The 54,886-nt window shown below is 68.0% G+C and carries 50 protein-coding genes, 6 tRNA genes and 1 pseudogene (1 of these 57 cut by a window edge); 27 read left to right on the top strand and 30 right to left on the bottom strand.

The genetic code is table 11. The annotated features are described in order from the left end of the window. On the top strand, positions 1-179 hold the final stretch of the coding sequence (locus tag PIGHUM_RS03075; RefSeq protein WP_124077789.1) for a DUF2946 family protein. Its footprint begins 412 nt before the window's first position; only the last 179 of its 591 coding nucleotides appear in the window; its start codon lies off the left edge, out of view; its stop codon occupies positions 177-179. Between the two features lie 13 nt (positions 180-192). On the opposite strand, the gene PIGHUM_RS03070 is transcribed toward PIGHUM_RS03075, so the two are convergent. After that, positions 193-1,692 (bottom strand): M48 family metalloprotease, encoded by a 1,500-nt coding sequence (locus PIGHUM_RS03070; RefSeq protein ID WP_124077788.1) that lies wholly within the window; start codon positions 1,690-1,692, stop codon positions 193-195. A gap of 95 nt (positions 1,693-1,787) precedes the next feature. Here PIGHUM_RS03070 and PIGHUM_RS03065 point away from each other — a divergent pair, with 95 nt between their 5' ends. Together PIGHUM_RS03065 and moaC are read left to right on the top strand one after the other, a co-directional pair. After that, positions 1,788-2,648, top strand: coding sequence for a sulfurtransferase (locus PIGHUM_RS03065; protein WP_124077787.1), 861 nt, complete (start codon positions 1,788-1,790; stop codon positions 2,646-2,648). After that, entirely contained in the window at positions 2,648-3,148 is a 501-nt protein-coding gene (gene moaC, locus PIGHUM_RS03060; protein WP_124077844.1) for a cyclic pyranopterin monophosphate synthase MoaC, read from the top strand. Before PIGHUM_RS03065 ends, moaC begins: the two co-directional genes overlap by 1 nt. A 7-nt stretch (positions 3,149-3,155) precedes the next feature. Here moaC and PIGHUM_RS03055 read toward each other — a convergent pair whose 3' ends face one another. The 3 genes from PIGHUM_RS03055 to pmbA form a co-directional block, all read right to left on the bottom strand. Then, positions 3,156-4,208 (bottom strand): P1 family peptidase, encoded by a 1,053-nt coding sequence (locus PIGHUM_RS03055; protein ID WP_222929204.1) that lies wholly within the window; start codon positions 4,206-4,208, stop codon positions 3,156-3,158. Positions 4,209-4,263: 55 nt separating this feature from the next. Further along, positions 4,264-5,562 carry an NAD(P)/FAD-dependent oxidoreductase gene (locus PIGHUM_RS03050; RefSeq protein ID WP_124077785.1) on the bottom strand — a complete coding sequence of 433 codons (1,299 nt, stop codon included), beginning with the start codon at positions 5,560-5,562 and terminating at the stop codon, positions 4,264-4,266. Positions 5,563-5,660: 98 nt separating this feature from the next. After that, entirely contained in the window at positions 5,661-7,055 is a 1,395-nt protein-coding gene (gene pmbA, locus PIGHUM_RS03045; RefSeq protein WP_124077784.1) for a metalloprotease PmbA, read from the bottom strand. 170 nt (positions 7,056-7,225) lie between these two features. Here pmbA and yjgA point away from each other — a divergent pair, with 170 nt between their 5' ends. The 4 genes from yjgA to PIGHUM_RS03025 all read left to right on the top strand — a co-directional run bounded on the left by yjgA (position 7,226) and on the right by PIGHUM_RS03025 (position 9,815). After that, complete coding sequence (gene yjgA / locus PIGHUM_RS03040; RefSeq protein WP_124077783.1) at positions 7,226-7,843, top strand: ribosome biogenesis factor YjgA; 618 nt, start codon at positions 7,226-7,228, stop codon at positions 7,841-7,843. 28 nt (positions 7,844-7,871) lie between these two features. Continuing rightward, positions 7,872-8,522 carry a molybdopterin adenylyltransferase gene (mog, locus tag PIGHUM_RS03035; protein WP_124077782.1) on the top strand — a complete coding sequence of 217 codons (651 nt, stop codon included), beginning with the start codon at positions 7,872-7,874 and terminating at the stop codon, positions 8,520-8,522. A gap of 18 nt (positions 8,523-8,540) precedes the next feature. After that, complete coding sequence (locus PIGHUM_RS03030; RefSeq protein ID WP_124077781.1) at positions 8,541-9,212, top strand: alpha/beta hydrolase; 672 nt, start codon at positions 8,541-8,543, stop codon at positions 9,210-9,212. Between the two features lie 114 nt (positions 9,213-9,326). Then, a complete protein-coding gene (locus PIGHUM_RS03025; protein ID WP_124077780.1) occupies positions 9,327-9,815 on the top strand; it encodes a universal stress protein in 489 nt (162 codons plus the stop codon). A 7-nt stretch (positions 9,816-9,822) separates the two neighbouring features. Here PIGHUM_RS03025 and PIGHUM_RS03020 read toward each other — a convergent pair whose 3' ends face one another. Then, complete coding sequence (locus PIGHUM_RS03020; RefSeq protein WP_124077779.1) at positions 9,823-10,749, bottom strand: LysR family transcriptional regulator; 927 nt, start codon at positions 10,747-10,749, stop codon at positions 9,823-9,825. A gap of 171 nt (positions 10,750-10,920) precedes the next feature. On the opposite strand from PIGHUM_RS03020, the gene PIGHUM_RS03015 reads away from it, so the two are divergent. The 5 genes from PIGHUM_RS03015 (at position 10,921) to PIGHUM_RS02995 (ending at position 14,485) form a co-directional block, all read left to right on the top strand. After that, positions 10,921-11,868, top strand: coding sequence for a DedA family protein/thiosulfate sulfurtransferase GlpE (locus PIGHUM_RS03015; protein ID WP_124077778.1), 948 nt, complete (start codon positions 10,921-10,923; stop codon positions 11,866-11,868). After that, entirely contained in the window at positions 11,865-12,260 is a 396-nt protein-coding gene (locus PIGHUM_RS03010) for an OsmC family protein (RefSeq protein ID WP_124077777.1), read from the top strand. The genes PIGHUM_RS03015 and PIGHUM_RS03010 overlap by 4 nt, the downstream gene beginning before the upstream one ends. Positions 12,261-12,343: 83 nt before the next feature. Continuing rightward, positions 12,344-12,775: an acyl-CoA thioesterase gene (locus PIGHUM_RS03005; protein WP_124077776.1), complete on the top strand. Its 432-nt coding sequence runs from the start codon at positions 12,344-12,346 to the stop codon at positions 12,773-12,775. Between the two features lie 106 nt (positions 12,776-12,881). Further along, positions 12,882-13,082 (top strand): hypothetical protein, encoded by a 201-nt coding sequence (locus PIGHUM_RS03000; protein ID WP_124077775.1) that lies wholly within the window; start codon positions 12,882-12,884, stop codon positions 13,080-13,082. A 146-nt stretch (positions 13,083-13,228) separates the two neighbouring features. Beyond that, positions 13,229-14,485: an Hsp70 family protein gene (locus tag PIGHUM_RS02995; RefSeq protein WP_124077774.1), complete on the top strand. Its 1,257-nt coding sequence runs from the start codon at positions 13,229-13,231 to the stop codon at positions 14,483-14,485. A gap of 12 nt (positions 14,486-14,497) precedes the next feature. On the opposite strand, the gene PIGHUM_RS02990 is transcribed toward PIGHUM_RS02995, so the two are convergent. From PIGHUM_RS02990 to PIGHUM_RS02965, 6 genes are all read right to left on the bottom strand, one after another. Next, positions 14,498-14,653, bottom strand: a complete 156-nt coding sequence (locus PIGHUM_RS02990) for a DUF3309 family protein (RefSeq protein WP_124077773.1) — start codon at positions 14,651-14,653, stop codon at positions 14,498-14,500. 95 nt (positions 14,654-14,748) lie between these two features. Then, positions 14,749-15,780: a serine hydrolase gene (locus PIGHUM_RS02985; RefSeq protein ID WP_160142127.1), complete on the bottom strand. Its 1,032-nt coding sequence runs from the start codon at positions 15,778-15,780 to the stop codon at positions 14,749-14,751. A 416-nt stretch (positions 15,781-16,196) separates the two neighbouring features. Continuing rightward, complete coding sequence (locus PIGHUM_RS02980; protein ID WP_222929203.1) at positions 16,197-16,700, bottom strand: SRPBCC family protein; 504 nt, start codon at positions 16,698-16,700, stop codon at positions 16,197-16,199. After that, positions 16,694-17,029 carry an ArsR/SmtB family transcription factor gene (locus PIGHUM_RS02975; protein ID WP_124077771.1) on the bottom strand — a complete coding sequence of 112 codons (336 nt, stop codon included), beginning with the start codon at positions 17,027-17,029 and terminating at the stop codon, positions 16,694-16,696. The genes PIGHUM_RS02980 and PIGHUM_RS02975 overlap by 7 nt, the downstream gene beginning before the upstream one ends. A gap of 90 nt (positions 17,030-17,119) precedes the next feature. Then, positions 17,120-18,352: an MFS transporter gene (locus PIGHUM_RS02970; protein ID WP_124077770.1), complete on the bottom strand. Its 1,233-nt coding sequence runs from the start codon at positions 18,350-18,352 to the stop codon at positions 17,120-17,122. A gap of 50 nt (positions 18,353-18,402) precedes the next feature. Then, entirely contained in the window at positions 18,403-18,882 is a 480-nt protein-coding gene (locus tag PIGHUM_RS02965) for an RrF2 family transcriptional regulator (RefSeq protein ID WP_124077769.1), read from the bottom strand. Positions 18,883-18,936: 54 nt separating this feature from the next. Here PIGHUM_RS02965 and PIGHUM_RS02960 point away from each other — a divergent pair. Then, a pseudogene (locus PIGHUM_RS02960) lies at positions 18,937-19,122 on the top strand (IS5/IS1182 family transposase); the annotation flags it as partial. A gap of 253 nt (positions 19,123-19,375) precedes the next feature. Here the strand turns inward: PIGHUM_RS02960 and PIGHUM_RS02955 are convergent. The 3 genes from PIGHUM_RS02955 to PIGHUM_RS02945 form a co-directional block, all read right to left on the bottom strand. Then, positions 19,376-19,452 (bottom strand) — tRNA-Asp (locus PIGHUM_RS02955). 40 nt (positions 19,453-19,492) lie between these two features. Then, positions 19,493-19,568, bottom strand: a tRNA-Glu gene (locus PIGHUM_RS02950). A 45-nt stretch (positions 19,569-19,613) separates the two neighbouring features. Beyond that, positions 19,614-19,689 (bottom strand) — tRNA-Ala (locus tag PIGHUM_RS02945). 196 nt (positions 19,690-19,885) lie between these two features. Here PIGHUM_RS02945 and PIGHUM_RS02940 point away from each other — a divergent pair. The 5 genes from PIGHUM_RS02940 (at position 19,886) to PIGHUM_RS02920 (ending at position 25,270) form a co-directional block, all read left to right on the top strand. After that, positions 19,886-20,395 (top strand): sigma-70 family RNA polymerase sigma factor, encoded by a 510-nt coding sequence (locus PIGHUM_RS02940; protein ID WP_124077768.1) that lies wholly within the window; start codon positions 19,886-19,888, stop codon positions 20,393-20,395. Beyond that, entirely contained in the window at positions 20,392-21,348 is a 957-nt protein-coding gene (locus tag PIGHUM_RS02935; RefSeq protein ID WP_124077767.1) for a FecR domain-containing protein, read from the top strand. Before PIGHUM_RS02940 ends, PIGHUM_RS02935 begins: the two co-directional genes overlap by 4 nt. 183 nt (positions 21,349-21,531) lie before the next feature. Then, entirely contained in the window at positions 21,532-23,937 is a 2,406-nt protein-coding gene (locus PIGHUM_RS02930; RefSeq protein ID WP_124077766.1) for a TonB-dependent siderophore receptor, read from the top strand. A gap of 12 nt (positions 23,938-23,949) precedes the next feature. Next, the gene (locus PIGHUM_RS02925; protein ID WP_124077765.1) at positions 23,950-25,074 is read left to right on the top strand and encodes a PepSY-associated TM helix domain-containing protein; all 1,125 of its coding nucleotides are present in this window, start codon (positions 23,950-23,952) and stop codon (positions 25,072-25,074) included. After that, a complete protein-coding gene (locus tag PIGHUM_RS02920) occupies positions 25,064-25,270 on the top strand; it encodes a hypothetical protein (RefSeq protein ID WP_124077764.1) in 207 nt (68 codons plus the stop codon). The genes PIGHUM_RS02925 and PIGHUM_RS02920 overlap by 11 nt, the downstream gene beginning before the upstream one ends. Before the next feature lie 32 nt (positions 25,271-25,302). Here PIGHUM_RS02920 and PIGHUM_RS02915 read toward each other — a convergent pair whose 3' ends face one another. The 5 genes from PIGHUM_RS02915 to gltX all read right to left on the bottom strand — a co-directional run bounded on the left by PIGHUM_RS02915 (position 25,303) and on the right by gltX (position 28,351). Continuing rightward, positions 25,303-26,442, bottom strand: a complete 1,140-nt coding sequence (locus tag PIGHUM_RS02915) for a metallophosphoesterase (protein ID WP_124077763.1) — start codon at positions 26,440-26,442, stop codon at positions 25,303-25,305. 132 nt (positions 26,443-26,574) lie between these two features. Beyond that, a tRNA-Asp gene (locus tag PIGHUM_RS02910) sits at positions 26,575-26,651 on the bottom strand. Positions 26,652-26,691: 40 nt separating this feature from the next. Next, a tRNA-Glu gene (locus PIGHUM_RS02905) sits at positions 26,692-26,767 on the bottom strand. Between the two features lie 45 nt (positions 26,768-26,812). Further along, positions 26,813-26,888, bottom strand: a tRNA-Ala gene (locus tag PIGHUM_RS02900). Between the two features lie 32 nt (positions 26,889-26,920). Beyond that, positions 26,921-28,351 (bottom strand): glutamate--tRNA ligase, encoded by a 1,431-nt coding sequence (gene gltX / locus PIGHUM_RS02895; RefSeq protein ID WP_124077762.1) that lies wholly within the window; start codon positions 28,349-28,351, stop codon positions 26,921-26,923. Positions 28,352-28,475: 124 nt separating this feature from the next. Here gltX and PIGHUM_RS02890 point away from each other — a divergent pair, with 124 nt between their 5' ends. Beyond that, positions 28,476-31,238 (top strand): bifunctional acetate--CoA ligase family protein/GNAT family N-acetyltransferase, encoded by a 2,763-nt coding sequence (locus PIGHUM_RS02890; RefSeq protein ID WP_246012883.1) that lies wholly within the window; start codon positions 28,476-28,478, stop codon positions 31,236-31,238. Here the strand turns inward: PIGHUM_RS02890 and PIGHUM_RS02885 are convergent. From PIGHUM_RS02885 to PIGHUM_RS02875, 3 genes are read right to left on the bottom strand one after another with little or no spacing between them, the layout of a single operon-like run. Then, complete coding sequence (locus PIGHUM_RS02885; protein ID WP_124077761.1) at positions 31,225-34,890, bottom strand: DUF748 domain-containing protein; 3,666 nt, start codon at positions 34,888-34,890, stop codon at positions 31,225-31,227. The two genes, PIGHUM_RS02890 and PIGHUM_RS02885, sit on opposite strands and share 14 nt — an antisense overlap. 27 nt (positions 34,891-34,917) lie before the next feature. Beyond that, entirely contained in the window at positions 34,918-35,262 is a 345-nt protein-coding gene (locus tag PIGHUM_RS02880; protein WP_124077760.1) for a protein tyrosine phosphatase family protein, read from the bottom strand. Between the two features lie 35 nt (positions 35,263-35,297). Continuing rightward, the gene (locus PIGHUM_RS02875; protein ID WP_124077759.1) at positions 35,298-36,269 is read right to left on the bottom strand and encodes a LysR family transcriptional regulator; all 972 of its coding nucleotides are present in this window, start codon (positions 36,267-36,269) and stop codon (positions 35,298-35,300) included. A 121-nt stretch (positions 36,270-36,390) separates the two neighbouring features. Between PIGHUM_RS02875 and PIGHUM_RS02870 the strand changes: the two genes are divergently transcribed. Together PIGHUM_RS02870 and PIGHUM_RS02865 are read left to right on the top strand one after the other, a co-directional pair. Further along, on the top strand, positions 36,391-38,076 hold the full coding sequence (locus PIGHUM_RS02870; RefSeq protein ID WP_160142126.1) for an amidohydrolase: 1,686 nt from the start codon (positions 36,391-36,393) through the stop codon (positions 38,074-38,076). Continuing rightward, positions 38,073-39,059 carry a Bug family tripartite tricarboxylate transporter substrate binding protein gene (locus PIGHUM_RS02865; protein ID WP_124077757.1) on the top strand — a complete coding sequence of 329 codons (987 nt, stop codon included), beginning with the start codon at positions 38,073-38,075 and terminating at the stop codon, positions 39,057-39,059. The genes PIGHUM_RS02870 and PIGHUM_RS02865 overlap by 4 nt, the downstream gene beginning before the upstream one ends. A gap of 42 nt (positions 39,060-39,101) precedes the next feature. Here the strand turns inward: PIGHUM_RS02865 and PIGHUM_RS02860 are convergent, their stop codons facing one another. Then, positions 39,102-40,448 carry a carbohydrate porin gene (locus tag PIGHUM_RS02860; protein ID WP_124077756.1) on the bottom strand — a complete coding sequence of 449 codons (1,347 nt, stop codon included), beginning with the start codon at positions 40,446-40,448 and terminating at the stop codon, positions 39,102-39,104. Between the two features lie 114 nt (positions 40,449-40,562). Here PIGHUM_RS02860 and PIGHUM_RS02855 point away from each other — a divergent pair, with 114 nt between their 5' ends. Then, on the top strand, positions 40,563-41,162 hold the full coding sequence (locus PIGHUM_RS02855; protein ID WP_124077755.1) for a UbiX family flavin prenyltransferase: 600 nt from the start codon (positions 40,563-40,565) through the stop codon (positions 41,160-41,162). 125 nt (positions 41,163-41,287) lie between these two features. Next, positions 41,288-41,719 carry an organic hydroperoxide resistance protein gene (locus tag PIGHUM_RS02850; protein ID WP_124077754.1) on the top strand — a complete coding sequence of 144 codons (432 nt, stop codon included), beginning with the start codon at positions 41,288-41,290 and terminating at the stop codon, positions 41,717-41,719. 1 nt (position 41,720) lies between these two features. Here PIGHUM_RS02850 and pobA read toward each other — a convergent pair whose 3' ends face one another. Further along, positions 41,721-42,896: a 4-hydroxybenzoate 3-monooxygenase gene (gene pobA, locus PIGHUM_RS02845; protein ID WP_124077753.1), complete on the bottom strand. Its 1,176-nt coding sequence runs from the start codon at positions 42,894-42,896 to the stop codon at positions 41,721-41,723. A gap of 122 nt (positions 42,897-43,018) precedes the next feature. On the opposite strand from pobA, the gene PIGHUM_RS02840 reads away from it, so the two are divergent. Further along, positions 43,019-43,921 (top strand): helix-turn-helix domain-containing protein, encoded by a 903-nt coding sequence (locus PIGHUM_RS02840; RefSeq protein ID WP_160142125.1) that lies wholly within the window; start codon positions 43,019-43,021, stop codon positions 43,919-43,921. Between the two features lie 169 nt (positions 43,922-44,090). Next, complete coding sequence (locus PIGHUM_RS02835; RefSeq protein ID WP_124077751.1) at positions 44,091-45,467, top strand: APC family permease; 1,377 nt, start codon at positions 44,091-44,093, stop codon at positions 45,465-45,467. A 45-nt stretch (positions 45,468-45,512) separates the two neighbouring features. On the opposite strand, the gene recQ is transcribed toward PIGHUM_RS02835, so the two are convergent. The 4 genes from recQ to PIGHUM_RS02815 form a co-directional block, all read right to left on the bottom strand. Continuing rightward, complete coding sequence (gene recQ, locus PIGHUM_RS02830) at positions 45,513-47,327, bottom strand: DNA helicase RecQ (protein WP_124077750.1); 1,815 nt, start codon at positions 47,325-47,327, stop codon at positions 45,513-45,515. Next, complete coding sequence (metC, locus tag PIGHUM_RS02825; RefSeq protein WP_124077749.1) at positions 47,320-48,504, bottom strand: cystathionine beta-lyase; 1,185 nt, start codon at positions 48,502-48,504, stop codon at positions 47,320-47,322. The genes recQ and metC overlap by 8 nt, the downstream gene beginning before the upstream one ends. Positions 48,505-48,576: 72 nt before the next feature. Next, complete coding sequence (locus tag PIGHUM_RS02820; RefSeq protein ID WP_160142124.1) at positions 48,577-49,560, bottom strand: tripartite tricarboxylate transporter substrate binding protein; 984 nt, start codon at positions 49,558-49,560, stop codon at positions 48,577-48,579. 71 nt (positions 49,561-49,631) lie between these two features. Further along, on the bottom strand, positions 49,632-50,918 hold the full coding sequence (locus tag PIGHUM_RS02815; RefSeq protein ID WP_124077747.1) for an amidase: 1,287 nt from the start codon (positions 50,916-50,918) through the stop codon (positions 49,632-49,634). Between the two features lie 205 nt (positions 50,919-51,123). Between PIGHUM_RS02815 and PIGHUM_RS02810 the strand changes: the two genes are divergently transcribed. Further along, a complete protein-coding gene (locus tag PIGHUM_RS02810) occupies positions 51,124-51,870 on the top strand; it encodes an IclR family transcriptional regulator (protein ID WP_124077746.1) in 747 nt (248 codons plus the stop codon). A 51-nt stretch (positions 51,871-51,921) separates the two neighbouring features. Here the strand turns inward: PIGHUM_RS02810 and PIGHUM_RS02805 are convergent, their stop codons facing one another. After that, positions 51,922-53,079, bottom strand: a complete 1,158-nt coding sequence (locus tag PIGHUM_RS02805) for an acyl-CoA dehydrogenase family protein (protein WP_124077745.1) — start codon at positions 53,077-53,079, stop codon at positions 51,922-51,924. Between the two features lie 133 nt (positions 53,080-53,212). On the opposite strand from PIGHUM_RS02805, the gene PIGHUM_RS02800 reads away from it, so the two are divergent. Further along, positions 53,213-54,034 (top strand): IclR family transcriptional regulator, encoded by an 822-nt coding sequence (locus PIGHUM_RS02800; RefSeq protein ID WP_160142123.1) that lies wholly within the window; start codon positions 53,213-53,215, stop codon positions 54,032-54,034. Positions 54,035-54,053: 19 nt separating this feature from the next. Here the strand turns inward: PIGHUM_RS02800 and PIGHUM_RS02795 are convergent. Next, a partial coding sequence (locus PIGHUM_RS02795; RefSeq protein ID WP_222929202.1) for a Bug family tripartite tricarboxylate transporter substrate binding protein occupies positions 54,054-54,886 on the bottom strand: 833 nt, incomplete at its 5' end.

Raw genomic sequence — 54,886 nt, 5'->3', positions numbered from 1 at the left:
TCCTGGATCGCCTTCGCACCCCCGCCGGCCAGCCCTTGCTGGATCATCCACCCGCCTGGCTGACCGACGATACCGCCCCCGCCACGCCGGTCGAGGTCGTCTACCCACCCGTCGGCTCCACTCCCGTACCCTTCATCCCCCTGCGAGAACCCGCCTCCCAAGCGCTCGGCTGGTGTTGAGATTGCCCCTCCCCTACCCTCCGAAGCGCTTCAATAGGTCCCGCTCTTCCCGCTCCCGGCGCTGCAGCTCGCGCACCTTGGCGTCGATCTGCGACTGCTCGTAGAAATCCTTGGATGCGGAGCGCGCCTGCTGGAGTTGCTCCACGGCCGCCGGCAGCGCGCCGGTCATCGCGTAGAACTCGGCCATGTTGCGCCGCTCTTCCACCGCCCGGCCCAGCCTCGAATAGCTGGTGGCGGCCATCTGGTAGAAGCGCGGTTCGTCGCCCCACTTGAGCGTCTGTTCCTTCAGGAAATCCACCACCTCGGCATGGCGCCCCGCACGCTGCAGCGATTCGGCCACGGCCAGCGCAAGCGCGCGCTGCTCGGGCCAGCGCGCATAGGCATCGCGCGCCAGGGTCACGGCCTGGTTCGCATCGTTGCGCGCCAGGGCCAGATCGACCGCCAGGCGGGCCAGCATGAAATGCGAGCGGGCCCCCGAGGTCGCGGCCTGGTAGGCCTCCTCGGCCTTGGCGAAGTTGCGCTGGCGCATCCAGCCGATGGCCGCGCCGTAATAGGCGGCGGCGCGCTCGATTCCCTCGGTTTCGGCCGCGCGGCTTTCGAAATACCGGATGGCGTCCAGGGCCTCCTGGCCGCTGGCGGCCTGCAGCATGCGCATCTTGGCGCGCACGAAATAATAGTCCTGCGAGTTGGCCTTGTCGTGGATGGCGACCGAGCGGGCCCGGTTCTGCATGTCGGACATGCGCTCGATAGACAAAGGGTGGGTGCGCGTAAAAGCCTGGCTGGTGCTCTCGTTCAGGCCCGAGGTCTGCATCAGCCGGCCGAAGAACGAGGCCATGCCGTTGACGTTGTAGCCGGCGCCCTCGAGCATCTGGAAGCCGGTGCGGTCGGCCTCGCGTTCGGCGCCGCGCGAAAACCCGAGCTGCGAATTGATCGCGGCGGCCTGGCCGAACGCCAGCGCGGCTTCGGGGGCCTGCGAGTTGCCGCGCGCCGCCACCAGCGCGGCCAGCAGCGCCGCGACCATGATCAGGGTGTCCTGCTTCTGCTGGACCATGCCGCGCGCGATGTGGCGCTGCACGACGTGGCCGATTTCGTGCGCCATCACGCCGGCTAGCTCGGATTCATTCTGCGTGGCCACCACCAGGCCGGTATGCACGCCGATATAGCCGCCCGGCATCGCGAACGCGTTGATGGAGGAGTCGCGCACCGGGAAGATGCGGATCTCGGGTGTGTCGGCGGGCGCCTTGGCCGACAATTGCTGCGCGATGCCGGTCAGGTACTGGGTCAGCTCGGCGTCGTCGACATAGGTCGGATCGCGGCGCGCCTCGACCATGATCGCGTCGCCCAGCCGCTGCTCCAGCCTGGGAGACAGCTCCTGCGCGGCGGAATCGCCCAGGTCGGGCAAGCCGACGGGCTGGGCCGGGGCCAGGGCGGGAACGAAGGCGGACAGCAGGGCCGGCAGTATCAGCGCGGCGGCCTTGCCGCGCAGCGACGGAAAGCGGTCGGGATTCGGCATACCGGTATGATAGCCAGCTTGGGCGGCAGGTTCCCGGTGCGGCCGCCCAGGGTGCCGCCGCAAGCCGCCATCCGGCAAGAGATACAGGACATGCCATGCGCTTTACCACGCTGATTTCCCCGCAGGCGCTGCATGCGCTGCAACAATCGGAAACGCCTCCGCTCGTCTGCAATGTTTCCTTCGACCTCGCCGACCCGGACGCCGGCGAACGCGCCCATGCCGCGAGCCATCTGCCCGGCGCGGTCTACGTCCATCTCGACCGCGATCTGAGCGGCGCCAAGACCGGCGCCAATGGCCGCCACCCCCTGCCCGCGCGAGCGGACTTCGCCGCGGCCATGGCGCGCCTGGGCGCGGACGACCGCACCCAGGTGGTGTGCTACGACAATGCCGGCGGCGCCATGGCGGCCCGCCTGTGGTGGCTGCTGCGCTGGGCCGGCCACGCCGACGCCGCGGTGCTGGACGGCGGCCTGCAGGCCTGGGAAGCGGCGGGGTTGCCGCTGGAATCCGGCGCCGCCGCCCCGCGCGGCCCCGCCGCGTTCACCTCGAGGCCCTCGCTCGTCGAGACCGTGGATTACGACGCCATGCTGGCCAACCTCTCGGCCGCCGATCCCCGGCCGGTGCTCGATGCCCGCGCACCCGACCGCTTCCGCGGCGAGAACGAAACGCTGGACGCCGTCGGCGGCCACATTCCGGGCGCGACCAACCGCTTCCTGCGCAACAACCTCGAAGCCGACGGACGCTTCAAGCAGCCCGAACAACTCCGCGCGGAATTTACCGCGCTGCTGGGCACGGCGGATGCGCGGCGCGCCGTCAGCCAGTGCGGCTCGGGCGTCACCGCCTGCCACAACCTGCTGGCGCTGGAAGTCGCCGGACTGCCCGGCGCCGCGCTCTACCCCGGCTCGTGGAGCGAATGGAGCAGCCGCGAGGGCTCGCCCATCGCCACCGGAGAACGATGATGCCGCAATCGCCGCTGACCCATTTCGATGCCGCCGGCCAGGCCCACATGGTGGACGTGGGCGCCAAGCCCGCCACCGCCCGTGTCGCCGTCGCCGACGGCGCGATACGCATGCAGCCGTCTACCCTGGCGCTGATCCGCGCAGGCAGTGCGAAGAAAGGCGACGTGCTGGGCATCGCCCGCATCGCCGCCATCATGGCCGCCAAGAAAACCGCCGACCTCATCCCCCTCTGCCACCCCATCCCGCTCACCCACGTGGCCTGCGATTTCACCCTGGACGAAGCGGCCGGCACGGTGCATTGCACCGTGCGCGCAGAGACCGTGGGCGGCACCGGCGTCGAAATGGAAGCGCTGACCGCCGTCAACGTCGCGCTGCTGACCATTTACGACATGTGTAAAGCGGCCGACCGGGGGATGGTCATGACGGACGTCCGGTTGCTGGAGAAGAAAGGCGGCAAGTCGGGCCACTGGATCGCTCCCGGCAGCCCGGCGGACGCCTGACCGTTCCCTACAAACTCGACCACGCCGGCGTCGTCATCCGCTCGGGCGTCGACGCGCTGTACACCCCGCGCGCGATGGCGCGCGCCAGCACGTCGGCGGCCAGGGCGCCCAGGCGGCAGATGATGAAGGGGCGCGGATCGACCGGGCCGTCGATCACCGGGGCCTCGCGCCGGGCGGTGGAGATGGCGAACACGGTGTCGCCGTCGAAGGGCGCGTGGATGGGACGGATGGCGCGCGCCAGGCCGTCCTGGGCCATGGTGGCGACGCGCTGCAGTTCGTCGGGCGTCAAGGCCACGTCGGTGGCGATGCAGGCGATGGTGGTGTTGGCGCGCGGCTGCGGATCGAGCTTGGCCCATTCCCAGGTCTCGCCTTCGGCGCGCGTGTCGGCCGGACCCAGGCCGCCGAACTCGTCGCCGATCTCGAAAGCGCCGGCCCAGAAGCGCCGGCTGCGCGGCGCGACCACGGAACCGAAGCTGTTGCAGGCGACGATGGCGCCGACGGTCATGCCGTCGTGGGTGACGTAGGATGCCGAGCCCAATCCGCCCTTGAGCGCGCCGGCGGAAGCGCCGAAGCCCGCGCCGTGGGTGCCGAGCTCGAATGCCTCGTCGGCCTCGCGGGCGGCCTGCATGGCGAGCGCGCGATAGGGGGGAGATTCGCCCCACTGCTTGTCGCCGCCATTGGCAAGGTCGTACAGCACGGCGGTCGGCACGATGGGCGAAGGCGGCACGCCGGGCTGGTGCAGCAGCGTAAAGCCGCGCCCTTGCGCGCCCAGCCAGGCGGCCACGCCATCGCCGCTGGCCAGCCCGTAGACCGATCCGCCCGACAGCACGATGGCATCGACCGAGCGCACCAGGTTGGAGGCGCCCAGGGTCTCGGTCTCGCGCGTGCCCGGACCGCCGCCGCGTATGTCCACCGCGGCGGCGGCGCGTTCATCGGGCAGGATCACGGTGACGCCGGTGCAGGCGTCCGGCTCGCTGGCTTGTCCGACGCGCAGGCCCGCGACGTCGGTGATCAGGTTGCGTGCGCCGGGACGGCCGGAAGTTGCGTCGTTGCGATCCATGCTGGGCTCCATCGCTGTATGGGATGGGCGCTATTGTAAAGAGCCTGCGCGCGGCTCAGTGCAGCTTGACGCGGGGCTGGGAACGCCTGTCCAGCACCCGGCTCAGCGAACGCAGGCTCGCCCCCCACCAGCCCAGCACCGCGGCATAGTGCGACCAGTGCGTGCCCGCATACATGAGCCGCGCGGCCCAGCCTTCGACCAGCAGTTTGCGGCCGGACAGCTTGCCCATCAGGCTGCCCACGCCTTCGGCATGGCCGATGGAGACCAGCGAGCCGAAGTCGCGGAAGCGGAACGGCGGCGCCGTATCGGGCTTGCCGAGCAGCCTGTCCGTCAGCACGCTCGCCAGATAGGAAGCCTGCTGGTGCGCGGCCTGGGCGCGCGCCGGCACCGTCTTGCCGGTCTCGCGCCACGGCGCGGCGGCGCAATCGCCCAGCGCGTAAATGGCGGGATCGGCCGTGCGCAAGCGGTCGTCGACCTGGATCTGCTGCACGCCGTTCAGTTCCAGCCCGAGCTGCGCCAATAGCGGCGGGGCCTTGATGCCGGCCGCCCAGACACACAGGTCGGCATCGAACACCTGGCCCTGCGCCACCACGGTATGCCGCGTGACCTCCGACACACGGCAATCGGTCACGACCCGCACGCCGCGCTCGGCCAGGAGTTCCTGGGCGGCCTGCGAGACCCGTTCGGGCAAGGGCCCGAGTATGCGCGGACCGCCTTCGATCAGCGTGATGCGCAAATCCTGCGGACGCGTGCCCGGTAGCCCGTAGGCGGAAATGGTGCGGGCCGCCTCGTGCAGTTCGGCCGCCAGTTCGACGCCGGTGGCGCCGCCGCCGACGATGACCACGTTCACCGCGGACGGCTCCGACTCGCCGCTCATGGCCCGCGCCATGGCCTTGAGCAATTCGAGCCGGAAATGCTCGGCGGCATCGGTGGTGTCGAGCGAGATGGCATAGGCTTCGGCGCCCGGCGTGTTGAAGAAATTGCCCAGGCTGCCGACCGCCAGCACCAGCGTGCCGTAGCCGACGCGGCGCTCGGGGAGAATGGCTTCGCCCTCGGCATCGCGCACGGCGTCCACCGCCAGTTCCCGCGCCTGGCGATCCACGCCGGTGGCGGTTCCCAGCACGAAGCGGAAACCGTTGTTGTGCGCCAGCATGGCGTAGGAGAGGCCTTCGCGGTGGATGTCCAGCGTGCCCGCCGCCACTTCATGCAGCGAGGGTTTCCAGATGTGGAACGGCACGGCATCGACCAGCGTGACGTGGTCGGGCCCGTGGCGGCGGCCCAGGCGGACGGCCAGTTCGAGGCCTCCCGCCCCGCCGCCGGCGATGACGATGCGATGCGCTGCTCCTGGCTTCATAACTCCTCCGTACGAGCCGGCGCCGCATGGGCGCGGACGGTTGAGCGGACCCCGACGGAATGCCCCGAAGCCCGCGCCGCGGCGGACCTGCCGGAAGCTCAGGTACCCGCGATCGACATTTCGGGCAGCAGGATGGAGCCGGTGGTCTTGGTGCCGCGGGTAAGCGTGTCGGCGCCTACCGCGACCAGTCCGCCGAACATGTCCTTCAGGTTGCCTGCGATGGTGATCTCTTGCACGGCATGCCGGATCTCGCCATTCTCGACCCAGTAGCCGAACGCGCCGCGCGAATAGTCGCCGGTCACGTAATTGACGCCCTGCCCGATCAGTTCGGTCACGAGCAGGCCGGTGCCGAGCTTGCGCAGCATGGCGCGGAAATCGTCGCCGCGGCGCGTGAGCCGGGACGCCAGCGTGAGGTTGTGCGAGCCGCCGGCATTGCCGGTCGTGGCCATGCCCAGCTTGCGCGCGGTGTAGCTGGACAGGAAGTAGCCCTGCACCGCGCCCGCGTCGATGACCTTGCGCGCCTGCGTGCGCACGCCTTCGTCGTCGAACGCCGCGCTGCCCTGCGCGCCCTGGATGGCCGGGTCTTCGAGCACGTCGATGTGTCCGGGGAAGATCTGCCGTCCCAGGCTGTCGAGCAGGAAGCTCGACTTGCGGTAGAGCGCGCCGCCGCTGAGCGCCTGGGTCAGCGAGCCCAGCAGGCCGCAGGCCAGCGGCGCCTCGAACAGCACCGGGTACTTGCCGGTGCGGATGCGCCGGGCCGACAGGCGCGACAGCGCCCGCTCGGCCGCATAGCGCCCGACGCGGGCCGGGTCGGCCAGCTTGCGCCAGTCGCGGTCGCTGCTGTACCAGTCGTCGCGCTGCATGTTGCTGCCGCGCCCGGCGATGGGCGAGACCGACAGCGAATGGCGCGAATAGGGATAGCCGTTCAGGAACCCGCGGGTATTACCCATCACGAAGTGGCCTTCGTAGGACGAGACCGAGGCGCCGTCGGAGTTGGCGATGCGCCTGTCGGTGGCCATGGCCGCCGCTTCGGCCTGCAGCGCCAGTTCGGCGGCTTCCTCGGCCGGCAGGCTCCAGGGATGGTAGAGATCCAGGTCGGGGAACTCGGTGGCCAGCAGCTCCGCATCGGGCAGGCCGGCGGCGGGATCCTCGGCCGTATGGCGGGCGATGTGGTAGGCCGCCTGCACGGTGTCGCGCAGCGCCTGGCCGGAGAAATCGGAGGTCGAGGCCGAGCCGCGCCGCTGGCCCACGTAGACGGTCACGTCCAGCGAGCGGTCGCGGGTCTGCTCGACCGTTTCCAGCGCACCCCGGCGCACGGTCACCGCCAGCCCCTGGCTTTCGGACACCTCCGCCGCGGCGTCGGTCGCGCCGGCCTGCCTGGCCTCGCCGAGCACCTGCTCGATCAGGCCGCGGAAGACCGCCTGGTCGATGGTCCGTCCGGGGCGGACGGGGGCGGAAGCGGACGATTTCCTGCGGGACGGGGTGGTGGCCATGAACGGTCGGTCTATGCGTGAAGGCGAGCCTGTATGATAGCCCACCCCTTGTATGCACGGCCGGCCCGCCAGGCCCGGCGGACGCACCCGCGGCGGTTTGCGCCGGCGCCGCGCGCTGCCCGCGCAACGGCGGCACAATAGTGTTTGCCGCCAATTGGAATAGCCCTTCTATGTCTCGCTCCAAACGCACCCCTTCGGCATCCATTCCGGTGCTCGACGCCGGCGACCCGGACGATCCCCGGCCGCCCAGCAAATCGCAGCTCAAGCGGCAGATGACTGCGCTGCAGGAGCTGGGCGAACGCCTGGTGACGCTGCCCAAGGACAAGCTCAAGCAATTGCCGCTGGCCGAGCGCCTCTACGAAGCCGTGCGCGAAGCGCAGCGCATCACCTCGCACGAAGGCAAGCGGCGCCAGCTGCAATACGTCGGCAAGCTGATGCGCGACACGCACGTGGAGCCCATCCAGGCCATGCTGGCCAAATGGGAAGGCGACTCGATGGAAGAAATCGCGGCTTTCCACCAGCTCGAGCTGTGGCGCGACCGGCTGCTGGCCGACGACGAGCAATTCACCGCTTTCATGAACCTGTATCCGCATGCCGATGCGCAGCCGCTGCGCGCGCTGATCCGCGCCGCGCGCAAGGAACACGCCGCCAACGCCGCGCTGCTGCCCGGCCACGAGCCGCAGCGCAAACACTTCCGCGCGCTGTTCCAGGAAATCAAGCGGCTGCAGGCGGCCGCTTCCGGCACGGCCCCCGCGGCCGCCCCCGACGATGAGGACGAGGACGACTGACCCGCCTCCCTACCGACCGAGCACGACTATGACGACTTCCTCCCGGCGCCTGGTGCGCCGACATCCCGACGAACTGCTCTGCGGCCTGGTATCGATCAGCGACCGGGCCTCGCGCGGGGTCTATGCCGACGAAGGCGTCCCGGCGCTGCGCACCTGGCTGGGCGGCGCGCTGCGCACGCCCGTGCACTTCGAGGAACGGCTGATCGCCGACGACGCGCCGACGATTTCCGCCACGCTGGCGGAGCTGTGCGACGAACTCGGCTGCGACCTGATCCTGACCACCGGCGGCACCGGCCCGGCGCGCCGCGACGTCACGCCCGAAGCCACGCTGGCCGTGGCGACCAAGGAAATGCCCGGTTTCGGCGAACAGATGCGCCAGATCTCGCTGCGCTTCGTCCCCACGGCCATCCTGTCGCGCCAGGTCGCGGTGATACGCGAACGCGGCGCCGGCGAGGCCGATGGCGCCGCGCTGATCGTCAACCTGCCCGGCCAGCCCAAGGCCATACGCGAAACCCTGGAGGGCCTGCGCGAGGCCGACGGCACACTGGCCGTACCGGGCATCTTCGCCGCCGTGCCCTATTGCATCCAGCTCATCGGCGGCCCCTACGTCGAGACCGACGCCGCCGTCTGCAAGGCCTTCCGCCCCAAGGCCGCGATCCGGCCCGCCGCCGGCGCCTGACTCTATCCGGAGACCACCATGACCGACATCCTGCTCGACTGCGTCGAGATCGAAACCGGCCCCCTCCCCACACGCGCGGTGATCTGGCTGCACGGCCTGGGTGCCGACGGCCACGACTTCGAACCCATCGTGCCGGAACTCGACCTGCGCGGCCTGCCCGCGATCCGCTTCGTGTTCCCGCATGCCTCGGTACGGCCCGTCACGATCAATGGCGGCATGGCGATGCGCGCCTGGTACGACATCGTCGTGGCCGACCTGGTCCGGCGCGAGGACGATGCCGGCATCCGCGCTTCGCAGCGCCAGGTCGCGGCCCTGATCGCGCGCGAGAACCAGCGCGGCGTCGCCAGCGAGCACATCGTGCTGGCCGGCTTCTCGCAAGGCTGCGCGATGACGCTGCAGGCCGGCCTGCGCCATCCCGAGCGCCTGGCCGGACTGGTGGCGCTGTCGGGCTACCTGCCGCTGGCGGCCACGCTCGACGCCGAGCGCAACCCGGCCAACGCCGCCACCCCCATTTTCATGGGCCACGGCACGGCCGACCCGGTGGTGGCCCCGGAACGCGCCGCCGCCTCGCGCGATGCGCTGCGGCAAATGGGCTACCCCGTGGAGTGGCACGACTACCCCATGCCCCACTCGGTGTGCGCGCCGGAGGTGGCCGACATCGCCGCCTTCCTGCGCAAGACTCTGGCTTGATCCGGATCAAGACACGCGCATGCCAGATGTGGTGTACTTTGCATATGGAAGAGCGTCGGCGCGCAGCGCCGGCCTCCGGACGATCGGCTTCGTGATTCCCAAGGAGAAAACGCGATGTTCAAGAAAATCCTGATCCCCACCGACGGATCGCCGCTGTCCGCGCAGGCCGCCAACGCAGGCGTCAGCTTCGCGCGTTCGGTCAACGCAGAAATCGTGGCGCTGCACGTCACCCAGCCGTTCGCGGCCACGATCGGCTTCGACGGCATGGCCGCCGCCTACGCCATCACCGACGACGCCTACGAAAAGGCTTCCGCCGAACAGGCCGCCAAGTATCTCGATGCCGTGGCCAGCCGCGCAGAAACGGCCGGCGTCGCCAGCACCTCGCTGTCGGTCTCCAATTTCAACGTCGCCGACGGCATCGTGCAGGCCGCCGCCGAGACCGGCTGCGACCTGATCTTCATCGGCAGCCACGGCCGCAGCGGCCTGTCGCGCCTGCTGCTGGGCAGCGTCACCGCCAAGGTGCTGTCGCTGGCCCACACCGCTGTGCTGGTCTACCGCGTCCGGGAAGAGAAGAAGAAGGACAAGGAAAAAGCCGAAGGCTGAGCGCCGCTCAGCGTGCCGCGCCCTGGTCCTCGACCACGTCGCGCAGGCACGCGAGCGCCGCATCCACCGCGGCCGGCCGCAACGCATCGTTGCGCCAATACATCGACACCGACCCGAAACCGGCCAGCCGCAGCGGCACGATGCGCACGGCGTTCAGGCTCGCCAGCCGCAGCGCCGCCCGGTGCGAGGCCACGCCCACCATGTCGCTGTGGGCCAGCATGGTGACGTTGAGCGTCGCCGAATTCGACTCCACGTAGTCGGGCGGGATTTCCCGCCGCGCCTCGGCCAGCGCCGCATCCAGCGTGGTGCGGATCGGAGTGCCCTGAGGCCAGACGATCCAGCGGTAGCGCATCATCTCGTCCCAGTCCGGGGCGGACAGTTCGAACAGCGGATGCCCCGGCCGGGCCACGAAGTGGATGGGCTCGGCGTACAGCGTCTCGGAACGGATGGCCGGATCGTGCAATTCGGGTGCCGACCGGCCTACCACGATGTCCAGGTCGCCGTTGGCCAGCCGTCCGATCAGGTTGTCCATGGTGCTTTCCACCATGCGTATCCGCGCCTGCGGCATGCGCTGCAGCAAAGCCAGCATGGCCAGCGGCACTGTATCGGGCGCCGACGCGCCGGAAGCGCCGATCAATATCTGGCCGCTGCCGCCCTGGCGCATCGCCTCCATCTCGCTGTGAGCCCGATCGAGCTGAGTCTCGAGGCGGCGGGCATGGGCGATCAGCGCCTCGCCATAATGGGTGGGCCGCAGGCCGCGCGCATGGCGCTCGAACAGCGGCAGGCCGATGTCGTCTTCCAGCTCGCGCAGCCATTTCGACAGCGCCGGCTGGGTCGTGTTGAGCATCGCAGCCGCGTGGCTGATATTGCGGGTCTGCGCCAGGCCGAGCAACATCTGGAGGTTGCGCAGCCGCAGTCGGTGGGTCCAGTCCATGGTGGGAAGCCATATCCGGCCGGATATGGAAAGCTGCGGGAAAGGGAATTGTGCAGCATATCCCGCTCCGTGACGGCGGACAAATCCCTCCCTGCCGGCGGCGGGCTTGCCATAAGCGCCGAATGGCCCCATCGTCCATATACAGGGTTGTCTACGCGCACGAGGAACGCTTTGGAAGACTTGCAGACCTTGCTGGTGCTCTACGGGGCCTGGCTGATTTTCGCCAACGTACTGCTGGAACAGGCCGGCCTGCCCATTCCCGCCTATCCGCTGCTGGTGATGGCCGGCGCGCTGGCGGCTGCGGGCGAGGTCGCTTGGCCCGGCATCGCTGCGGCCGCGATCATCGCCTGCCTGCTCGCCGACAGCGCCTGGTATCTGGCCGGCCGCCGCTATGGCGGCCGGCTGCTGCGCACCGTCTGCCGCGTCTCGCTGTCGCCGGACTCCTGCATCCGGCAGACCCAGCGCCAATACCTGCGGGCCGGCCCGCGCCTGCTGCTGGTCGCCAAGTTCCTGCCTGGGGCGGGCGCGCTGACCACCGTCATGGCCGGCTTCACCCGGGTGCCTTACCGGGTGTTCTCCGGCTACGAGATCGCCGGCTCGATCATCTGGGCCGGGTCGGCCGTGCTGCTCGGCGCGCTGTTCCACGAACTGGTCGGCGACATTCTGCAGGCCATCGCCGACTACGGCCGGGTGGGCCTCCTGTTCGTGGGCGTGCTGCTCGCCCTGTACGTGCTGTACCGGCTGCTGCAGCGCTGGCGCATCGCCCGCTTCCTGGGCCAGATCCCGCGCCTGCCCGTAAACGAATTGGCGGCCTGGCGCAACGAAGGCCGCAAGGCGGTGCTGCTGGACGTCCGGCCCGATCCGGCCGATCCGCTGCCCGGCGCCATCGCCGTCGATCTGCACGACCCGGTGGACGAACTGGACCTCGGGCCGGAAGATACCGACATCGTGGTCTACTGCGCCTGCCCGAACGAAATCTCGGCGGCGCTGCTGGCCATGCGGCTGCGCGCGGCCGGCTATCCCAACACCTGGGCGCTGCAAGGCGGACACGACGCCTGGCAAGCCTACCGCGAGCATCCCGATACCGTTTTGCCGTCCCCTGTCACGGAGCACCCATGAGCATACGCATCCAACCCGGCGCCGCCGGAACCCTGCGCTATACCGTCGAAGCATCCGGCCATGCGCTGCCGCTGGACATGCCCGCCCCCAAAGGCGAAGGCCCGTCGCCGCACGACTACTTCGACTCCGCGCTGGGCGGGTGCAAGGCCTTGACGCTGATGGTCTACGCGCAAAGCCGACAGATCCCGCTGGAAGGCGTGGACGTCGCGGTAGAACGCGACGACAAGGACGAACGGCGCGGCGAGTACAGGCTGTCGGTGCGCCTGTCGCTGATCGGCCGGTTGAGCGACGAACAGGTGCAGGAACTGCACGCGGTCGCCGACAAGTGCCCGGTCCACAAGCTGATGACATCGACCGCGGTAACCATCTCCAGCACGGTCGAACGGGCCTGAGCGCCGCAGGCCGGTGCCGGCTGTCCCTCACTCCCGGGCGAAGGGCAGCTTGCGCGCGGCAGCCGTCCAATCGAGGAAATCGCATGCGAACCACCCATGTCGTGCCGGTAGAGATCGGCTTCAAACACTGCGATCCGGCCGGCATCGTGTTCTATCCCCGCTACGTGGAGATATTCAACGATACCGTCGAACACTGGCTCAAGCACGGCATCGGCGCCAGCTTCGCCAGCCTGCATGACGAGCGCCGCATCGCCATGCCCATCGTCAACCTGCAAGTGGATTTTCTCGCTCCCAGCCGGCTGGGCGAGGAGCTCGCCGCCGAACTCGCCGTCGAGGACGTGGGCCGCAGCTCGCTGAAGCTCGCCATCGAACTGCGCAGCGCGGGCGCGGCAGGCGAGCCGCGCGTGCGCGCGCGGCTGGTGCCCGTGTTCGTCGACATGCAGACCATGCGGCCCATCGCCGTGCCGGACGACATACGCGCCGCCCTCGTCGCGCGGCAGTTCTGGCAGCAGTGAATAGGCGCGGCCCCGGATCATGGAATACCCTAGGGTGACGGGATTTTTATCCAGTTCTTTCCTAGAATGATCAGCCCATGCTCGTTTGGCATAGAGTGGGGAGATCATGCAGACGCTCATTGCGATTGTCGTCATTGCCGCACTTTGCCTGGTTCTGGTCCTGGCCAAGTTGCGGCAGCGCTCGAAAATGCGCCACGATACGCAGGCGCATCTGGGCAGGCCCTGCCCCAGCTGCGGCCAATACGTCCCTCTCGACGCCGCGATCTGCAAACACTGCTACGCCCGCATTCCGGGCCCCAAGGGCTGAACACGCATCCAGCGTCCTACCAGCGCTTACAATAGCGGCTTCAGGATCCAACTCCGCGCTCGCCCAGGGTCTCCGCGACCGTGATGCCCATGGCCCGCCCCCGCCTTCCGGCCCGTTCCTGGCGGCGCTCGCGCACTCTATCACTCATGATGTCAAATGCCTGCGGCGTCGATTTCGGGACGTCCAACTCCACCGTCGGCTGGTATCGGCCCGCGACGGATTCAACCTTGCTGCTGTTGGAAAACGGCAAGCCCACCCTGCCCTCGGCCGTGTTCTTCCATGCCGAAGACAGCGAAATCAGTTATGGCCGCGCCGCGGTCCAGGACTATCTGGAAGGCTATGACGGCCGGCTGATGCGGGCGCTCAAATCCCTGCTCGGCACACCGCTGATGGACGGCCAGACCGAGGTCCAGGGCCGCGCGCTGCCGTTCCGGCTGCTGCTCGCGCGCTTCATCGCCGAACTCAAGCGGCGCGCCGAAGCGGCCGCCGGCAGGACGTTCGACCACGCCGTATTCGGCCGGCCGGTGTTCTTCGTCGATGACGATCCCAAGGCCGACGCGCTGGCCCAGGAGACGCTCGCCGGCATTGCCCGCGAGGTGGGTTTCCGCCATGTCGAATTCCAGTTCGAACCCATGGCGGCCGCGCTGGACTACGAATCGCAGATCGACGGCGAAGAATTGGTGCTGATCGTCGACATAGGCGGCGGCACCTCGGACTTCACGCTGATCCGCCTGAATCCCCGGCGGGCGCACCGCAGCGACCGGCGCGAGGACATCCTCGCCAACGGCGGCGTGCACATAGGCGGGACCGATTTCGACAAGTACCTAAACCTGCGCAGCGTCATGCCGCTGCTGGGCCTGGGCAGCCGGCTTTCGACCGGCAAGGACATGCCTTCGACGCCCTACTTCAACCTGGCGTCATGGCACACCATCAACCAGGTCTATGCGCGCAAATCGGTGTCCATGCTCAACGAGCTCTATCGCGAGTCCGCCGAAAAGGAAAAACTCGCCCGCCTGCTGGAACTCGTCAAGCACCGCGCGGGCCACTGGGCCGCCTTCCAGGTGGAAGAAGCCAAGATCGCGCTGGCCGGTACGGAGCAGGTCACGCTGGACCTGGGCCGCATCGAGGCCGGCCTGGCGTGCCCGGTCACGCGCGAAGACCTCGATGCCGCCATCGGGCACCTCGTCGCCCGCATCGAAGCCACGATCGGCGCGCTGCTGCAACATGCCGGCGTGGCGGGCCCGTCGATCGACACGGTGTTCTTCACCGGCGGATCGAGCGCGGTCCCGCTCCTGCGCGAGCGGGTTGCAGCGCTGCTGCCCGCCGCGCGCGAGGTGCAAGGCGATATGTTCGGCAGCATCGGCACCGGACTGGCCCTGGACGCGGCCCGGCGTCTGGGCTAGGGTGCCGGCCGGTCAGATTCGTCCCATCAGCATCAGCACGATCAGGATGACCAGCAGCAGGCCGATCACGCCCGATGGGCCATAGCCCCAGCTGGCGGCGTGAGGCCACGCGGGAAACGCGCCGATCAAGGCCAGCAGCAAGACGATGAGAAGGATCGTGGTCAGCATGGCAATCTCCTTATGGTTGTGCCGGAAGCCCCCGCAAAGGAAGGCGGCTGCCACGACTCAGCAATAAATGGTCCCGCCCGGCGCGGCCGGGGCGTTCAGGCGCGGACGGCGTCCGCGCAGGCCTGCAGCACGGCCGCGACCCGTTCGACGAAATCCCGCGACGGCGCGCCGGTGCTGTCCTCGCCGCCAGACCAGTTGTAGGTGAAGCAGAACGTCACGGGAACGCCGTCCACCACCATCTGCCCCGGAAAGCTCAGGGCATGGAAATCGTCCCAGTCTATGCTGCCGCCTTTGCCGTAGCCCGCTATGCCCGCGGGCACGGCGGCGGCCACCGCATTGGCCATTGCCGAGATGCGCCGGAACTCGCGCAAGGTGCCATCCTGGCTGAAAATCTTGCCACCCAACGTCTGCCGGTACCAGCGCACCATGTCGGTCGCGGTACTGAGCATGCTCTGCCTGTCGTTGACCGCCGGCCGCGCATTGGGCAGCGAAGGCTGGCTCAAGCGCTTCATCAATTCCACCCACCCCAGGTCCACGCCGTCGTCGGCGCCGGCCAGGTAGGAGAACAGCCTGCGCGTCGAGTCCGGCACCCGGGTTCGGTCCAGCCCCGCCGAAGCGATCAGCTGCCGCACACGCGGCGCGGCCACCACGCCGAAAGCCATGTCGGTGGCGGTGTTGTCGCTGTGGGAGATCATTGCCTCCAGCACGTGCGTGAACGGCAGCTCGCCGTTCAGCTTGAGGAATACCGGACTGCCCGGCGAACGGACCAGGTCGCTGATCGTGCCGGGCATGGCTTCCGTGGTGCCGTTGTAGCCGGTTTCCACATCGAGCAGGAAGCGGCCGAGCACGAAGGTCTTGACCGCGCTGCCGACGAACAGCTGGCGATCGGCGCTGTAGGAAGCGCTCCACGTCGCATCCGGCCCATCGGCCTGCACCAGGCAATGCGTGCCCTCGGGTGCCATGGCGCCGAACGCATCGACCGCCCGCAACACCGCCGCGCTGGCATCGCCGCTGGCCGCCTGCGCATCGCCGCCGCACGCGGCAGCGGCCTGCGTGGCCAGGGCCGCGGCAGTCAGTTTGAGCAAGCGCCGGCGCTGGACGTCGGAAGGGGAAGAACAAGCAACCATAGAGACTCCGCAATTTGGAGGATGCCGCGCCCGGGCCGGACCGTTGCCGATTATGCGAGGAGCGCATCGCGGATGGCAAGCCGGAACATACGCGCACCCCCACGCTGCGCAGTTTTGCGCCACCTCCGCCAAACCCGCATGGCACAAGGACTTGGCGTTCTTGCCCCCAAGCTTTCCCCAGGGTTGTTCACACTGTCTGGGGACAACTTCCGGCATGCGGGCCACCATACAAAAAGCCCTGCAATCAAGAGATTGCAGGGCTTCGGAATTCTGGCGGGCCGAAGCCGACGAAACAGAGAACTACGTCTACGCCATCGCCCTCCAAAATGACTCCTGAAAATCCGGCACAACCTACCTGCCAAGGTAAATGAAAACTAAAAGCTCCTCTTGTCCGCCACCTTCGCCAAAGCACTGCCTCAGGCAAAAGCTCTGCCATCCAGCCATGCGGTAAGGCCGTCCAGCGTCTGCAACCCGTATTCCACCGCGCCAAAGCCGATGACGGCCTGTCGCCGGTCGCGACTGGGGTGGAGCTGGCGCATGGTCAGCACCGTCTTACCGTTGGACTGTTCATCGAAGGTTACCATCATGCGGAAGCGGTCAGGATCGTCGGGGTCGGGCGTACCATAGTCCATAATGATCCGCTCGTTCGGCACAATCTCCAGAAAGCGCATGAGATTGGGGAAGTGCTGCTCACGACCCTCGAACATGCCAACCATATCGAACCGCCAGACCCCACCCTCGCGGATATCGGCTTCATGGGTCTTTATGCTGAGGCCGGACGGGCCGTACCATTCGGCAAGTGCCTCGGGATTGGTCCACGCGGCAAAGACCTTGTCGCGTGGATGATTAAACAGCCTCACCAACACGATCTCACGATCAAGCGACCAGGTCTCAAACAGATTTGTCATCCCCTTCAACATTCCTTTTCCTTGGTATCCAAGTAGACCTCCAGCCGATCCAACCGTTCGGCCCAGCGTCTGCGCTCCGCTTCCATCCAGTCCGCTGCCTCATCGAACCGTGCCGGCACCAGCCAGCACCAGCGGCTTCGCCCGCGCTTCTCGCTGGCGATCAGCCCGCAATCTTCCAGCACCTTCAGATGCTGGGCAAAGGAAGGCAGCGCCATGTCGAAGGGTTCGGCCAAGGTGATGACCGGTAACTCGCCCTCTGCCAACCGCGACACCACAGCGCGGCGGGTTGGATCACTGAGAGCGTGAAAGGCGAGGTCGAGCGGAGACAAATGGTAAGGCATATGCCTTTGTAATTGAGCGATGAATGCCCGTCAAGAACAACAAGGCTTCCTCAAGACCCTCATCACGCGCCGGGACGCCGCCACATCAGTTCAGCCGTCCCTGCTTGCCGATCTATGTATGGATGTCGTTGTCAGCACATAGAACAGCGCGACGCCTGCGAGCGCGCACCCATACCAAAGCGTTTGGGTAACGCTTACCTGTATCGCATGACTTCCGATTGCCGTGCCGATAGAAATACCAAGGTATATGGCCGACGAATTTAGCGCGGCTACAAGGGATGCTTCTTCTGGAGCGCTGGAAATCAACCGGTGTTGCTGAGCTGGTGTCTGCGCCCAACTGCTTGCACCCCAACATATCATGAGCGTAGCGGCAAATATGTGGGGAGAATGGAAGCCGCCGCTTGCAAGTGCCATTGCTCCCAAGGTGCCGAACATCAGCGCGTAGGCGGAAAATAGCACTGGGATCGGCCCCGTTCGATCTGTAGCCCAGCCAGACAGGTAGTTCCCCGCTATAGCTCCGGAACCATAGAGGGTAAGCATTGCGGTGATTGATTTCGACGACCCAATCAGCGCATCGAGTACGGGAATGGTGAAAGCATAGGGTACGTAACAAGCAGCCATGCCCATGACGGTTAGCGGCAAGATGACTTGCACGTCACGATTGCGAAGCACGGCAAGACGTTGCCCCAATGTCAGCCGCGCACTACCGGGCAGTTTTGACATGACGGCCAACACATTGATCGCAGCCACGATAGACAAAACACCGACAAGCATAAGCGCGGCCCGCCAGTTCAATGACGCACTAACAACGTACCCCAGCGGTATGCCGAGCGCCGTCGCCGCGGTCAGGCCACCAATGACGACCGCAAGGGCGCGAGCACGGATTTCCGGTCGCACCATCACGGCAGCGGCAGCGCCGGCATTTGGTGTGTAGGCAGCAGCGGCAGCGGCGGCTGCCACCCTTGTTGCCATCAGGACGCCGAAAGAGGGAGCCAGCGCCGATGCGATATTCGCAAGGCCGAGAAAGACCAATGCTGAAACGAGGAGTTGACGCCGTTTGAGTGTCGAGGTGAGAGTGGAAATGATTGGGCCAAGGACTGCGTAAGCGAGGGCAAAGGCTGTGACTGAATAACCAGCCATAGCCGGGGTAACCGCAAGGTCTTCCGCCATCGAGGGGAGAAAGGCCGACACGATGAATGCGTCGGTGCCGACGACGAACGTGCCAAGCGCCAACACGGTTACAGAGCTTAGGCCATAGACCGACTCCGATATGGAGTCGGTGTCTTCAGCGTTTGCCTTTCCCTTAATTTGGATATTTTTCATCTAGATTAAGTTCACAATACTGTTTCATCAGCCGGCCCGTCAGGGGAATGTCAGCGCACGCGGGTAGCAAACCAGCAGCGCATCCGTTCCTCACCCGTAGGCGGGGCCACCTTGGCGAGATCGGCAATTGTCTGAGAGGCGAGTTCACGCCGCCATGCCGCATCCGCGCGAGCCATTGCAACTGCTATCCCGCAAGGCGCGATGAATTCTTGAGCTTTAGCGGTTGCTCCGGCTCCCCGACGCCGTATTTCCGTGCAGCGGAAGGAGCCTTCTGGCCCCTCAATCGCGGTCACAACCTCAAGCAGCGTTATCTTGTCTGGTCGCTTTGCAAGACGAAACCCTCCCTTCGCACCAGCGCTCGATATCACGATCCCGGCGCGTGCAAGGGCCTGCAAGAACTTGTTGAGATAGTGCTGCGGAAGGTCGAAGGCCGCCGCAAGAGTGGTCGTTGGGACGGGCGCGTCATCGCCAAGCCATGCCAGCGTAAGACAGCAGTGCAGCGCCCATTCGACGCCTTCGCTCATTTTCATCGCAACACCTGTCAGCGAAGATCATAATCTGGATGTAATACATCCAGATTACTACTGCACGCGCCCGAGGTCGAGTGCCTGAGCAAGGGCAAGGTCCGGGTGCCCTACGAGTGTGGCGTGAAGGTGTCGATCACGACATTGAAGGAAGGCTTCGTGGTGGGCGCGCGCTCGATGCCGGGCAACCCCTACGATGGGCACACCTTGGTCGAAGCCTTGGAGCAGGCGGGCATTCTGGTCGAACTTCCGTTGGCCGACCGCCTGCCGTCCGTCGTGTTCAATCTCTATGCCAGGTAAGGCATTGCACAGGGAGATCTGGTCAATGCCGTGGCGGCCGAGCTACGAAGGGCGGCGCGAGCCTTCAGATGCTAGGGTGTTCATGAATGACATGGCGGCGCCGCTATTGCCAATAGGCATTCCCCGCCCAGCCAATATGGCTACGCTGGGCATGGACGAAAAAAAAGCGCTTATGCAAGCGCTTGATTTTCATGAATTCTGGCGGAGCGGACGGGACTCGAACCCGCGACCCCCGGCGTGACAGGCCGGTATTCTAACCAACTGAACTACCGCTCCGCAGCGGTGTACCACTCAAGCTCGCCGACACTCGATCGACTGGCGTCCCCTAGGGGATTCGAACCCCTGTACTCACCGTGAAAGGGTGATGTCCTAGGCCTCTAGACGAAGGGGACCCGGAACTTGCCTACTACGCTCTACTACCACTTCTTCGCCAAAACTGGTGGAGGTAAGCGGGATCGAACCGCTGACCTCTTGCATGCCATGCAAGCGCTCTCCCAGCTGAGCTATACCCCCAACACACTCGGTTCCCCGAGTTCCCCGCCGAACTGCAACGGGACGCGCATTATAGCCTTATTTTTTCTGCAGCGTCGCCTCCCAGACACAAAACGCCCCTCGGAGGGCGCGAATGGAGGCGCTGGAGGTAGAATTCGTGTGCAGAAACAATAATAGGTCTTGTTTGCATCTGCATATTCCATCAGGAACTCGTTCCATGCCCACCACACCGCGCGCCATGCATTCCGAGGTGCATGCTCTGTATCTGGACCACCATGGCTGGTTGCGGAACTGGCTGCGCAAGCGGCTGGGCAACGCCAGCGATGCGGCGGATCTCGCGCAGGACACATTCGTGCGCGTGCTCACGCGCGAGCACGCGCAGGAAACCGCGCAGGAACTGCGTAACCCGCGCGCCTTTCTGGGCACCATTGCGCACGGGTTGATGGTGAACCTGCTGCGCCGGCGCGATCTGGAGGCCGCCTATCTCGACGCGTTGGCGTGCCAGGGACACGCGCCCTCGCCGGAAGTGCGCGCGCTGGCGCTGGAGGCATTGCTGGAGATCGACGCCATGCTCGACGGCCTGCCGCCCAAGGTGCGGCGAGCCTTTCTGCTGGTGCAACTGGAAGGACTTGCGCATGCCGAAGTGGCCGGACGGCTGGGCGTTTCCGTCAGTTCCGTGCGCCAATACCTGGCGCGGGCCATGCAGAACTGCCTGATGCTGGCATGAACACACGACGCAGCCCCGCCGCCGATCCGCTCGACCCCGCCATCGCCCAGGCGGCGGGCGAGTGGTTCGCCCTGCTCAGCTCCGAAGCATGCACCGAGGCCGACCGCGGCGCCTGGCGGCAATGGCGCGACGCCCACCCCCAGCACGAGCACGCGTGGCAGCGCGTGGAGCAGGTGGCGCGCCGCTTCGGCATGCTCGAGCCTTCCGCAGCCCTTACCGCGCTGGGCCGCGGCGCTCCGCGGCGGCAGTTCCTGCAAACCCTGGCGGTAGCCGGCGTCGCCGTGGGGGCCGGCTGGCTGGGCTATCGGCACGTGCCTTGGCGCGCATGGACGGCAGACTATCAGACCGCCGTCGGCGAACGGCGCGAGATCATCCTGGCCGACGGCACGCGCCTGATGCTGAACACGGCTACGGCGGTGAACGTGACTTACAGCGCCCACGTGCGCCGCGTGGAATTGGTGCGGGGCGAGTTGCATATCGCCACGGCCGCGGACCGGCTGGCGCGCCGCTTCGTGGTCGCGACCCGGTTTGCCGACCTGGTGCCCGTGGGCACGCGCTTTTCGGTGCGCCAGCAGGAGGAATGGGTGCGCCTCATGGTCCACGAAGGCGCCGTGCAAATCGAAAACCCGCAACCCGTGCGCCGGGTACCGGCAGGCGCCACGGTACTGATAAGCGCCCAGGGCTTGGGCGACACCACGCCCAACCCGGAGAACGCCGACACCTGGATGCACGGCATGCTGCTGGCCGACGGCATGCCGTTGGCCGACTTCGTGGCCGAGCTGGGGCGCTACCGCCGGGGCCGGTTGACCTGCGACCCCGCCGTGGCGGGGCTGCGGCTGTCCGGAACCTTTCCGCTGCAGGACACCGACCGGGCGCTGGCCGCCGTGTCGCGCGCCCTGCCGGTACGGATCGTGGAAATGACGCCGCTGTGGGTACGGATAGCAGTTGCGTGAGTCCCCACGCGCTGACGCGCCCCTCCAGGTAAGCGGATGTTTTACGACGGGCACAGCGGATCCGGCTCCGCCGGTCCGCCAGTGCCGCCCCCTGGGGGGCGCGCGTCAGCGCGTAGGGGGGGGACCTGTCACTTTTCGCTTTTCGATTGGCTATGAGGGTAAGACACCATCGAGGAGCGTTGCATGAAATTCCATTCCCTGGCCCCCATCGCCGCAGCCGTATCGCTGCTGGCGGCGCCCGCCGCCCAGGCGGTGCAGGCCGATATTCCCGCGGGTCCGCTGGGCCGGGCGCTGTCGCTATTCGCCTCGCGCGCCGGAGTCGTCCTTTCCTTCCCCTCGGGCCTGGCCGACGGACTGCAGAGCCAGGGCCTCAAGGGCGAGTATTCCGTCAAGAGCGGGTTCGACGCGTTGCTGGCCGGCACCGGCCTCGAAGTAACGGGTACGCCGGAAGGCGGCTACACACTGCGCAGGATCGCGCCCAGGGCGGAACAGCAGGTTTCCATGCCCGCGTCCGCCGAGGCCAGCACTTCCCTGCCCGTGGTGACGGTGACGGGCAGAAGGGAGGCGAACGGCGAAGGCTACGTCGCCACGCGCAGCAGCATCGGCACGAAAACGGACACCCCGCTGATCGAAGTGCCCCAGTCCGTCAGCGTGGTCACGCGCGACCAGATCGACGACCAGGCCGCCAACAGCGTGCGCGAGGCGCTGCGCTATACGCCTGGGCTGCTTTCCGAATACCGCGGCGCGGGCGGCACCCGCTACGACACCATTCTTTACCGCGGCCTGGGCGGCGGCATCAACTACGACTATTCCTTCCTCGACGGCATGCGGCTGCTGGGGGCCAACTACGCGGTGCCTCAAGTGGATCCGTACCAGCTGGAGCGCATCGACGTGCTGCGCGGCCCTTCGTCGGTGCTGTTCGGCCAGGGCACGCCCGGCGGCATGATCAATCTGGTGAGCAAAATGCCCACGACGGACGCCTTGCACGAGGTGCAGGCGCAGGTGGGCAATCGGGGCTGGAAGCAACTGGGCGTCGACCTGGGCGGACGCCTGAACCAGGACGGCACGCTGTCGTACCGCCTCACGGGGGTGGGCCACAGCGGCGATTCGCAGATCAACCACCAAAAAGACGAACGCGTCGCGGTCTCGGGCGGCATCACGTGGCAGCCCGACGCCGATACCCGCCTGACGCTGCTGATGCGCTACCAGCACGACCCCGAAGGGGGCTACTTCGGCTTTCTGCCCGCGGCGGGCACGGTTACGACATTGCCGGACGGCACGCGCATCGCGCGCAACTTCTTCGATGGCTCGCCGCTGTACGACCAGTTCCAGCGCACGCAAAGCTCCGTCGGCTACCAGTTCGAGCGGCGCGTCAACGACCAGTGGACGCTGCAATCCAGCCTGCGCTACATGCACGTCACGACGGATTACAAAAGCGTCTTCACCTCCGGATTGGACACGACGGACGCCGCCAACCCGTTGCTCATGCGCCGGGCCATCTTCAACAATGCGAACTACGATGCGATCACCGCCGACAACCGCGCGCAGTACAGCTTTCGCACGGGCGAACTGGCGCACAAGCTGCTGGTCGGACTGGACTACCAGCGCCTGAACTACAGCGAGTCCCAAGGCATGGGCAGCGCGCCGTCGCTGTCCATCCGCAACCCGGACTACGCCGCCGCCATCGCCGCGCCCGCCCTTTCCACGCAGGCGGATCAGACGCTGGATCAACTCGGCCTGTATCTGCAGGACCAGGTCAAATGGGGCCGCTGGACCTGGCTGGCCAGCATACGGCAGGACTGGGCGCACAATAACCGCGCCAACCGCATGAACGGCAGCGAGACGGATCAATCCGACCGCGCCCTGACCTGGCGCAGCGGCATCGTCTACCAGTTCGACAACGGCGTGGCGCCGTACGCGAGCTATTCGCGCTCCTTCCAGCCGGTGGCCGACGCGGATGCGCAAGGCCGCCTCTTCAAGCCGACCACGGGCGAGCAGTACGAGGCAGGCGTGAAATACCAGCCGCCCGGCTCCAACACCTTCGTCACCGCCGCGCTCTACCAGATCAACCAGCGCAACGTGCTGACCACCGATCCGGCCAACACCGCCTACAGCATCCAGACCGGCGAGGTGCGCACGCGCGGCCTGGAGCTGGAGATGCGCACCAGCCTTACCCGCAACCTGGACCTGATCGCCTCATATACGCGCACCGACGCCGTCAACACGCGCAGCACCACGGCACAGGACCTGCACCCCACCTACGTGCCCGACCAATCCGCCGGCCTGTGGGCCAATTACACGATGCGCGAAGGCGCGCTGGCGGGGCTGAGCCTCTCGGGCGGCATACGCTACACGGGACGCGGCTGGGTGGATGCCGCCAACACCACGCGGGTCCCCGACTACACGCTGCTGGACGCGGCCATCCGCTACGACCTCGGCAAGTCCAATCCCGCGCTGCGCGGCTTGATCGTGGCGTTCAACGTCGCCAACCTGACCGACAAAACCTATGTCTCGGCTTGCGCCACGGCGACCAAGTGCTTCTATGGCGCGGGACGCACGGCCCGCGCGACGATGACGTATCGCTGGTAAGGAGCGCCGCCCATGATGTCGTCCCGGGCCTTGCGCTGCTGGCGCGGCGTACACGAGTGGTCCAGCCTCGTCTGCACGGTGTTCTTGCTGATGCTGTGCCTGACGGGGCTGCCCCTGGTCTTCCATGACGAGATCGACGGCTGGCTGGAGCCGGACGCCCCGGCCGCCGCCGCGCGTGCGCCCGCCGCCGCGCCGGCCGACATGGACGAAGTCATCGCTCTCGTGCGCCAGGCGTATCCCGAGCGCCCCGTGCAATTCGTGGCCTGGCTCGACGAGCCAGGCCATTTCCGCGTGGGCTTGAACCGCGACCCGCAGCAACAGGGCCAAAAGCCTTTCGTACTGGTGGACGGCACGCAGCGCCGCATCGTCGGCGAAGCCTGGAGCGAAAAGGACTGGCGCAATGGCGGCGTCATGTCCGTGCTGCTGATGCTGCATACCAACCTGCTCATGGGCCAGGCGGCCCAGCTTTTCCTGGGGGCGATGGGTGTGCTGTTCGTCGTCTCGCTCGTGTCCGGCGCGGTGGTCTACGGTCCCTTCATGCGCCGCCTGCCCTTCGGCACCGTGCGCCAGGGCCGGAGCCGCCGCCTGGCCTGGCTGGATCTGCACAATCTGCTGGGCATCGCCGCCCTGCTCTGGATGCTCGTCGTCGGCCTGACCGGCGCCATCAATACACTGGATTCGATGGTTTTCGGCGCGTGGCAGAAAAGCGTGGCGCAGCGGCTCAAGATCGAGTTTGCGGATGCCGAGCCCATCGTCCGCCCGCAGGGGCTGCAACGGGCGGTCGACGGCGCGCTGGCCTTCTTGCCGCACAGCCGGGTGAACTTCGTGGCCTTTCCCGGCTCCATGTTCGCCACGCCGCGGCACTATGCCGTCTACCTCCAGGGCGACTCGCCGCTGACGGCGCACCTGCTGCACCCGGTGCTGGTCGATCCCTCGGACGGCGCGCTGGTCGACGTGGGCAATCCGCCCTGGTACCTGTGGGCGCTGGAAGTGTCCCGGCCGCTGCACTTCGGCGACTATGGCGGCCTGCCCTTGAAGGTGCTGTGGGCCGTCTTCGACCTGCTAGCCATCGTGGTGCTGGGCAGCGGCGTCTATCTATGGGTGGCCCGGCGGCGGAGGAACGCGCATGCGCAATGATGCTTCACGCAAGAGTCGGCCCGGCGGCTTCTGGTTCGTCTGGGGCGTGCCGCTGATCCTGGCCGCGTTGACGGCCTTCGGCCTGTTGGCAGCCCTTCTGGGCATGGGGCTGTGGCGCGTCGGCGCATGGATGGCGTTGGCGGCGCCCATCGGGGTGGCCGCATACTTTGCGGCCAGGCGCCCTCCATCGCGCTGATGGGGGCGGAACGAAGCTGGCGCGTTACGGCCTTATTTTTCCAGTTGGGGCGGGAAGTCGAGTTCGAAGTCCGAATAGTGCGCGGGATCCCCGAACGTCTGTTCCCCGTTCCGGCCCGCATAGCGCTCCAGAAGGGGCGAATAGGTATAGAAACGGAGCTTGCGCCGGTCGGTGTCGAATTCGATGAAGCGCAGCCATCCGGCGCCGCCGTTGGCGGACCCAGCCTTGCCGTCCGGGCCTATCGTGTTGCCCTGGTAGTCCTGCAATACCTGGTAGACCGGATAGCCGGCATCGTTGCGATCGACCCGCAGGTTCTGGCCCTGCGAGACCCCGTTTACCGTGGGCGTCCAGTTGTGGCCGCTCAGGATCAGGAAAATGGCCGGGTTCCTGCGAACGAAGCGCTCCCAGACCTGATCCGGCGGCAAATGGTTGCTGCCCGCGAAATAGCTTGGGTAGCCGTTGGACCGCTCCGTTTTCCCCGGACTCAGCCACTCGTGCGTCGTGACGATCACGGGCAGGCCCGGGTGGTCATCGATCACCGCCTGCGCCCAGGCCAGGGCGGCGGGAGGCGGCTGCATTTCCAGCGACAGATGAAGAAAACGCCGTTCGCCGCCGGTGAAGCGCTGATAACTGTTCAGCCCCTGATTGAATGAGCCGCCATACCACGGCTTGCCGGCGAAATGCCGCGACTGCGGGCCGAAATAGAAATCCCATGCGCGTCCGCCGGACAATGGCCGCGCGGGACCCGGGCCACCCGGACCGTTCCACCAGCTGTAATTGTCGTAATCGTGATTGCCGGGCGACATGCCGAAGGGAATGGGCGAGCGGCTCAGGATAGCGACGGCGCGATTGGCATGGTCCCATTCGGCGCGGCTGTCCCAATGGACGAACTGGCCGTCCGCTTTCGTGCGGAACCGCCCGTCGCCGTGCTGCACGATGTCGCCGACGAAGGTGGCGAACACCAGGCGCTTTTCCTCGCGCTGGTCCACGAGATACTGCATCTGCATGGCGAAGGTCTGCGCGCCGCGCGGCTGCGCAAGGGTGATGTCGGAATAATTCTGCGTGTCCGGTATCACCGCGATCGTGAATGTCTCGGCCCATGCGCATGCGGCGGCGGCCAACAGCACAGCACCGAGAATCGCCGCCCATCCGCGGCTGCCGGGTGTCGACATCGCTTCCCTCCATTGCTCGTGCGCATCTTCGCATCCTGCGGTTGCGCGCCTGTGACAACAGGAATGGAGGGCTTGGCGAGGAGCATGGACGAAAAAAAAGCGCTTATGCAAGCGCTTGATTTTCATGAATTCTGGCGGAGCGGACGGGACTCGAACCCGCGACCCCCGGCGTGACAGGCCGGTATTCTAACCAACTGAACTACCGCTCCGCAGCGGTGTACCACTCAAGCTCGCCGACACGCGATCGGCTGGCGTCCCCTAGGGGATTCGAACCCCTGTACTCACCGTGAAAGGGTGATGTCCTAGGCCTCTAGACGAAGGGGACCCGGAACTTGCTTACTGCGCTTTACTAACACTTCTTCGCCAAAACTGGTGGAGGTAAGCGGGATCGAACCGCTGACCTCTTGCATGCCATGCAAGCGCTCTCCCAGCTGAGCTATACCCCCGTCCTGCGAAGAAGTAAGATTATGCACGGTTTTTAAATCGCGTGCAAGCGTGCGAGGACTTTCTCGCGTCCGATCAGCGCCAGCACCGCGTCGATGGCCGGCGTCTGCGCGCGGCCGATCACCGCCACGCGCAGCGGGATGCCGAGCGCGGGCATCTTCACGCCGTATTTGGCGAGCGTGGCTTTCATCAGCGCGGCGATGTTCTCGCGCGTCCATTCGAGGTCCGCGGCCTGGCCGGCGAAGTCGCGCAGCATCGCGCGCGCGGCGTCGGTCAGATGCTGGGCCGCCAGTTCGGCGGGAATCGCGGCGGGGTCGAACGCGCCGCAGAACAGCATGGCATCGTCGGCCAGTTGCTCGAGGGTTTCAGCGCGCTCCTTGAGCAGCCCCATCACGGCGGCCAGGTCCACGCCCTCGGCCGAACCGCCGCGCCTGGCGATGCGCGGCGCCACGCGCGCCGCGAGTTCGTCGGCGGCGCTCTGCTTGATGTAGTGCGCGTTGACCCAGTTCAGCTTCTTCGGATCCCACTGCGCCGCCGACTTCGACAGATTGCGCGTGTCGAACCATTCCACCAACTGCGCGCGCGAGAAGATCTCGTCGTCGCCGTGGCTCCAGCCCAGGCGGGCCAGGTAGTTGATCATGGCCTCGGGCAGGTAGCCCTGCTCGTCGTACTGCATGACGCTGACAGCGCCATGGCGCTTGGACAGCTTTTCGCCGTCCGGCCCCAGGATCATGGGCACGTGGCCGTACTCCGGCAGCGTGGCGCCCAGCGCCTGCAGGATGTTGATCTGGCGCGGCGTGTTGTTGACGTGGTCGTCGCCGCGGATCACGTGGGTGATGCCCATGTCCCAGTCGTCCACCACCACGCAGAAGTTATAGGTGGGCGTGCCGTCCGGACGCGCGATGATCAGGTCGTCCAGTTCGGCGTTGGCGATGGTGATCGGGCCCTTGACCAGGTCGTTCCAGCTCACCTCGCCGTCCGGCGGGTTGCGGAAACGCAGCACCGGCTTGCGGCCTTCCGGCACGGGCGGCAGCGTCTTGCCGGGCTCGGGCCGCCAGGTGCCGTCGTAGCGCGGCTTGCGGCCCCCGGCGCGGGCGCGCTCGCGCATCGCCTCGATCTCGCCGGGAGTGCAATAGCACTGGTAGGCCGTGCCCGCGGCCAGCATGCCGGCCAGGACTTCGCGATAGCGGTCCATGCGCCGCATCTGGTAGAACGGGCCTTCGTCGTGCTCGAGCGCGAGCCACTGCATGCCGTCCAGGATGGCCTGCACCGCTTCGGGCGTGGAGCGTTCGACGTCCGTGTCCTCGATCCGCAGCACGAACGTGCCGCCATGGTGGCGCGCGAAGGCCCAGGAGAACAGCGCGGTGCGCGCGCCGCCCAGGTGCAGGAAGCCCGTGGGCGACGGCGCGAAACGGGTGCGGACGGCCGGGTTGCGGCCCGAAGACGGCGTGGAATCAGCAGACATTGCGTAAAAGACTCGAAAAAAAGAAAGGCGCGCGGCGCGCCCCGGAGAGTGACGCTATTGTATTGCGATACGCTGCGATATCCCTTGAAATAGACACCGGCTTCCCGCATCGGAAAAGAGGGTCATGTCCCGCCACGCCCTGTCCCCCCTGTTCGACCCGCAATCGCTGATCGTCGTCAGCGGCCGGCCGCTGCCCTTGATGGATTCCCTGCCGGGCGCGCTGCGCGCGCGCACGGCCGAGATCCGGCTGGACCGGGACATGCGCTGCGCCTTGCCCGACGGCCTGGCCGCCGCCGCGCAACGCCCCGATCTCGCGGTGATCGCGGTGCCGCGCGAGGCGCTGCGGGCGACCCTGGAAACGCTGGCGCCGGCGCGGCCGCGGGCCGCCGCCATCCTGAGCCATGAGCCGGCGCCGGAAGACGACGACTTCTGCCGCGGCTGGGCGGCTGCCCACGACTGCCTGCTGCTGGGGCCGCACAGCTTCGGGCTGCAGCGTCCGCATGTCGGGCTCAACGCCAGCGTCCATCCGCTGCTGGCGCGGCCGGGGCGCGTCGCGCTGGTGTCGCAATCGCGTTCGATCATGGCCGTGGTCATGGACTGGGCCGACGACAACCGCACCGGCTTCTCGACCGTGGTCTCCCTGGGCGCCGAAGCCGCGCTCGACGTGCCGCGCGTGCTCGATTTCCTGGTGGCCGATCCGCGCACCGACAGCATCGCGCTCTACCTCGAAGACGTGCGCAACGCGCGCGAATTCATGAGCGCGATCCGGGCCGCCGCCAGCGTCAAACCGGTGGTCGTGCTCAAGACCGGCCATGACGGACGCGGCCGCACCAGCGTGCGGCCGCTGGCCCCTGCCGATCCGCCCGCCGAAGACGGCCTGCCGCCGGGCGCCTCGGGCCCGCCGCCGCTTCCTCCGGACATGGTGTTCGATGCGGCGCTGCGGCGCGCCGGCGCCGTGCGCGTGCGCTACTTCGTGCAGTTGTTCTCGGCCGTCAAGGCGCTGGGATTCGCCAAGCATCCCAGCGGCCGGCGCATCGCCGTGCTGGCCAACGGCAGCGGGCCGGCCCAGCTCGCGCTGGACATGCTCGGCCCGCAGCAGCCCGTCATGCGGGCCGAATTGTCCGAGGCCACCCGCAGCGCCCTGGCCGCGACGCTGAGCGCCAAGGCCTGGATCGACAACCCCGTCGTCGAATTTTCCATTCCCGACCCACAGGCCTGCGAACAGGCAGTGCGCGCCATCGCGGCCGATCCGGGCGTCGATGGCCTGGTGGCGGTGTTCTCGCCCGATCCCGAAGCCGACATGCACGCGGTCGCGCAGGCCCTGGCGCGCGCGGCGCCGGGCGCGCCCAAACCGGTGATCACCTGCTTCATGGGCGATGCGGCGATGCGCCCGCTGCGGCGCGTGCTGGACGACGTGGGATCTCCGGCCTTCCGCACGCCGGAAGCCGCCGTGAACGCATTCGGCAATCTCGCCACCTACCACTACAACCAGCAATTGCTGCTGCAGACTCCGCCGCCCGAGCCGCCCGGCCAGGAGCCGGACCTGACCGGCGCCCGCATCCTGATCGACGGCGCGCGCCGGGAAGACCGGTTGATCCTGACCGAACCCGAGAGCAAGGCGCTGCTGGCGGCATTCCACATTCCCGTCGTTCCGGTCATCCTGGCGCGCTCGCCGGCCGAGGCCGTCATCGCGGCCCAGCAGACCGGTTTCCCCGTCGCCATCAAGATCGATTCGCCCGACGTGATGCGCAAGTCCGCCGTGCGCGGCGTGCACCTGGACATACGCGACACCGCCGAACTGATCACCGCCTATCACCGCATGCTGGCCAACGCCCGCGCCGCCGCGCCGCAGGCGCGCATCGCCGGCGTCACCATCGAGCCCATGGCGGGCCCGCCCGGGACGGTCAAGCTCTCGGCCGGCGTGGCGCGCGATCCGCTGTTCGGCCCCGTCATACGCTTCGGTCCGGCACGCTCGCGCAGCGACAGCCCCGCCAACCAGAGCCTGGAATTGCCGCCGCTCAACGGCTTCCTGGCGCGGCAGATGATGGAGCGCACTCCGATCTGGCGCTACGCGCTGGCCGAGCAGGTGCCGCACCCGGCACTGGACATGCTGGAGGACGTGCTGGTGCGGATCTCCGAAATCGTCTGCGCGCTGCCCGACATCGAGACGCTGGACATCAACCCCATCATGGTGGACGGCGGCCGCGTCGTCGCGGCCGACACGCGCATCACGCTCACCCGCGCCACGGCCGGCGATGCGGACCCCGGCCTGGGCGGCTACCGCCACATGGCCATCCACCCCTACCCCGCACGCCTGGTCCGGCACCTCCAGTTCAAGGACGGCTCCCCCTACATCATCCGGCCGATCCGGCCCGAAGACGCCGCGCCGCTGCAGGACTTCACGCGCAACCTGTCCGACCAGACGCGCTACATGCGCTTCATCTCGTTCATGCGCGAACTCTCGCCGCGCACGCTCGCGCGCTACACCCAGGTCGACTACCACCGCGAGCTGGCGCTGGTCGCCACGATCTGGGAAGCCGACCCCGACCATGCGGGCGAACTGCGCGAGATCATCATAGGCGTGGCGCGCTACCTGCTGAACGCCGACGGCCGCAGCGCCGAATACGCGCTGGTGATCGCCGACGCCTGGCAGCGCCGCGGCCTGGGCATGCAGCTGATGAGCGCCCTGGTCGACGCCGCCGCCCGGCAGGGACTCGCATTCATCGAGGGCGTCGTGCTCGGCGCCAATCGTCCCATGCTCACGCTGATGTCCCGCCTGGGCTTCCAGATCGAACCCGACGCCGACGACCCCACCATGCGGAGGGTAGTGAGCCCTCCCCTACGCGCCGATGCAAGCCCCTCAGGGAACGGCATTACTTCAAGCTGAAGTCCACGCCGGTCTGCTTGGCGTCCTGGGAGGGCTTGGCCTCGATGCGGGGAGCGACGACGAAGGCCCGCTCGCCCAGCCCTTCCTCGCGCAATCGCGCCATGACGGCCTGGGCGCGGCGGACGGCGAGCTGGCGCAGTTGTTCCTCGCCGACCTGCACGCTGGATGCCAGCAGCGCTTGCATCTCGGCAGGCGGCAGCGATTTGGCCATGCCGATCATGTTGCGCGGCTTGTCGATCCGGGCGGACTTGTAGGCGCGCTCGAGATAGCGGCTGCGGCGCGGCGCATCCAGCGCGGGCAGCGCGTCGTCTTCCGCGCCGTCCTTGCCGAGCTCCTCGCGCTGCTGGGCGCGGATCAGGGCTTCCACGCGGGCCTGGCGAAGTCCCTCGGCATCTACGTCGGGATTGGCGCGCCCGGCCACGTCCAGGCGCAGTCCCGGGCGGTCCTTCATGGCCTTGACCAGCACGTCCAGGCGCCTGCGCGCGCCATCGTCCAGGCGCGCGCTGCCGGGCGCGAAATCGATGTGCGACAGTTCCTCGCCCGAACCGAAGGCCGAGGCGAGCAGCGAGAAGGGCGCGGTCACCGCGCGCGTGATCAGGTTGACCAGCACCCGCACGATGATGCCGCCGATCGAGAACTGCGGATCGTCCAGCGAGCCGGAAATGGGCAGCTCGATGTCGATCTCGCCGCGGCTGTTCTTGAGCAGCGATACCGCCAGCAACACCGGCAGCTTCAATGCATCGGGGCTGTCCACGCGCTCGCCGAAGGTGAGCTGGTCGAGGAAGACCTTGTTGCTGGCCTGCAGCTTGCCGTCCTGGATCAGGTAGTGCACGTCCATCGACAGCTTGCCGCGCTCGATCGCGTAGCCGGCATATTTGGCGGCATAGGGCGTGAGCGCGGGCAGCTCCACGCCTTTCGCGCTGGCGTGCAGGTCGGTGTAGAGCCGCGGGCCGAAAGGGTGGACCTTGCCGGTGATGTCCACCGGCGCATCGCCGTCGACCTTGGCCGACACCTGCACGTCGGCCGGCTGAGTGTCCGAGGACGACACAGCCGAAATGCTGCCCCCGACGTCGGTCAGGTTGGCCCGGTAGTTGGGCTTGACGAAGTTGTCGGTGAAATTGATCCGGCCGCGGGACAGCGTGACGGCGCCCACGCGGATGTCGCGCGGCGCGGCGCTCGCTGCCGGCGCTTCGCTCGCCCCCTTCTTGGCGGCTTCCCGCCCGGGCGCAGCCTGCTCTCCGGTGATGGAGCCGCCCTGCTCGCCCGGCTGGACGACCAACTGCGACAGGTTCAGTTCGCCTTTCTCGCTCAGGATGACGCGCGCGAAGAAATCCTCCAGCGCCACGTCGCCCAGGTCCAGCTTCAAGGCATCGCCGGCGCTCGCCACATTCAGCCGCTTGAACCCCAGTCGCCGCCACTTGAGGAAATCGGCGTCATTGATCTTGTCGGTCATGTCGAGGTTGCCGACGTCCACCGCGCCGGTCCAGGCCACGCGCTGCGGACGGCTGCCCCGGGCAGCGGCATAGTCCAGCCGGCCGTTCACGCCGACGAGCAGGCTGTTGACCGTCGCGTTGAGGCGGTCGGCCAGATAAGGGGCGAGCGCCGCCAGGTTCACGCGGTTGGCCCGCACCTGCGCCTTGACCGCCAGCGGCTCGGGCACCAGGGTGCCCTTCAGGTCGGCGGTGCCGCGTCCCAGCACCATCGAGCGCAACGCGAAATCAATGGGCTTGCGCAGGTCGGAACTCAGGTTGCGCGCTTCCAGGCGAAGCCCGTCCAGCCGCAGGTCGGTGCGCGGCGCGACGGCCTCGTCCACCAGGCGCAGCGCGGTCTTGTCGGCGATCACGCTGCCGATGGTGAACTGCCAGGGCGCCTGAGCGGGCGCGGCCGGGGACGCCTGGCGGCGCGGCGCGGGTGCGGTGCCCGCTCTCTTGGGGCGGGTCACGGCTGCCCAGCCGATCTGCGACGACGCGCTGCGGCGGGCCGCCAGGGACAGGCCGTTCACCGTCACGCGTTCCACGCCGGCGCGCCGTGCGCCGAGGTCGCCCGCCAGGCCGGCCGCTTCCAGCGCGTCGAGCTTGAGACTGGAGAACCGGTCCGCCGGCGGCGCGGCCTTCAGGCCCCCCACGGCCGCGCTGCCCTCGCGCCAGCTCACCGACAGATCCGTGCCGTGTTCGATGCGCAGCCGAGCCTGGGCATCGAGCGTGCCGCTGTCCACCCGCAACGCCAGGTGCTGGTTCCACAAGGGCGCCAGCGGCGGCAGCCCCAGGCCAGCCAATTTGACCTCCAGGTCGGCCGCCAAAGGCTGCAGGCCCACCGTGCCGTTCACGTCCAGCGTGCCCGCCTCGCCGGTGCGGGCGGCCAGCGTCAGCGCCGGCGCGGCGTCCTTGTCGGCGGGCAGGCGCAGCCCCCGCAACTCGGCGGTGAGCCCGGACACCGTGTAATCGAACCTGGCGCCTTCATCGCGCCACGCGAGCTCGCCGTTCTCCAGAACGATGGCGCCGACCGCCACCTGCCAGGCCGCGGCGGGAGCCGGCGCGGCCGCCTCCCTGGGGGGGCGGGCGTCGGACGCGGCCGGGGCGGCGCTCTGCCCGCCGGACGCGAAAGCCGCGGCCACTTCGGCCAGGTTCAGGCGGCCATCGGCGGACCGCCTGGCGTGGAGCTGCGGGCCGGCCAGGACGATGCGCTCGGCCTGGAAGCGCCGCGCCAGCGGCTCCAGCGCGAACTGCTCCAGCCTCAGCGCCTGGAAGGCCAGCAGCGCTTCATCGCCGGGCGCGCGCACGTCGGCTTCGCGCAGCGCGGCCGCGCCGGCCAGCCTGACCTTCGGGGGTTCGCCGCCTTGTCCTTCTTCGAACACCAGCTCGGCATCGACATCGGCGCGCGCGTGCTTGAGCGCGACCGGCAAGGCGCCCGGCACCGCGTCGGCGAGCGCATCCAGGCCGAGGTCGTCGAGCCTGATGTGCAGCGACGAAGCGCGCGGCGTCGCGAAGGGCCGCGCCGTGCCGTCGAGATTGAAGGGGCTGCCGTTGATCTGCGCCGCCAGCCTGGGCTGCACGTCGATATCGGTCGCGTACGCCAGCGTGGAAAGAAAAGGAATGCCGACCTGCAGGTCGCGTATGGCGTGCTGGCGACCGGTAACTTTGTCGTCGAGGGTGATCTCGCCCCCCTCGAGCCTGAGATTGTTCAGCGAAAAGCGCGGCATCGGGTCGTCGGAAGACGGCCGCGCCGCCAGGCGCTCGAGGATGTCGCTGATGTTGAAGCGCTCCGGCCCCTCTCGGACCAGCGCCAGGCGCGGCGCCTCGACCGTGAGCGCATCGATCACGGGCGCGAGCCGGAACAGCGAGGATGACGACGCGTTGGCCTCGAGCAGCGCCGCGGAGAAATCGGCCTGGGCGCCGGTCCGGTCCAGGATGGCGAAATCATGGACGCGCAGGCGCAGCCTGAACGGGTTGAACGACACTTCTCCGACGCGCGCCGGGCGGCCCAGCGCCTGCTCCACCTGGGCCGGCACGAAGGCCTGGACCAGCCGCGGAATGCCCCATGCCGCAAGCGCCAGGAACAGCAGCCATAAAGCCAGCAGGATGACGAGAACGCGCAGCAGCGGCCTGCGCCATTTCTTCCACTTATCGCGCATATGCGCCGGCGTCGTGACCATCAAAGGACCGCCTCGGTTGGCACTCGATCAGTTGGCGCTTTGCTGGGCGAGCATGAACAGTTTGCTGGAGCGCGCGCCGCTGCGGCAGAACGCCAGAACGGGCTGGGGCAGCTCCTCGAGCTGGGCAGCCAGGGCCGCCACGTCCGCGGGCTGGATGTTGGCGCCCACGACGGGCTGGTAGACGTAGCGCAGCCCGGCTGCCTCGGCCGCGGCGCGCATCTGCTCGCTGGAAGGCTGGGCCGGTCCGCCCTCGAAATCGGGACGGTTGTTGATCACGCTCTTGAAACCCGCGGCGGCCACGGCCGCCATGTCTTCGGGCGCCAGTTGGGGCGCGACGGCGAACTGCTCGGTAAGGGAAGTGAACGCTGACATGCTGTACTCCGGTAAGGATCGATCCTGCTCGAATCCTACCCTGCCGCCGCGCGCCGGACAAACGAACCGCGGGGAGACGCGCGGCGGCGCGGCGTGCCTTCGGGCAAACGGTCCGCAAGCTGTGCCGACATGGCCCGCGCGACTTCGATGAAGGATTCGGCGGCGGCAGACGGCGAGCGGAAACGGTCGCGGATCATGACGATTTCCGAGCGCACCTCGGGCTCTTCCAATCGCCGCGCCACGGCGCTGCCGCCGCCCGGCAGCAGGGCGCCGTACGGCGGCAGGACGGCGGCGCCGAAACCTGCCTCCACCAGGCTGATCACCGTGCCCAACTGGGCCGCCTCGACGGCGATGTCGGGCTGCAACCCCAGGCGCGCGAAACTGCGGTCCAGCGACAGCCGGAACGTATTCTCGGGGGTGAGCGTGACCAGCGGGACGCCGGCGATATCCGCCCATTTCAGGCTGCGCCGCCGGGCGAGCGGATGGGCTGCCGGGAGCAGCGCCATCAACGGCCCTTCGAGCAGGGGTTCGACCAGGTACTCGCCGTGGTCTTCGGGCAGCGCCCCGATGCCGAGGTCGATCTCGGCGCCGGCGATGCCGGCGGGGATGGCTTCGGAGGGAATATCGCGCAGCGTCAACGCGATGTGCGGATAGGCCTGGCGAAACCGCGCCGCCATGCCGATGACCAGGCGCGACATGAGCAGGGGCGGCGCGGCCACGGTAACGTGGCCATGCTGGCGGCTGGCCAGACCGCGCACATTGCCGACGGCGGTGGACAGATCCGCCAGCAGCCTGGCGGCAGGACCGCGGAATTCCCGTCCCGCCTCGGTCAGGCTGACCTGGCGGGTGCTGCGGTCAAACAGGCGGCAGTCCAGGCTCTGCTCCAGCTCGCGGACCAGGATGCTCAGGCCGGACTGCGAGATGTGGATGCGCTGGGCCGCCTTGCTGAAATTGCCTTCATTGCATACCGCCACGAAGGCCTCGAGCTGGCGCAGGGAAATCGGCATCGGCGCCCGCCCCTTTCCATGTATTGATATTCGATATGAATCTATATGAATATTTCAATTTTTACAATCATTCCCCTCTGCTAGATTTGCCGGACCGCTGACCTCCAGGAGCTTTTCGGCCGTGCCGCCCTCTCTCGTTCTCCATCGGGGCAGGATCATCACCTGCGACGACCGCGGCAGCGTGGCGAGCGCTCTGCTCGTCCGCGGCCGCCACATCGCCGCGGTCGGCAGCGACGCGGACGTGCTCGCCGCCGCCGAGCCCCACGCCAGGCGCGTGGACCTGGGCGGCAAGGCGGTCGTCCCGGGCCTGACGGACGGCCACGCCCACCTCGACCGCGAAGGGCTGCGCCGGCACCTGCCGAGCCTGGCCGGCGCGCGCACGCGCGGCGACGTGCTCGACCTGATCGCCGCCGAGGCCGCCAAGGCGCCGCCGGGCACCTGGATCGTGACCCAACCCATCGGCGAGCCGCCCGAATACCCCGAGCCCGAAGACCCGCTCGCCGGCGGCCTCTACCCCGACCGCGACGACCTGGACCGCGTCAGCCCGCGCCACCCGGTTTATATCCGCGCCATCTGGGGCTACTGGCGCAACCGCATGCCGCTGGTCTCGGTCGCCAACAGCCTGGCGCTGGCCCGGGCCGGCATCACGCCGGACACGGCATCGCCGTCGCCCGACGTGCGCATCGAACGCGATGCCGGCGGACGCCCCACCGGCCGCTTCATCGAACGCACGCTGGTGCCCATCGTCGAGCACACGCTGATGCGCGCCGCGCCCGGCTTCACCGCCGAGCAGCGCGCCGCCGGCCTGCGTCATGCCATGGCCGAGTACAACCGCTACGGCACCACCGCGGTGTTCGAAGGCCACGGCGTGGCCGACGAGGTCATCCAGGCCTATGAAACGGTGCGCCGGCAGCAGGCCGCGACGGTGCGCGCCACGCTGGTGCTGAGTCCCTACTGGGGTCCGCGCGGCAGCGGCGAGGCCCTGGAACTGCTGCGCGAGTGGCGCGCCTGGCTGGCGGGCAAGGGGCGCGGCGACGAACTGCTGCGCGTGCAGGGCTGCTACGCCGAGATCGACGCCGATCCGCTCAACAATACCTTGCGCGCGGCCAACCATCCCTGCACCGGCTGGGCCGGCTTCCAGGCCGGCGCGGCGCTGCCCGAAGACATCCTGGCGCCGCTGCTGGCGGAAGCGGCGGCAGCGGGCATCCGCGTGGCCGGGATCTGGCCCAACCTGCTGCCGCTGTTCGAAGCGGCCCATCGCCGCCATCCCATCGACGGCCTGCGCTGGGTGCTGGGGCACCAGCCGGTCCTGGATGCCGACACGATCGCGCGCGTGCGCGAACTGGGCCTGGTGCTGACCACGCACACCAACCGCCACATCTACAAGGACGGCGATCTCTGGACGCAGCGCCGCGGCCCGCAAGGACAGGACGACATCGTGCCGCTGCGCCGCCTGCTCGATGCCGGCGTGCCGGTCGCCTTCGGCAGCGACAACCTGCCGGTGTCCCTGTTCGGCCCGATCTGGCATGCCGTCGCGCGGCAGAGCCGCCACGGCAATCCGGTCGCGCCGTCGCAGGCGATCAGCCGCCAGGAAGCGCTGGCCATCGCCACGCGCGGCGGCGCCTGGCTGACCGGCGACGAAACGCTGCGCGGCTCGCTCGAACCCGGCAAGCTGGCCGACCTGGCCGTGCTCGATGCCGATCCTCTCACTTGCGACAACGCCGAACTCCCCACCCTGCATGCCCTGATGACGGTGGTCGATGGCCACATCGTCGCCTCTTCATCCCACTCGGAGATTGCCCCATGACACTCGTCCCGCTCTTGCGCAGCACGCTGCCGGCCTGCCTGGCCGCCGCCTGCCTGCACGCCCCGGCCGCCGCTGCCACCGACGCCTGGCCGGCGCGGCCGATACGCGTGGTCGTTCCCTACGCGCCCGGCAACACCGGCGACATCACGCTGCGCTTCGTGCAGCTGCAACTGGAAAAGCAGTTCGGCGTACGCATCCTGATCGACAACAAGAGCGGCGCTTCGGGCAACATCGGCGCCGACGAAGTCGTGCGCGCCGCGCCGGACGGCTACACCTTCCTGCTCGGCGCCACCAACAACTTCGTCACCAATCAGTATTTGTTCAAAGGCATGCGCTTCGACCCGGTCGCGGACCTGGTTCCCGTCTCGCTGCTGAGCAACGGCCCCTCGGTGCTGGTGGTCAACGGCGCCTCGGAGATCCGCACGCTGGCCGACCTCACGGCCGAGGCGAAGAAAAACCCCGGCAAGCTGAACTTCGGCTCTCCCGGCAACGGCACGCCGCCGCACCTGGCGGCCGAACTGTACAGCCAGCTGGCCGACGTCCAGCTCACGCACGTTCCCTACCGCGGTTCGCCGCCGGCCGTGCAGGCGCTGATGGCCGGCGAGATCCAGCTCTACGTCACCGCGCTCAGCTCGGTGGCCGGCCACGTGGCCGGCGGCAAACTGCGCGCCGTCGCCGTCGCCGACAAGGAAAGGCTGGCCATCCTGCCGTCGGTCCCGACCACCGCCGAACAAGGCCTGCCCGGGCTGGTCACCGGCAACTGGTGGGGCCTGGCCGCGCCGGTCGGCACCGATCCGCAGATCATCGACAAATTCTCCAAGGCTCTGCACGCCGTGCTGCAGGACCCCGCGGTGCGCAAGCAATACACCGACATAGGCGTGACGCCGATAGGCAGCACCCCCGCCGAATTCGCCGCGCGCATCAAACAAGAGGCTCAAGCCTGGAAGGCGGTAATCGAAAAGGCGAACATCCAGCCTGAGTAAACGGGCCGCGCGGCCGCTCGCGGGGGGATGGAAAACCTCCGCTCAGAACGCCGCGTGCACCCGCATCGAGAACACCTTGGCCGGTCCGCGGTCGCGGTTGTAGCCGGGATTGCGGATGTACTGGGCATCGGCCGTTACCCAGAGGAATCGCGCCGCCTGCCAGCTATAGTAGGTCTCGGCGATGCGCTCGGTTCCATAGTCGAGCCTGCCGTCGCCCAGGAACGCGCCCAGGCCCCCCCGGGCCAGGTACTGCCGGTGCGCGGCGCTCAGCGCATTGACCGCCACCGCCAGGCCCGCCGTATCGCCCGCGCGTCCCCACGCGGCGCCGTCCACGACGATCCCGCCCGACACCCCGCGGTCGATTTCCGTGAACGCGTAGGTCTCGGTCTTGCCGTCCGCGGCGCTGGCCCGCGCGAACACCGTCACGGCGTCCCCCAGCTTCTGCTCCACGCTCACGCCCAGCCCGACCTTGGCGTGCTCGCGGCGAACCGCCGCCAGGTCGGGAGCGCCGCCCTGCGCGGCCGCCAGGGCCACGGCATCGTCGAAACTACCCATGCGGGCCTTGTTGCGGAAGGCCAGCACGCGCAGCGTGCCGGGACGGCCCCAGGCCGTGTAGGATTTTTCCAGCTCGACCTGGTCGCCGTAATGGCGCCCGATCCGCGTATCCAGCGGCAGGCCGTTGGATTCCTTGGGCTGCATGAACCGGCCCGCCCGCACCGCCCAGCCATCGTCTATGTACTCCAGCGCGACGCCCCAGGTATAGCCGCGCGCATCGGCCGCGTAATCGTAGCTTCCGTGCGTGAGAAAGGCCCAGTTCATGAACTGGGTGCGCGGATCGTGGCTAACCGACACGCCGTCGAACACGTCGAGCACCGAGAAATTGCCGGCCGTCAGCACGATGCGGCGCTTGTCGGTGAAACCGCCGAGCTGGTCCATGTCGGATTCGACGGCCTCGCGGCCTCCGCCCAGGCCCCAGGTCTGGCGCAGGAACGCCTTCGCGCGGTAGTAGGTCATGTCCGAACCGGCCGTCTTGGCCAATTCACCGTTGGTCAGCCCGCCCAGCCCGTGCAGGTCGGAGAACGTGGCGCCGCGCGCGCCTTCGCCGCCCAGGTGGACTTCCGCGCCTTCCCACAGCCGCGCGCCGACGTCCACGGTGGCCGTGAACGAATAGCTCGAGGCGCTGCCGCCTCCGAGCGAATTGGGCCCCTCGTAGGGCGAACGCATCGAGGCCTTGCGCTGCCAGACGTAGGTGGACTGGCCGTGCACGGCGAACGATTCGACCGGGTCTTCAGGGGTTTGCGCATGCGCCGGCAGCCAGGCAAGACAGGCGGCCAGCAATGACGGCATGCCCTTGCGCAGGAGGGCATCCACGACGCGTATTCTTTTCATTCTCGACAGCCAGACAGCCAACGTACAATCCTGGCACAACCGCGTGACACCGCCGTGACGCACTCCGCCGCGAACGGAAGCCGGCCACGCACGACAACGACTCCAGGAGCATGCATGAATTCCCAGCAGGCAGACCCGCCCCGCCAACGGCTGATCGTCGCCATCACTGGCGCGACCGGATCCATCTACGGACTGCGCCTGCTCGAAGCCTTGCGCGAACTACCCGACTGGGAAAGCCACCTCGTGGTTTCCGAGGCTGGCGTACTCAATACCATGCATGAGCACGGGCTGGGGCGCAAGGACTTGGCGCGCCTGGCCGACGTGGTGTATCACCCCGGCGACGTCGGCGCCACGATCGCCAGCGGCTCGTTCCTCACCGCCGGCATGGTCATCGCCCCGACCTCGATGAAGACCCTCGCGGCCGTGGCCCACGCCTATGCCGACAACCTAATCACCCGCGCCGCCGACGTCGTGCTCAAGGAGCGCCGCCGCCTGGTCCTGCTGACGCGCGAGACCCCGCTCAACCTCGCCCACCTGCGCAACATGACCGCCGTGACCGAAATGGGCGGCATCATCTTCCCGCCGGTGCCGGCATTCTACGCGGGCGGCACGAGCGTGGACGACCTGGTCAACCACACGGTGCTGCGCACGCTGGATTTGTTCGGCATCCATTCCGATCGGCTCAAGCGCTGGAAAGGGCTGGGCGGGCGCTGAGCGGCGTGTCCGGCCGTACCCGCCTGAAACAAGCTGTGTGCGCAGGGGGCGCCCGCGTTGACACCGCCGGCCGGGCGACATAGATTTTCCGGACAACCCTTTCAGATTCAGACAAGGAGTCCGCCATGCCCGTAGACGCGAAGTACAAGACCACGGCCACCGCCAGCGGCGGCGGCCGCGACGGCAAGACCGCCCTGGCCGACGGCACGATGTCGCTGCAGCTGGTCGTTCCCAAGGAACTCGGCGGCCCCGGCGGCGACGGCGCCAATCCCGAGAAGCTGTTCGCGCTGGGCTATTCCGCCTGCTTCCTCGGCGCCATGCGCGTTGCGTCCACCCAGACCAAGATCCCGGTTCCCGAAGGCACGACCGTCACCGCCACCATAGGCATCGGCCCCCGTTCGGAAGGCGGTTTCGGCATCACCGCCGAACTCGATGCATACCTGCCCGGCCTGGCCCAGCCCGAAGCCGCCAAGCTGATAGAGGCCACGCACAACATCTGCCCGTACTCGAACGCGATCAAGGCCAGCGTGGACGTCAAGACCACCACGCGCAGCTGATTCAAGCCTCGAACGGTAAACCCACGTAGTTTTCGGCGAGCGAGGCGGAAGCGGCCTGCGACCCCACCAGATAGGCCAGGTCCGCGTGCTGGATCTTCTGGCCGAACTCGCCCTCTTCCGGAAACTTGTGCAGCAGCATGGTCATCCACCATGAGAAGCGCACGGCTTTCCACACCCGCTCCAGGCAGCGCGCCGAATACGTCTCTATGCCCTGCCGGTCGCCGCCGTAGTAGCGGATGAGCGCATCCGAGAGATAGCGCACGTCCGACACCGCCAGGTTCAGCCCCTTGGCGCCGGTGGGCGGCACGATGTGGGCCGCGTCGCCCGCCAGGAACAGGCGTCCGAAGCGCATGGGCTCGGCCACAAAACTGCGCAGCGGCGCGATGCTTTTTTCGATGGACGGGCCGGTCACCAGCGTGTCGGCGGCCCGTTCGTCCAGGCGGCTGCGCAATTCGTCCCAGAAGCGCTGGTCGGACCACGCCTCGACCTTGTCTTCAAGTGAGCATTGCACGTAGTAGCGGCTGCGCGTGGGCGAACGCATGCTGCACAGCGCGAAACCGCGCACGTGGTTGGAATAGATCAGCTCGTCGGAAACCGGCGGCGTGTCCGACAGGATGCCCAGCCAGCCGAAGGGGTAGATCTTCTCGCAGGTCTGGATGGCCGAGGCCGGGACGCTGGCGCGGCTCACGCCGTGGAAGCCGTCGCAGCCGGCGATGAAATCGCAATCGATGACGTGCTCGGCGCCGTCCTTGCGGTAGGTCACGCGCGGACGGTCGGTGTCGAAGTCGTGGATGCGGACGTCCTCGGCCTCGTAGATCGACGCATAGCCGGCGGCTTCCCGCGCATCCATGAGGTCGTGCGTGACCTCGGTCTGGCCGTAGACCATGACGGTCTTGCCGCCGGAAAGATGCTTGAGATCGATGCGATGGCGCTGGCCGTCGAAGCACAGCTCTATGCCTTCGTGCACCAGGCCCTGCTCGTGCATGCGCCGGCCCGCGCCGAGCTGGTCCAGGATGTCGACCGTGCCCTGCTCGAGCACGCCGGCGCGTATGCGCCCCAGCACGTATTCCTTGCTGCGCTGCTCGACGATGACCGTCTCGATCCCCGCGCGGGCGAGTATCTGGCCCAGGAACAGGCCGGCAGGCCCGGATCCGACGATTGCGACTTGGACCCTCATGGCGCGTCTCCGCTGTTCGTTCCGATGGCATCGATGTTACGAGCCGCCGGCCGCCGGCAGGAATAGACGGAGCCGACATTTGCATGGACAATCGGAACATTCCAGGCAGCGCTCCCCACCCCATGAAAACCCTCGTCCCCACCTATGCCCTCTACGGCGAGCATGGCCAGGGCCTCGTCCCCGAAAGCCTGCACTGCGAATCGATCCCGCAGCGCAGCAGCCTGTACGGCTGGGAGATCAAGCTGCACCGCCACGACCTGTTCGTGCAAATTCTGTACATACGCTCCGGCGAAGTCCGGATCCAGTTCGACGACCGCCGGCTGGAGGCCCGCGGCCCCTGCGCGCTCTTCGTGCCGGCGCTGCACGCACACGGCTTTCGCTTCTCGGAAGACATAGACGGCGCCGTCATCACCATCGTGACCCAGCAAATGGAAAAACTGCTGGCGCCCCATGCCGACCTGCTCGCCCATTTCCAGGCGCCCGCGCTCGCCGTGTTCGAAAGCGACGAGCATGGCCGCCGGTCCTTCTCGCTGGCCGTCGAACTGCTGCTGGCCGAATACGCCGACACGCAGCACTGGCGCCTGCCCCTGCTCGAATCGATGCTGGCCACGGTGCTCGCCCTGCTGGCGCGCAAGATCGCCACCCAGGCGAGCCAGGCCCCCGGCCGCCGCACGCCGCGCGCCGCCGCCCACCTGCACCGCTTCCGCACGCTGCTGAACCGGCACTTCCGCGAACAGCGCGACATCGCCCACTACGCAGGCCGGCTGGGCATTACCGCCACCCAGTTGAACCGCATCTGCCGCGAGGAACTGGGCCTGTCGGCGCTGGGCGTGATCAACGGCAGGCTGCTGGCCGAGGCCCGCCGCGACCTGGCCTATTCCTCGCTGAGCGTCAAAGAGATCGCCCTGACGCTGGGTTTCTCCGATCCCGGCTATTTCTCGCGCTTCTTCGCCAAGCACGCCGGCATGTCGCCCAGCGGTTTCCGCATCCTGGTGCGCAACCAGCTCGACCGCCAACGCGCCTGACGCGCACGCTACGCGCGGCACTTGACCGGCGGCCGGCCGCCCCGGTACCTTTCTTCAGCATTCTGTAAGCACCGCATCCATGCCGGCGCTCATTTCCCAGGCCTCGCCTGCGGATGGGCGGCGCACGGCCCGCCATTCCCGCTCTTCCACGCCGAGGACTTCCCCCGCCATGAGCAACGCGCTTCCAGCTTCCGCCACGCCCCGCCCCGCAGCGCCCGCCGCCCAGGCGCGTCCGGCCGCATTGCTCGGCACGATGGACGTCATGGCGCTGGTAGTAGGCATCGTGATCGGCGCCGGCATCTTCAGCGCGCCCGCGCTGGTCGCCGCCCACGCGGGCAGCCCGGAGACGATGATGCTGGCCTGGGCGCTGGGCGGCGTGCTGTCCATCGCCGGCGCGCTCTGCTATGCGGAACTGGCCAGCACCTATCCCCACGCGGGCGGCGACTACCACTACCTGCGCCGCGCCTTCGGCGTGCGCCTGGCCTTCCTGTTCGCCTGGGCGCGGCTGACCGTCATTCCCACCGGTTCGATCGCGCTGCTGGGCTACATCTTCGGCGACTACGCCTCGCAGATCTACAGCCTGGGTCCGGCCTCGCCGGCCATCTACGCGACCGCCATCATCCTGGTCCTGACGCTGGTCAACATCGCCGGCCTGCGCACCGGCAAGTGGACGCAGAACCTGCTGACGGTGCTGGAAGTCGGCGGCGTGGTGCTGATCATCGGCGCCGGCCTGCTGCTGGCCCCCGGCGAACCGCCCGCCGCCCCGGCCGCCGCGTCCGGCGGCGCCTCCCATTGGGGCCTGGTGCTGATCTTCGTCATGCTGACCTACGGCGGCTGGAACGAGGCGGCCTACGTCTCCGCCGAAGTCATGGGGCCGAGCCGCAGCCTGCCCCGCGCGCTGGCCTGGAGCCTGGCGCTGATCGCGCTGCTCTACATCCTGGTCAACCTGGCCTACCTGAACGTGCTGGGCCAGCAGGGCATGGCGGACTCTCCCGCCGTGGCGGCCGACATGATGCGCCGCGTGCTGGGCGAACCCGGCGCGCAAATCATCGCGATGCTGATCGCCATCTCCGCCCTCACCTCGGCCAACGCCACCATCCTGACCGGCGCGCGCACCACCTATGCCTTCGGCCAGGACACGCCCGCGTTCTCGCTGCTGGCGCGCTGGCACCCGACCTGGAACACGCCGGTCAACGCCCTGTGGGTGCAGGCGGCCATCTCGCTGGCGCTGGTCGGGCTGGGCGCGCTCACGCGCAGCGGCTTCGCCACCATGGTCGAATACACCGCTCCAGTGTTCTGGCTGTTCTTCGTGCTCAGCGGCCTGGCGCTGTTCGTGCTGCGGCGCAAGGAGCCCGACGTCCCCCGCCCGTTCCGCGTGCCGCTCTATCCGTTCACGCCGCTGCTGTTCGTCGCCACCAGCGCCTACCTGTTCTACGCCAGCCTGCGCCACACCGGCATCGGCGCGCTGGTCGGCGTCGCGGTGCTGGCGCTGGGCCTGGTGTTCATGCTGCTGCAGCCGCGCCATCTGACCCGCCCGGCGCCATGACCATGAACAAGACCGGCCGGTCTCGGGCCGCCCGGCGCGGCGCGCTCAGAACTTGCCGACCCGCTCGAGGATCTCGCTGCCGTAGGCCTCGAGCTTGCGCGCCCCCACGCCGCTGATCTCGCCGAGTTCGCCCAGCGATCCCGGACGCGCCAGCGCGATCTCGCGCAGCGTGGCGTCGTGGAAAATCACGTAGGCCGGCACGCCGTGGCTGCGCGCCACTTCGCCGCGCCAGGCGCGCAGCGCGGTGAACAGCGCTTCGGCCTCGGGCGGCAGCGTGACCGTGGAGCGCGCGCGCGGACTTTCGCGGGTACGCGCGGGCTTGGGCGGTTCGCGCCTGAGCATCAGGGTGCGCTCGCCTTTCAGGACGCTGCGGCTGCCCTCGGTCAGGGCCAGCGTGCCGTAGGCCTCGTGATCCACCGCGATCAGGCTCTGGGCGATCAACTGCCGCACCACGCCGCGCCAGTCTTTGTCGGACAGGTCGGCGCCTATGCCGAACACGCTCAATTCGTCGTGCCGGTACTGCTCGACCTTGTCGTTGCGCTTGCCGCGCAGCACGTCGATGACGTGGCCCGCCCCGAAGCGCTGGCCGCGCTCTTTCCAGAGGCGGTACACCGCCGAGAGCAGCTTCTGCGCGGCCTCGGTGCCGTCCCAGGCCTGCGGCGGCTCTAGGCAGGTATCGCAATTGCCGCAGGGCCCCGATTGTTCGCCGAAATAGCGGAGCAGCCGCACGCGGCGGCACTCCACGGTCTCGCACAGCCCCAGCATGGCTTCGAGCATGGACGCCGAACGCCGCTTGTAGGCCTCGTCGCCGGTGGACTCGTCGATCATCCGGCGCTGCTGCACCACGTCCTGCAGGCCGTAGGCCATCCAGGCCGTCGCCGCCAGGCCGTCGCGCCCGGCGCGGCCGGTTTCCTGGTAATAGCCCTCGACCGATTTGGGCAGGTCGAGGTGGGCGACGAAGCGCACGTCGGGCTTGTCTATGCCCATGCCGAAGGCGATCGTGGCCACCATGACCACGCCGTCCTCGCGCAGGAAGCGCGCCTGGTTGGCCGCGCGCGTGGCGGCGTCCAGGCCCGCGTGATAGGGCATGGCGTCTATGCCCTGCCCGCACAGGAAGTCGGCGGTTTCCTCGACCTTGGCGCGCGACAGGCAGTAGATGATGCCGGAATCGCCCTGGTGCTCCTGCCGAAGCAGCTCGAGCAGCTGGCGGCGCGGGTCGTTCTTCTCGACGATGCGGTAGCGGATGTTGGGGCGGTCGAAACTGGACACGAACTGGCGCGCGCCGTCCAGTCCCAGGCGGTTTGCGATCTCCTGGCGCGTCGCGTGGGTCGCGGTGGCCGTCAGCGCAATGCGCGGCACCTCCGGCCAGCGCTCGTGCAGCGCCGACAGGCCCAGGTACTCGGGCCGGAAATCGTGGCCCCATTGCGAAACGCAGTGGGCCTCGTCGATGGCGAACAGCGCGATGCGGCCGCGCTCGAGCAGCGCCAGGCAGCGATCGGTCAGCAGGCGCTCGGGCGCGACGTAGAGCAGGTCCAGCTCGCCCTCGACGAAGGCGCGCTCGACTTCGCGCACCCGCGCGTAATCCTGGGTGGAGTTGAGGAAAGCGGCGCGCACGCCCAGTTCGGTCAGCGCGTCGACCTGGTCCTGCATCAGCGCGATCAGCGGCGACACCACCACGCCGGTGCCCGGGCGCACCAGCGCCGGCACCTGGTAGCACAAGGATTTGCCGGCGCCCGTGGGCATCAGCACCAGGGCATCGCCGCCTGCTATCACGTGATCGACGACGTCCTGCTGGGAACCGCGGAAATGGTCGTAGCCGAAAACCCGGCGCAGGACTTCCAGCGCGCGCTCATCAGCCATGCGCGGCGGCCTTGTCGCCGTGCAGGCGATCCAGGCCCTGCCGCAGGTCGGCGATCAGGTCGGCCGGGTCTTCCAGGCCGATGTGCAGGCGCACCGCCGGCCCTTCCGGCTGCCAGCGCGTCGCGGTGCGGTACGACGCCGCATGGACCACGGTGATCAGGCTTTCGAAGCCGCCCCAGCTCGAGCCGATGCCGAACAGGCGCAGGCTGTCGACGAAACGCGCCAGCGCCTCGTCGCCGACCGGCTCGAGCACCACCGAGAACAGCCCGGAAGCGCCGCGGAAATCGCGCTTCCAGAGCGCATGGCCCGGATCGCTCTCGAGCGCCGGATACAGCACCCGCGACACCTCGGGCCGGGCCTGCAGCCAGCGCGCGACCTCGAGCCCGTTCCGCTGGTGCTGCTTGAGCCGCACGCCCAGCGTGCGCAAGCCGCGCAAGGCCTGGTAGCAATCGTCGGGGCTGACGCTGTAGCCGTAGTCGTAGACCGCCATGCGCACCGGCTTCCAATAGCGCTCGTTGGTGCAGACCACGCCTATCATCAGGTCGGAATGGCCGCCCAGGTACTTGGTGCCGGCATGGATGGAAATATCGATGCCCAGTTCGAAGGGCGAGGCGAAATACGGCGTGACCCAGGTATTGTCGGCCAGCACCGGGATGTCGCGCGCGTGGGCGGCGGCGGCGATGGCGGGGATGTCCTGCATTTCGAAGGTGAGCGAGCCGGGCGCCTCGCAGAACACCGCGCCGGTGTTGTCGCGCAACAGCTCGGCGATGCCGCCGCCGATCAGGGGATCGTAGTACTCGACGTCGATGCCCATGGCCGCCAGCCGGCGGTCGCAGAAGCCGCGCGTGGGCGAATAGACGGAATCGGATACCAGCAGGTGCTGGCCGGGCTCGAGCACCGCCAGCAGCGCGACCACGATGGCCGACAGGCCGTTGGGCGTGGCGACCGCCTGGTGCGCGCCCTCGAGCCTGGCCACGGCCTCTTCGAAGGCGAACGTGGTAGGTGTGCCGTGGCGGCCGTAGCTGACCGGCTTTTGGGTCAGGTCGCGCGGCGCCTCGTACGATGCGATCGTGGGGTGGATGACGGTAGAGGTACGGAAAACGGGGGTGTTGACCATGCCGGCGTAGGCTTCGGGAGCGCGTCCGGCATGCGCCAACAGCGTATCGGGCTTGGGCATGGCTGTCTCTGGCTGGTTTCGGGCGAGTGCCGATCAAAGCCGATTTTAGCCAACTCGCCCGCCCGTGCCCGGCTACTCCACGCTGATCCGTGATGTTTCTATCACACGCCGCCAGCGCGCGGCATCCTCATCCAGGCGCCGGACCAGGTTGGCCGGGGTATCGAAGGCCGGTTCGATGCCCTGGGCCATCAGCTTGTCCCGGGCCTCCGCGGTGGACATGACGCGCCTGGCCTGCTCGTTCCACTTCTGGATCACGGCCGCCGGGGTGCCCGCCGGCGCGATCAGATTGACCCACAGATTGCTCTCATAGCCGGGCAGGCCGGCTTCGGCCACCGTGGGGACCGCCGGCAGCGCCGCGCTGCGGCGCGCACCGGTCACGGCCAGCGCCTTGAGCTTGCCGGCCTGGATATGCGGCAGCACGGCGCTGATGGGAGAAAACACCACCTGGATCTGGCCGCCGAGCAGGTCGGCCACTGCCGGCGCCGTGCCCCGGTACGGTACGTGCAGCATGTCGATCCCGGCCATGGATTTGAACAGCTCGGCCGACAAGTGATGCAGAGTGCCCGCTCCGGCGGAACCGAACGAAACCTTGCCCGGCCAGCTGCGCGCATACTCGATGAACTGGCTCACGCTGCTCACCGGCAGCGCGCCGCCCACGGTCATCACGATGGGCACGGTCGCCACCGACGCGACCGGCGTGAGCTCCCGCCCGATGTTGAAGGGCAGATTCTTGTACAGCAGCGGCGTGACGGACCAGATTTCATTGGGCAGGATCATCAGCGTGTAGCCGTCGGCCGGCGCCTTGGCGACCGTGCCCATGCCGATCTGCCCGGCCGCCCCCGGCTTGTTCTCGACGATGACGGGCTGCCCCCATTCCTCGGCGGTCTTCGAAGCGAGGTAGCGCGCCAGCACATCGGTGCTGCCTCCCGGCGGGAACGCGTCGACGATGCGCACCGGATGGCTGGGATAGGCCTCGGCCGCGGATGCGGCGGCCGTCATGCAGAACGAGAGCGACACGCACATCGGCGCGAACAGCTTGATGAAAGGATGTTTCACGGTAGTCTCCCCTTGAGAGAAAAGTGCCGGGCTTGCCCCATGGCGTGTCCCGGTCGGGCTCGATGCCTTTTTCAGTCGCCGAACACTTCCGCGCATGCCTGGGCCATGCCCAGCAGCTCGCTGTCCCTGCCCCGCGGCGCCACCAGTTGCACCCCCAGCGGCAAGCCGCGCCGGCCCGTGCCTGCCGGGATGGAGATGCACGGCACATGCAACGCCGTCCACATTGCGTTGAAGATCATGCTGCCTTCGGATTCGGATGCCAGCGGCGCCTCGCCCGGCGCGGGCGGCGTCAGCAGCAGATGCAGCCGCGGTCCGAACAGCGCGTCGAACGCCACCCTGCAGGCGGCGGCGTGGTCCAGCGCACGCAGCAGGTCGCCATGGCCGATGCCGTCGGCGTTCTCGGCCAGGTCGATGAAGCTCCGGTGCAATTGCGGACGATGCGCGAGGTACTCGCACAGAAAGGTGGCCCGCCCCTCGCCGCGCATGATGGTGCGGTGCGCCTCGGTCATGCGCTCGAACGGCTCGGGCAGGTCCAGCTCCTCGACGATGGCGCCGGCATCGGCCAGCCGCCGAGCGGCCGTCAGCAACGCCGACTCGCCGTCGGGTTCGATGTGCGCCCGGTTGGGGCCGCGGCACAGCCCGACGCGCAGGCCGCGCACGCCGTCCGGCCTGCGCGGCGCGTCCGCGGCCAGGCCGAACACGCGCGCCGCCAGCGACAAATCGGCAACCGATCTCGCATACCAGCCTATGGTGTCTAGAGTGGGGGCGAACATCTTGGCGCCCTCGGTGGACACCAGGCCATGGGTGGGCTTGAAGCCGCAGATGCCGTTGTAGGCGGCCGGCCGGATCAGCGACCCGCCGGTCTGCGTCGCCAGGGCCAGCTGCGCCATGCAACTGCCGACGGCCGCCGCCGAACCGGACGACGACGCGCCCGGCGTGTGCAGCACGTTGTGGGGATTTCGGGTGGCGGGCAGGCGGCCGCCCGCCGCGAACTCGGCGGTCTCGGTCTTGCCGAGGATCAGCGCGCCGCTGTGCCGCGCCACCGCGACGCAGGCGGCGTCCTTCGAGGGCCGATGTCCCAGATAGATGGCCGAGTTCTGGGAAGTGGGCATGTCGCGCGTATCGATGACATCCTTCACGCCCCAGGTCGAACCGTGCAGCGCGCTACCGCCCTGCCCGGTATCCAGCTCGCGGGCATTGCGCACCACTTGCGCCGGATCGATGTGCGCCCAGGCCTTGACCTGCGGTTCGCGCCGCGCGACGTGGGCAAGGGTGGATCGCGCCAGCTCTTCGCACGACAGCTGCCTGGCCGCGATCAATTGCGCGGCCTGCGTGGCATCCAGCTCGTAGGGTTCCATCCTCGCACTCCCAGTCGTCCAGGCGTGCGTAGGCTAAGACAGCGGGCTCCTTTGTTCAATCTTGAATCTCGATTCAACCTATGCGGCGCCCATGGCGGCGGGCCGCCCTGCCCCGGTGAAGGACGCAGGCGGCGCCCGCCGGCGTTTCCTCGGGCTGCGGTTCTTTGGAATAATGTCATGAACGGTTCAGAGGAAAGGCGCAGGAATGGAAAAGACGTTGATCAAGGGCCTGGACGTCCTGGAGGCGCTGGCCTTGAGCGAACAGCCGCGCGGGGTCACGGAGCTGGCCGGCGAGCTGGGGCTGACCAAGAGCAACGTCCACAGGCTGCTGCAAACCCTGGTGCATCGAGGGTTTGCCAGACAGGACAGCGAAGCCGAGCGCTACAGCTGCACGCTGCGTCTATGGGAGCTGGGCGCGATGATCGCCGAACGGGTGGAACTGGCCCAGGTGGCGCAGTCGTTCATGCGGGAATTGTCGGAGCAGACCCAGGAAACCATCCACTTGTCCATCCTCGACGGCGCCGAGGTGCTCTACGTGGCCAAGATCGACAGCCCGCAGCCGGTGCGCGCCTACACCAAGGTCGGGGGCCGGGCGCCGGCGCAATGCGTGGCCACCGGCAAGGCCCAGTTGGCCTACGTGCCCGACGAACAGCTGGAACCGCTTTTTCCGCGGCTCGAGAAATACACGCCCCGTTCGCTCTCTTCGCTATCCGCTCTGCGCACGGAACTGGCGAAGGTGCGGACCCAGGGCTATGCGGTCAACCGCGGCGAATGGCGGGAAACGGTCTGCGGGCTGGCCTCCCCGATCTTCGACGCTTCCCGCAAGGTCGTGGCGGCCATCGGCATCTCGGGCCCGATCGACCGGCTCACGCCCGCCGTGCTGCGCGATTTCGCGCCGCGCGTCCAGGCCGGCGCACGCAGCCTGAGCCGGGAGATGGGCTACGCCGGCTGAGCGTCGTCCGCCTCGCGGCACGGCGCTCCCGTGCCGCGAGGCGCATCGGGCTCAGGCGCGAATCGCCTCTAGCCCCGTCAGCTCCCGCCCGTGGATCAAGGATAGGATCTCGTTGGTTCCGTCCGGGATCGGAATCATGCGGATGTCGCGGTAATACTCTTCCAGCCTGGCCTCGCGCGAGAGGCCCATCGCGCCGAGCACGTTCATCGCCTGCCAGACGGCTTCCGTGCAGGCCATTTGCGCATAGCGCTTGGCCATCGCGGAGGTGCCGTCTGCGGGTCCGCCGGCGTCGATGGTCGCCAGGGCGTCGTAGCAAAGCAGCCGGCTGGTGCGGATGGCCGTTTCGATATCCGAGAGGCTCTTCTGAACCAGTTGCCGCGCGCCGATGGGCTTGCCGAACTGGGTGCGGGTGCGGGCATAGTCCAGGGCCGCATCGAACGCCCGCTGCGCCAGGTGCACTGCTTGCAGGCCCAGCAGCGGCCGGTTCACCGCCCAGCTGGACTTCAGGACCTGGGTGCCGCCGCTGCGGGAACGAATCATGTTCTCCATCGGCACGCGGCAGTTGTCGAATACCGCTTCGCCCAGCAGCCCCTGCTGCAGGCCGATCGCGTCGATCTCGCGCGCCTCGAACGGCGACCTGGACCGCTCGACCACCACCTTCACGATGTTCTGCCCGGCGGGGTCCTCGGTGCGATCCAGGCAGGTCACGATGACCAGATCGCATACGGAAATGTTGGTCACCCACATCTTGGCGCCGTTGAGCACGAGCATATCGCCGTCGCGCGTCACTTTGGTCGTGATGCCGCGCGGATCGGAGCCCGTGCCCGGCTCCGTGGAGCCCGTGCACCCGATCAGTTCCCCCGCGATCAGGCCGGGCAGGAAGCGCGCGCGCTGGGCCTCGTCGCACTCCGCGAACAGCCGCGTGATGCAGCCGTCCTGCGACACCAGGGACATGCTGACCGAGGGCGGGATCTGTTCGAACATGATGCCGTAGTCCAGCATCGAGAAGCCCCCGCCTCCCGCCGCCTCGGGCAGGCGCGGCGCCATCAGGCCGAAGTCCGCCAGCTTACGGAAGATGTGGAGGAGTTGTTCTTTGCCGAGGGCCTGGGTGCGGTCGCTGGCCTGCAGCACGGGTTCGATGTCGGCATCGACCATGCGCCGGACGCTGTCCCGCATCATCGACTGTTCAGAGGTCAAGCGAAAGTCCATGGAATCTCCAAGGGAGTGGTGTGGGGCGGGCGACGGCCGCCTGCTTGGATGTATTATTGCGTTGCCACCCAAATGGGTACACTATTTCCATAATGAAACAACCTGGACGGCACGTGCCGATGCGAGGAATGCCATGCCTACCCACCGCGTACTGAAATCCGCGGCCGACACCGCCCCGCGCACGCCCCCCCGGGCGCCCGTGCGCGCCATGCAAGTCGTCGAAGTGCTGGCGGACTCGAAAGAGAGCCTTTCCCTGGCCGCCCTCAGCGCGCATCTCGGGCTTCCCAAGACCAGCCTCATGCATTTGCTGCGTGCGCTCGAGGCGTCCTCTCACGTCGTGCGCACCGAAGCCGGCTACGCGCTCGGCGAAAGAAGCTTCCGGCTTGCCGCCCGGATCGGCGCACGGGACTTCTTCGAAACGGCGGCGCCGCAGATCCTCAGGCAGATCCGCCAGTCCACCCTGGAAACCGTCCTGCTGGCGCGGCTCACCGAAGATAGGCGGTCGGCCGTCTATTTCCTGATCCTCCCCAGCCCGCAGCCGGTGCGTTTCGTGCCGGAAGTGGAAGAGCCGCGGCCGCTGCACGCGACCGCGGCGGGCAAGCTGCTGCTCGCCTGTTCGCCCGAAGACATCAGCGCCGAGATCATTGCCAACCTTCGCCTGGATCGGCACACGCCCAACACCATCGTTTCGAAGGCCGCATTGCGCAAGCATCTGGCCGAGATCCGGACCAACGGCGTCTCGCTGTCCATCGACGAAACGGCCGAGGGCGGCTCGGCCTTGTCCGCCCCCGTCTACGACCAGTCCGGCCGGCTGTACTGCGCCGTCGTCATCGCCACGCCCACCGCGCGCATGAAGGCCAACCAGCGCTTCCTGCGCTCGGTGCTGGTGGACGGCGCCGCGCGCCTGTCGGCGCTCAAAGGCTATATGAACCCGCCCGCCGCGCGCGCCGGCTGACGCGGCGGGCGGCGCATGCCTATTCTGCCTTCAGGCCCAGCTTGCGGACGATAGGCGGCCACCGCTTCAACTCGGCATCGAGGAAGGCGCGGAACTCCTGGGGCGAGCTGGCTTTCAGCTCCATGCCCTCCTCGGCCGAGAATTTCTTCTCCTTGGCCAGGATGCCCAGCACCCGGGCAATCTCCTGCGAAAGCCGGGCCGTCGTCTCCGGCGTCATGCCTTTCGGTCCCGCCATGCCGTACCATTCGACCACCTCGAAGCCGGGCAGGGTTTCCGAAATGGTCGGCACATCGGGCAGGCTCGCGGCGCGGGCCAGGCTGGACACGGCGAGCACGCGCACCCGTCCCGATTTCACGCTGGGATCGATGTTGTTGGTGTTGTGGAAACTGGCGGTGATATGGCCGGCAAGCAGATCCTGCAATGCCGGCGCGCCGCCGCGGTAGGGGATGTGCCGCAACTCGGCGCCGGTGCGTTCGTTGATCAGCACGCCGAGCAGGTGGCCGGCGGTTCCCACGCCGGGCGAACCGTACATCTGGCTTCCCGGCTTGCGCTTGGCGAGTTCCAGGAACTCCGTGAAATTCTTGGCGGGATGCGAGGGATGGACCGCGATGGCGATCGGCATGCGCACCAGCGTCGAGATGGGGGTGAAGTCCTTCTCGGAATCGTAGGGCAGCGAGTCGTGCAGGCCGGGATTGACCGCGTGCGAACTGATAATGACGCCTATGGTATAGCCGTCGGGCGCCGCCTGCGCCAGCGCCGCGGAGCACCTGACGCGCATGAACAAGCCGCGCAGGGAAGTATGGGCAACCACCAAGACAAGTCGAGGAGACAGGCATGAAAAGGTACTGGAAA

The organism is Pigmentiphaga humi (genome assembly GCF_900606115.1).
In the GTDB taxonomy this organism is placed as follows: Bacteria; Pseudomonadota; Gammaproteobacteria; order Burkholderiales; family Burkholderiaceae_B; genus Pigmentiphaga; species Pigmentiphaga humi.
The sequence above is the reverse complement of the archived record's forward strand: the minus strand, read 5'-3'. Positions and strand labels throughout refer to the sequence as shown.

What these genes read in the sequence shown, in the direction of transcription:
- PIGHUM_RS03070 (WP_124077788.1), bottom strand. Translation starts at nt 1,692, where the DNA reads ATGCCGAATCCCGACCGCTTTCCGTCGCTGCGCGGCAAGGCCGCCGCG.
- PIGHUM_RS03065 (WP_124077787.1), top strand. Translation starts at nt 1,788, where the DNA reads ATGCGCTTTACCACGCTGATTTCCCCGCAGGCGCTGCATGCGCTGCAA.
- moaC (WP_124077844.1), top strand. Translation starts at nt 2,648, where the DNA reads ATGCCGCAATCGCCGCTGACCCATTTCGATGCCGCCGGCCAGGCCCAC.
- PIGHUM_RS03055 (WP_222929204.1), bottom strand. Translation starts at nt 4,208, where the DNA reads ATGGATCGCAACGACGCAACTTCCGGCCGTCCCGGCGCACGCAACCTG.
- PIGHUM_RS03050 (WP_124077785.1), bottom strand. Translation starts at nt 5,562, where the DNA reads ATGAAGCCAGGAGCAGCGCATCGCATCGTCATCGCCGGCGGCGGGGCG.
- pmbA (WP_124077784.1), bottom strand. Translation starts at nt 7,055, where the DNA reads ATGGCCACCACCCCGTCCCGCAGGAAATCGTCCGCTTCCGCCCCCGTC.
- yjgA (WP_124077783.1), top strand. Translation starts at nt 7,226, where the DNA reads ATGTCTCGCTCCAAACGCACCCCTTCGGCATCCATTCCGGTGCTCGAC.
- mog (WP_124077782.1), top strand. Translation starts at nt 7,872, where the DNA reads ATGACGACTTCCTCCCGGCGCCTGGTGCGCCGACATCCCGACGAACTG.
- PIGHUM_RS03030 (WP_124077781.1), top strand. Translation starts at nt 8,541, where the DNA reads ATGACCGACATCCTGCTCGACTGCGTCGAGATCGAAACCGGCCCCCTC.
- PIGHUM_RS03025 (WP_124077780.1), top strand. Translation starts at nt 9,327, where the DNA reads ATGTTCAAGAAAATCCTGATCCCCACCGACGGATCGCCGCTGTCCGCG.
- PIGHUM_RS03020 (WP_124077779.1), bottom strand. Translation starts at nt 10,749, where the DNA reads ATGGACTGGACCCACCGACTGCGGCTGCGCAACCTCCAGATGTTGCTC.
- PIGHUM_RS03010 (WP_124077777.1), top strand. Translation starts at nt 11,865, where the DNA reads ATGAGCATACGCATCCAACCCGGCGCCGCCGGAACCCTGCGCTATACC.
- PIGHUM_RS03005 (WP_124077776.1), top strand. Translation starts at nt 12,344, where the DNA reads ATGCGAACCACCCATGTCGTGCCGGTAGAGATCGGCTTCAAACACTGC.
- PIGHUM_RS03000 (WP_124077775.1), top strand. Translation starts at nt 12,882, where the DNA reads ATGCAGACGCTCATTGCGATTGTCGTCATTGCCGCACTTTGCCTGGTT.
- PIGHUM_RS02995 (WP_124077774.1), top strand. Translation starts at nt 13,229, where the DNA reads ATGATGTCAAATGCCTGCGGCGTCGATTTCGGGACGTCCAACTCCACC.
- PIGHUM_RS02990 (WP_124077773.1), bottom strand. Translation starts at nt 14,653, where the DNA reads ATGCTGACCACGATCCTTCTCATCGTCTTGCTGCTGGCCTTGATCGGC.
- PIGHUM_RS02985 (WP_160142127.1), bottom strand. Translation starts at nt 15,780, where the DNA reads ATGGTTGCTTGTTCTTCCCCTTCCGACGTCCAGCGCCGGCGCTTGCTC.
- PIGHUM_RS02980 (WP_222929203.1), bottom strand. Translation starts at nt 16,700, where the DNA reads ATGTTGAAGGGGATGACAAATCTGTTTGAGACCTGGTCGCTTGATCGT.
- PIGHUM_RS02975 (WP_124077771.1), bottom strand. Translation starts at nt 17,029, where the DNA reads ATGCCTTACCATTTGTCTCCGCTCGACCTCGCCTTTCACGCTCTCAGT.
- PIGHUM_RS02970 (WP_124077770.1), bottom strand. Translation starts at nt 18,352, where the DNA reads ATGAAAAATATCCAAATTAAGGGAAAGGCAAACGCTGAAGACACCGAC.
- PIGHUM_RS02965 (WP_124077769.1), bottom strand. Translation starts at nt 18,882, where the DNA reads ATGAAAATGAGCGAAGGCGTCGAATGGGCGCTGCACTGCTGTCTTACG.
- PIGHUM_RS02940 (WP_124077768.1), top strand. Translation starts at nt 19,886, where the DNA reads ATGCCCACCACACCGCGCGCCATGCATTCCGAGGTGCATGCTCTGTAT.
- PIGHUM_RS02935 (WP_124077767.1), top strand. Translation starts at nt 20,392, where the DNA reads ATGAACACACGACGCAGCCCCGCCGCCGATCCGCTCGACCCCGCCATC.
- PIGHUM_RS02930 (WP_124077766.1), top strand. Translation starts at nt 21,532, where the DNA reads ATGAAATTCCATTCCCTGGCCCCCATCGCCGCAGCCGTATCGCTGCTG.
- PIGHUM_RS02925 (WP_124077765.1), top strand. Translation starts at nt 23,950, where the DNA reads ATGATGTCGTCCCGGGCCTTGCGCTGCTGGCGCGGCGTACACGAGTGG.
- PIGHUM_RS02920 (WP_124077764.1), top strand. Translation starts at nt 25,064, where the DNA reads ATGCGCAATGATGCTTCACGCAAGAGTCGGCCCGGCGGCTTCTGGTTC.
- PIGHUM_RS02915 (WP_124077763.1), bottom strand. Translation starts at nt 26,442, where the DNA reads ATGTCGACACCCGGCAGCCGCGGATGGGCGGCGATTCTCGGTGCTGTG.
- gltX (WP_124077762.1), bottom strand. Translation starts at nt 28,351, where the DNA reads ATGTCTGCTGATTCCACGCCGTCTTCGGGCCGCAACCCGGCCGTCCGC.
- PIGHUM_RS02890 (WP_246012883.1), top strand. Translation starts at nt 28,476, where the DNA reads ATGTCCCGCCACGCCCTGTCCCCCCTGTTCGACCCGCAATCGCTGATC.
- PIGHUM_RS02885 (WP_124077761.1), bottom strand. Translation starts at nt 34,890, where the DNA reads ATGGTCACGACGCCGGCGCATATGCGCGATAAGTGGAAGAAATGGCGC.
- PIGHUM_RS02880 (WP_124077760.1), bottom strand. Translation starts at nt 35,262, where the DNA reads ATGTCAGCGTTCACTTCCCTTACCGAGCAGTTCGCCGTCGCGCCCCAA.
- PIGHUM_RS02875 (WP_124077759.1), bottom strand. Translation starts at nt 36,269, where the DNA reads ATGCCGATTTCCCTGCGCCAGCTCGAGGCCTTCGTGGCGGTATGCAAT.
- PIGHUM_RS02865 (WP_124077757.1), top strand. Translation starts at nt 38,073, where the DNA reads ATGACACTCGTCCCGCTCTTGCGCAGCACGCTGCCGGCCTGCCTGGCC.
- PIGHUM_RS02860 (WP_124077756.1), bottom strand. Translation starts at nt 40,448, where the DNA reads ATGAAAAGAATACGCGTCGTGGATGCCCTCCTGCGCAAGGGCATGCCG.
- PIGHUM_RS02855 (WP_124077755.1), top strand. Translation starts at nt 40,563, where the DNA reads ATGAATTCCCAGCAGGCAGACCCGCCCCGCCAACGGCTGATCGTCGCC.
- PIGHUM_RS02850 (WP_124077754.1), top strand. Translation starts at nt 41,288, where the DNA reads ATGCCCGTAGACGCGAAGTACAAGACCACGGCCACCGCCAGCGGCGGC.
- pobA (WP_124077753.1), bottom strand. Translation starts at nt 42,896, where the DNA reads ATGAGGGTCCAAGTCGCAATCGTCGGATCCGGGCCTGCCGGCCTGTTC.
- PIGHUM_RS02840 (WP_160142125.1), top strand. Translation starts at nt 43,019, where the DNA reads ATGAAAACCCTCGTCCCCACCTATGCCCTCTACGGCGAGCATGGCCAG.
- PIGHUM_RS02835 (WP_124077751.1), top strand. Translation starts at nt 44,091, where the DNA reads ATGAGCAACGCGCTTCCAGCTTCCGCCACGCCCCGCCCCGCAGCGCCC.
- recQ (WP_124077750.1), bottom strand. Translation starts at nt 47,327, where the DNA reads ATGGCTGATGAGCGCGCGCTGGAAGTCCTGCGCCGGGTTTTCGGCTAC.
- metC (WP_124077749.1), bottom strand. Translation starts at nt 48,504, where the DNA reads ATGCCCAAGCCCGATACGCTGTTGGCGCATGCCGGACGCGCTCCCGAA.
- PIGHUM_RS02815 (WP_124077747.1), bottom strand. Translation starts at nt 50,918, where the DNA reads ATGGAACCCTACGAGCTGGATGCCACGCAGGCCGCGCAATTGATCGCG.
- PIGHUM_RS02810 (WP_124077746.1), top strand. Translation starts at nt 51,124, where the DNA reads ATGGAAAAGACGTTGATCAAGGGCCTGGACGTCCTGGAGGCGCTGGCC.
- PIGHUM_RS02805 (WP_124077745.1), bottom strand. Translation starts at nt 53,079, where the DNA reads ATGGACTTTCGCTTGACCTCTGAACAGTCGATGATGCGGGACAGCGTC.
- PIGHUM_RS02800 (WP_160142123.1), top strand. Translation starts at nt 53,213, where the DNA reads ATGCCTACCCACCGCGTACTGAAATCCGCGGCCGACACCGCCCCGCGC.